General features: G+C 50.5%; 49 protein-coding genes (2 of these 49 cut by a window edge). 29 read left to right on the top strand and 20 right to left on the bottom strand.

The genetic code is table 11. From position 1 onward, the window contains the following. The 3 genes in view from METMI_RS23140 to METMI_RS0104850 are tightly spaced (at most 24 nt apart) and all read left to right on the top strand, a layout consistent with a single transcriptional unit that may run on beyond the window. Window positions 1-1,255 carry the 3' portion of a phage tail protein gene (locus METMI_RS23140; RefSeq protein WP_019865127.1) on the top strand. The gene continues 983 nt to the left of window position 1, outside the view, so 1,255 of the gene's 2,238 nt are visible here — the last part of the coding sequence; the start codon falls outside the window, past its left edge; its stop codon occupies window positions 1,253-1,255. Between the two features lie 15 nt (window positions 1,256-1,270). After that, complete coding sequence (locus tag METMI_RS0104855; protein ID WP_019865126.1) at window positions 1,271-2,851, top strand: bactofilin family protein; 1,581 nt, start codon at window positions 1,271-1,273, stop codon at window positions 2,849-2,851. A gap of 24 nt (window positions 2,852-2,875) precedes the next feature. After that, window positions 2,876-4,825, top strand: a complete 1,950-nt coding sequence (locus METMI_RS0104850; protein WP_019865125.1) for an autotransporter outer membrane beta-barrel domain-containing protein — start codon at window positions 2,876-2,878, stop codon at window positions 4,823-4,825. An 8-nt stretch (window positions 4,826-4,833) separates the two neighbouring features. On the opposite strand, the gene METMI_RS0104845 is transcribed toward METMI_RS0104850, so the two are convergent. After that, window positions 4,834-5,850 carry a tyrosine-type recombinase/integrase gene (locus tag METMI_RS0104845; protein WP_019865123.1) on the bottom strand — a complete coding sequence of 339 codons (1,017 nt, stop codon included), beginning with the start codon at window positions 5,848-5,850 and terminating at the stop codon, window positions 4,834-4,836. A gap of 110 nt (window positions 5,851-5,960) precedes the next feature. Here METMI_RS0104845 and dusA point away from each other — a divergent pair, with 110 nt between their 5' ends. From dusA to METMI_RS0104800, 8 genes are all read left to right on the top strand, one after another. After that, on the top strand, window positions 5,961-6,953 hold the full coding sequence (gene dusA, locus METMI_RS0104840) for a tRNA dihydrouridine(20/20a) synthase DusA (RefSeq protein ID WP_083930170.1): 993 nt from the start codon (window positions 5,961-5,963) through the stop codon (window positions 6,951-6,953). A 29-nt stretch (window positions 6,954-6,982) separates the two neighbouring features. After that, window positions 6,983-7,525 carry a GTP cyclohydrolase I FolE gene (gene folE / locus METMI_RS0104835; protein WP_019865121.1) on the top strand — a complete coding sequence of 181 codons (543 nt, stop codon included), beginning with the start codon at window positions 6,983-6,985 and terminating at the stop codon, window positions 7,523-7,525. A 1-nt stretch (window position 7,526) separates the two neighbouring features. Further along, window positions 7,527-8,498, top strand: a complete 972-nt coding sequence (hemH, locus tag METMI_RS0104830) for a ferrochelatase (RefSeq protein WP_408630392.1) — start codon at window positions 7,527-7,529, stop codon at window positions 8,496-8,498. 148 nt (window positions 8,499-8,646) lie between these two features. Then, window positions 8,647-10,230: a MutS-related protein gene (locus METMI_RS0104820; protein ID WP_019865118.1), complete on the top strand. Its 1,584-nt coding sequence runs from the start codon at window positions 8,647-8,649 to the stop codon at window positions 10,228-10,230. Continuing rightward, on the top strand, window positions 10,227-11,426 hold the full coding sequence (gene purT, locus METMI_RS0104815; RefSeq protein ID WP_019865117.1) for a formate-dependent phosphoribosylglycinamide formyltransferase: 1,200 nt from the start codon (window positions 10,227-10,229) through the stop codon (window positions 11,424-11,426). Before METMI_RS0104820 ends, purT begins: the two co-directional genes overlap by 4 nt. 12 nt (window positions 11,427-11,438) lie before the next feature. Beyond that, a complete protein-coding gene (locus METMI_RS0104810) occupies window positions 11,439-12,032 on the top strand; it encodes a transglycosylase SLT domain-containing protein (protein WP_019865116.1) in 594 nt (197 codons plus the stop codon). A 20-nt stretch (window positions 12,033-12,052) separates the two neighbouring features. Beyond that, the gene (locus tag METMI_RS0104805; protein WP_019865115.1) at window positions 12,053-12,682 is read left to right on the top strand and encodes a lysozyme inhibitor LprI family protein; all 630 of its coding nucleotides are present in this window, start codon (window positions 12,053-12,055) and stop codon (window positions 12,680-12,682) included. 118 nt (window positions 12,683-12,800) lie between these two features. Next, window positions 12,801-13,427: an HAD family hydrolase gene (locus METMI_RS0104800; RefSeq protein ID WP_019865114.1), complete on the top strand. Its 627-nt coding sequence runs from the start codon at window positions 12,801-12,803 to the stop codon at window positions 13,425-13,427. On the opposite strand, the gene METMI_RS0104795 is transcribed toward METMI_RS0104800, so the two are convergent. The 3 genes from METMI_RS0104795 to queF form a co-directional block, all read right to left on the bottom strand. Beyond that, window positions 13,407-14,708, bottom strand: a complete 1,302-nt coding sequence (locus METMI_RS0104795; RefSeq protein ID WP_019865113.1) for a TIGR03862 family flavoprotein — start codon at window positions 14,706-14,708, stop codon at window positions 13,407-13,409. The genes METMI_RS0104800 and METMI_RS0104795 overlap by 21 nt on opposite strands. A gap of 107 nt (window positions 14,709-14,815) precedes the next feature. Next, the gene (gene asd / locus METMI_RS0104790) at window positions 14,816-15,673 is read right to left on the bottom strand and encodes an archaetidylserine decarboxylase (RefSeq protein WP_019865111.1); all 858 of its coding nucleotides are present in this window, start codon (window positions 15,671-15,673) and stop codon (window positions 14,816-14,818) included. Window positions 15,674-15,686: 13 nt separating this feature from the next. Then, window positions 15,687-16,076, bottom strand: a complete 390-nt coding sequence (gene queF / locus METMI_RS0104785) for a preQ(1) synthase (RefSeq protein ID WP_019865110.1) — start codon at window positions 16,074-16,076, stop codon at window positions 15,687-15,689. Between the two features lie 216 nt (window positions 16,077-16,292). On the opposite strand from queF, the gene METMI_RS26730 reads away from it, so the two are divergent. After that, window positions 16,293-17,294, top strand: coding sequence for a DNRLRE domain-containing protein (locus METMI_RS26730; RefSeq protein ID WP_019865109.1), 1,002 nt, complete (start codon window positions 16,293-16,295; stop codon window positions 17,292-17,294). Between the two features lie 209 nt (window positions 17,295-17,503). Here METMI_RS26730 and METMI_RS0104770 read toward each other — a convergent pair whose 3' ends face one another. The 3 genes from METMI_RS0104770 to METMI_RS0104760 are packed head-to-tail and all read right to left on the bottom strand — an operon-like array spanning window position 17,504 to window position 20,253. After that, window positions 17,504-18,121 carry a hypothetical protein gene (locus METMI_RS0104770; protein ID WP_019865108.1) on the bottom strand — a complete coding sequence of 206 codons (618 nt, stop codon included), beginning with the start codon at window positions 18,119-18,121 and terminating at the stop codon, window positions 17,504-17,506. Between the two features lie 6 nt (window positions 18,122-18,127). Beyond that, window positions 18,128-19,747 carry an aspartate ammonia-lyase gene (locus METMI_RS0104765; protein WP_019865107.1) on the bottom strand — a complete coding sequence of 540 codons (1,620 nt, stop codon included), beginning with the start codon at window positions 19,745-19,747 and terminating at the stop codon, window positions 18,128-18,130. Beyond that, window positions 19,747-20,253, bottom strand: a complete 507-nt coding sequence (locus tag METMI_RS0104760; RefSeq protein WP_019865106.1) for a TIGR00645 family protein — start codon at window positions 20,251-20,253, stop codon at window positions 19,747-19,749. The genes METMI_RS0104765 and METMI_RS0104760 overlap by 1 nt, the downstream gene beginning before the upstream one ends. 120 nt (window positions 20,254-20,373) lie before the next feature. Here METMI_RS0104760 and METMI_RS0104755 point away from each other — a divergent pair, with 120 nt between their 5' ends. The 3 genes from METMI_RS0104755 (at window position 20,374) to METMI_RS0104740 (ending at window position 25,318) form a co-directional block, all read left to right on the top strand. Continuing rightward, window positions 20,374-21,933 (top strand): proton-conducting transporter transmembrane domain-containing protein, encoded by a 1,560-nt coding sequence (locus tag METMI_RS0104755; RefSeq protein WP_019865105.1) that lies wholly within the window; start codon window positions 20,374-20,376, stop codon window positions 21,931-21,933. 309 nt (window positions 21,934-22,242) lie between these two features. Further along, window positions 22,243-23,790, top strand: a complete 1,548-nt coding sequence (locus METMI_RS0104745) for a complex I subunit 4 family protein (protein ID WP_232215182.1) — start codon at window positions 22,243-22,245, stop codon at window positions 23,788-23,790. After that, on the top strand, window positions 23,783-25,318 hold the full coding sequence (locus METMI_RS0104740; RefSeq protein ID WP_019865102.1) for a complex I subunit 4 family protein: 1,536 nt from the start codon (window positions 23,783-23,785) through the stop codon (window positions 25,316-25,318). Before METMI_RS0104745 ends, METMI_RS0104740 begins: the two co-directional genes overlap by 8 nt. 263 nt (window positions 25,319-25,581) lie before the next feature. On the opposite strand, the gene METMI_RS0104735 is transcribed toward METMI_RS0104740, so the two are convergent. Beyond that, window positions 25,582-27,975, bottom strand: a complete 2,394-nt coding sequence (locus tag METMI_RS0104735) for a Lon protease family protein (RefSeq protein ID WP_029151483.1) — start codon at window positions 27,973-27,975, stop codon at window positions 25,582-25,584. Between the two features lie 212 nt (window positions 27,976-28,187). Beyond that, window positions 28,188-28,625 carry an Hsp20/alpha crystallin family protein gene (locus METMI_RS0104730; protein WP_019865100.1) on the bottom strand — a complete coding sequence of 146 codons (438 nt, stop codon included), beginning with the start codon at window positions 28,623-28,625 and terminating at the stop codon, window positions 28,188-28,190. A gap of 406 nt (window positions 28,626-29,031) precedes the next feature. Between METMI_RS0104730 and METMI_RS28110 the strand changes: the two genes are divergently transcribed. The 4 genes from METMI_RS28110 to METMI_RS0104705 all read left to right on the top strand — a co-directional run bounded on the left by METMI_RS28110 (window position 29,032) and on the right by METMI_RS0104705 (window position 34,837). Next, window positions 29,032-30,126 (top strand): MBL fold metallo-hydrolase, encoded by a 1,095-nt coding sequence (locus METMI_RS28110; protein WP_019865098.1) that lies wholly within the window; start codon window positions 29,032-29,034, stop codon window positions 30,124-30,126. A gap of 311 nt (window positions 30,127-30,437) precedes the next feature. Then, entirely contained in the window at window positions 30,438-32,153 is a 1,716-nt protein-coding gene (locus METMI_RS0104715; protein WP_019865095.1) for a SulP family inorganic anion transporter, read from the top strand. 237 nt (window positions 32,154-32,390) lie between these two features. Further along, window positions 32,391-33,986, top strand: a complete 1,596-nt coding sequence (locus tag METMI_RS0104710) for an alkaline phosphatase (protein WP_019865094.1) — start codon at window positions 32,391-32,393, stop codon at window positions 33,984-33,986. 137 nt (window positions 33,987-34,123) lie between these two features. Beyond that, complete coding sequence (locus METMI_RS0104705) at window positions 34,124-34,837, top strand: hypothetical protein (protein ID WP_019865093.1); 714 nt, start codon at window positions 34,124-34,126, stop codon at window positions 34,835-34,837. A 239-nt stretch (window positions 34,838-35,076) separates the two neighbouring features. Here METMI_RS0104705 and METMI_RS0104700 read toward each other — a convergent pair whose 3' ends face one another. Next, window positions 35,077-35,526, bottom strand: coding sequence for a hypothetical protein (locus tag METMI_RS0104700; protein ID WP_019865092.1), 450 nt, complete (start codon window positions 35,524-35,526; stop codon window positions 35,077-35,079). Window positions 35,527-35,817: 291 nt separating this feature from the next. On the opposite strand from METMI_RS0104700, the gene amoC reads away from it, so the two are divergent. The 4 genes from amoC to METMI_RS0104680 all read left to right on the top strand — a co-directional run bounded on the left by amoC (window position 35,818) and on the right by METMI_RS0104680 (window position 40,993). Next, the gene (gene amoC, locus METMI_RS0104695; RefSeq protein WP_019865091.1) at window positions 35,818-36,570 is read left to right on the top strand and encodes a bacterial ammonia monooxygenase, subunit AmoC; all 753 of its coding nucleotides are present in this window, start codon (window positions 35,818-35,820) and stop codon (window positions 36,568-36,570) included. A 132-nt stretch (window positions 36,571-36,702) separates the two neighbouring features. Beyond that, a complete protein-coding gene (gene amoA / locus METMI_RS0104690) occupies window positions 36,703-37,446 on the top strand; it encodes a bacterial ammonia monooxygenase, subunit AmoA (RefSeq protein WP_019865090.1) in 744 nt (247 codons plus the stop codon). A 95-nt stretch (window positions 37,447-37,541) separates the two neighbouring features. After that, window positions 37,542-38,786: a bacterial ammonia monooxygenase, subunit AmoB gene (gene amoB / locus METMI_RS0104685; RefSeq protein WP_019865089.1), complete on the top strand. Its 1,245-nt coding sequence runs from the start codon at window positions 37,542-37,544 to the stop codon at window positions 38,784-38,786. A 323-nt stretch (window positions 38,787-39,109) separates the two neighbouring features. Then, window positions 39,110-40,993 carry an ATP-binding cassette domain-containing protein gene (locus METMI_RS0104680; RefSeq protein ID WP_019865088.1) on the top strand — a complete coding sequence of 628 codons (1,884 nt, stop codon included), beginning with the start codon at window positions 39,110-39,112 and terminating at the stop codon, window positions 40,991-40,993. Between the two features lie 190 nt (window positions 40,994-41,183). Here METMI_RS0104680 and METMI_RS0104675 read toward each other — a convergent pair whose 3' ends face one another. From METMI_RS0104675 to rsxA, 7 genes are read right to left on the bottom strand one after another with little or no spacing between them, the layout of a single operon-like run. After that, window positions 41,184-41,444, bottom strand: a complete 261-nt coding sequence (locus METMI_RS0104675) for an RnfH family protein (protein WP_029151482.1) — start codon at window positions 41,442-41,444, stop codon at window positions 41,184-41,186. A gap of 14 nt (window positions 41,445-41,458) precedes the next feature. Continuing rightward, on the bottom strand, window positions 41,459-42,196 hold the full coding sequence (locus METMI_RS23125; RefSeq protein WP_019865086.1) for an electron transport complex subunit E: 738 nt from the start codon (window positions 42,194-42,196) through the stop codon (window positions 41,459-41,461). Window positions 42,197-42,206: 10 nt separating this feature from the next. Further along, a complete protein-coding gene (rsxG, locus tag METMI_RS0104665) occupies window positions 42,207-43,004 on the bottom strand; it encodes an electron transport complex subunit RsxG (RefSeq protein WP_019865085.1) in 798 nt (265 codons plus the stop codon). Between the two features lie 34 nt (window positions 43,005-43,038). Next, window positions 43,039-44,112, bottom strand: coding sequence for an RnfABCDGE type electron transport complex subunit D (locus tag METMI_RS0104660; RefSeq protein WP_019865084.1), 1,074 nt, complete (start codon window positions 44,110-44,112; stop codon window positions 43,039-43,041). Further along, a complete protein-coding gene (rsxC, locus tag METMI_RS0104655) occupies window positions 44,109-45,596 on the bottom strand; it encodes an electron transport complex subunit RsxC (protein ID WP_019865083.1) in 1,488 nt (495 codons plus the stop codon). Before rsxC ends, METMI_RS0104660 begins: the two co-directional genes overlap by 4 nt. Continuing rightward, window positions 45,590-46,144, bottom strand: coding sequence for an electron transport complex subunit RsxB (rsxB, locus tag METMI_RS0104650; RefSeq protein ID WP_019865082.1), 555 nt, complete (start codon window positions 46,142-46,144; stop codon window positions 45,590-45,592). The genes rsxC and rsxB overlap by 7 nt, the downstream gene beginning before the upstream one ends. A gap of 15 nt (window positions 46,145-46,159) precedes the next feature. After that, complete coding sequence (rsxA, locus tag METMI_RS0104645; RefSeq protein ID WP_019865081.1) at window positions 46,160-46,741, bottom strand: electron transport complex subunit RsxA; 582 nt, start codon at window positions 46,739-46,741, stop codon at window positions 46,160-46,162. A gap of 356 nt (window positions 46,742-47,097) precedes the next feature. Between rsxA and nifL the strand changes: the two genes are divergently transcribed. The 6 genes from nifL to METMI_RS0104610 all read left to right on the top strand — a co-directional run bounded on the left by nifL (window position 47,098) and on the right by METMI_RS0104610 (window position 54,379). Beyond that, window positions 47,098-48,717: a nitrogen fixation negative regulator NifL gene (nifL, locus tag METMI_RS0104635; protein WP_019865079.1), complete on the top strand. Its 1,620-nt coding sequence runs from the start codon at window positions 47,098-47,100 to the stop codon at window positions 48,715-48,717. Further along, window positions 48,717-50,258, top strand: coding sequence for a nif-specific transcriptional activator NifA (nifA, locus tag METMI_RS0104630; RefSeq protein ID WP_019865078.1), 1,542 nt, complete (start codon window positions 48,717-48,719; stop codon window positions 50,256-50,258). Before nifL ends, nifA begins: the two co-directional genes overlap by 1 nt. Window positions 50,259-50,274: 16 nt before the next feature. Continuing rightward, a complete protein-coding gene (locus METMI_RS0104625) occupies window positions 50,275-50,538 on the top strand; it encodes a hypothetical protein (protein WP_019865077.1) in 264 nt (87 codons plus the stop codon). Window positions 50,539-50,874: 336 nt separating this feature from the next. Next, window positions 50,875-52,380 carry a phenylacetate--CoA ligase family protein gene (locus METMI_RS0104620; protein WP_019865075.1) on the top strand — a complete coding sequence of 502 codons (1,506 nt, stop codon included), beginning with the start codon at window positions 50,875-50,877 and terminating at the stop codon, window positions 52,378-52,380. Window positions 52,381-52,517: 137 nt separating this feature from the next. Further along, a complete protein-coding gene (locus METMI_RS0104615; RefSeq protein ID WP_019865074.1) occupies window positions 52,518-53,759 on the top strand; it encodes a hypothetical protein in 1,242 nt (413 codons plus the stop codon). Between the two features lie 155 nt (window positions 53,760-53,914). Next, window positions 53,915-54,379, top strand: coding sequence for a hypothetical protein (locus METMI_RS0104610; protein ID WP_019865073.1), 465 nt, complete (start codon window positions 53,915-53,917; stop codon window positions 54,377-54,379). 110 nt (window positions 54,380-54,489) lie between these two features. Here the strand turns inward: METMI_RS0104610 and METMI_RS0104605 are convergent, their stop codons facing one another. The 3 genes from METMI_RS0104605 to METMI_RS0104595 form a co-directional block, all read right to left on the bottom strand. Next, window positions 54,490-55,416 carry a histone deacetylase family protein gene (locus METMI_RS0104605; RefSeq protein WP_019865072.1) on the bottom strand — a complete coding sequence of 309 codons (927 nt, stop codon included), beginning with the start codon at window positions 55,414-55,416 and terminating at the stop codon, window positions 54,490-54,492. 270 nt (window positions 55,417-55,686) lie between these two features. Continuing rightward, on the bottom strand, window positions 55,687-57,279 hold the full coding sequence (locus METMI_RS0104600; RefSeq protein ID WP_019865070.1) for a nitroreductase family protein: 1,593 nt from the start codon (window positions 57,277-57,279) through the stop codon (window positions 55,687-55,689). 87 nt (window positions 57,280-57,366) lie between these two features. Further along, a protein-coding gene (locus tag METMI_RS0104595) for a J domain-containing protein (RefSeq protein ID WP_232215180.1) crosses the window boundary here: on the bottom strand, window positions 57,367-57,671 show its final stretch. Its footprint extends 910 nt past the window's final position; 305 of the gene's 1,215 nt are visible here — the last part of the coding sequence; its start codon lies beyond the right edge, outside the window; it ends in the stop codon at window positions 57,367-57,369.

Raw genomic sequence — 57,671 nt, 5'->3', positions numbered from 1 at the left:
GGTCGCCCAGCGTGACCTGCAGATATTGTCCGCCCCGTTAAGCAAAGTGAAGTTCACTGCTAACCGTACCGCCTGGAACTTAAAGGTCGGTGATGTAGTGGTGTTCAAATGGGCCAAACTTGACATATCCTCCATGGTGGTGCGTATCGGGGCTATCCGGTACGGCACGTTGGCAAACCGCACAATCACCATCGAAGCGGCGGAGGACGTTTTCGCCCTGCCTGCGGTTTCCTATTTCTCTTCTGTCCAACCAAGCATCCCCACCAGCACGCCATCCCCTATACCTGCTACGAATCAACGTACGATTGAGGCAACGTTCTGGGATGTGATGAAACGGGTAGGCACCCCAAACGCTTTGGCACAATCGGACACCGCCGCGTTCCTGACCGGGGTGGCGGTCAAACCAGGCAGTTTGGCTGCTTCTTTCCAGTTTGAATCCAGCGGAGTGGGTCCATCAGGCCCGTTCGATGGCATATTCACCGGGTATTTTTGCCCATCCTGTGTGACCCCAAGCTTAATCCAAGAACTGGTGTCCACTTTCACTTATTCCGACGACACCGATATGTCCATCGTGGCTGTCGGGGATTTTGGGTATATCGACGATGAAGTTGTTCTGATATCCGCCATTGATACAAGCACTCACTCGATCACATTGGATCGGGGCATATTGGACACCACACCTATGGCACATAGTGCCAGCCGCCTTTATGTCACCAGCTCCTTAAAAGCCGTCAGCACTTGGGAGTACGGGGATGGGGAGACGGTCTATAGTTATATCCGGCCACAATTTCCGCTAGGCACATTGGCCAGATCGGATGCCACGGTGGTGACTTCAACGTTGGCTGGTCGGCCTAACAGGCCTTACCCCCCTGGAAAGTTTCGACTGAACGGTTCCGAATATCCGCCTGTGTTGTCCTTGGCTATTGACCTTGTGATTACGTGGGCACACCGTAACCGGACACAGCAAACAGCCTATCTTGTGTTGCAGTCCGAAGGTTCCATCACAACCGAAACAAGTGTGACTTATAACCTGACGGTGGTTAACTCCTTGTTAGGGAGCCTGGTAAACCAGACAGGTCTGACTGCCGCCACATACACTTATTCAGCGGCTGATTTTGCCGACGCTGTCGCCGCCAGCGCCGATACGGACATCTCCCACTACGTGGGCAGCTCGAACACAGTTGAGCTGTGGGCGACTAGGGGCGGCAAGGACAGCTGGCAACGGCATACATTCACTTATTACCTGTTGAGTTAACCCAAGGAGGGGATTATGGGTATAGGAGTACCAAAAACAGCGAAAGCATTTATCGGAACCTGTGAGCTTCGTATTGGGGAACTGACCGAGGCCGGGTTGCTGACTGCAGACCACTCCGTTGGGTATATCGACAATGTGAAGTTGGACATCCAATCCAATATGGCCGACTTACGTGCAGGCCACCCTCTCTCGCTGTTTGATTCTGCAACCACCAACACCGTCACCGGATTCACCGGAACACTTCAAGAATTTAGCCGCCGCAACTTAAACTTTTTAGTGTCTAACCGCATCGCCAATTATGACGCGCTGTCCACCGAGGTGGGCGGAGATATTGCCAATGTATCTTCGGATTTGCCTATTGGTAAACACACAGGGTTCCATTTGACAGGGCCTACCGGATTTACATTGGTGCCCGGGGACACTGTGGTCATATACCAACCTTCGGACCCCGGAAAACTAAGTGTCTGTGTTGTCGATGCGTTCACCGCCCCGGTATCCCCTGAGGAATATGCGGTAGTTGATATGGATGACAGGTATCCTTTGGTCGGGCCAGGTACAGACACTTTGGCGTTTTCATCAGGAGCATCCGTCAAATGGTTTAAATCTTTGCCTGTTGAAATAGGGGTTTCCATCTACCGGCCACAGTATTATTCCGTCCAGTTAATACAACTGAACCGCCCTATCGGGAAACCGATGACATGGTTGTTTTGGAAGAATTTCATTGTGCCGTCTCTATCCGTGGAATTTAAAGCCAGCGATTGGAGCAAATTTGGCCTGCAAGTCAAATGCCTCCGTCCGTATCTTTCTGATTATTTGGAGATAGGCAGCCCCCTACACCACCTTGTGTCCCGCATCAGTTACCGCCCTATATTCGAAGTCCTCGATTTGTCTGACAACACCACGGTTGAAAACCCTCTCTTAGATTTGGCCGGAATATCGGGATCTGTTTACGGGGATAGTTCTGTTACCGGGGATATAACCGTCGAGGCCGGGTTTTCTGGAGCTGTTTCAGGGGATTCCATAATCACCGGAACCGTGTCTATCGGGGCAGGGATGGCAGGGGATGTGTCAGGTGACTCCATAATCACAGGGAATGCGTCTATCTCTGCTGGGTTAGCCGGTGATGTATCAGGGGATTCTACGGTAACAGGGGACCTGACTACGGGAGCAGGCGGTTCCAGATATTTTAGGTTAAATATTAATGAACCTTTCTCAGGGTCTGTCGTAGAGGCGCAGTTTAGGGTTGCTAAGTCTGGAACCCGCTACCCTAGCGATATGAGCAGTGATAGCCAGCCGCCTCTGGAGGCGTCAGCTAGTGATATATACCTTGGCCACTCCGCATGGTTCGCATTCGACTCCGATACGACGACACATTGGACGGCAAGCTATACAGCAGGATGGGTACAAATAGACCTAGGGACGGCCATCACCCCTGATTATCTGTACTTAACGGGTAATGGCAACAATGGCCCAAGGGTTTGGCAGTTATTAGGGTCTAACACAGGGTCGTTTACAGGGGAGGAGGTCACGTATTTATCCGTCACCGAAAGCATACAATGGGGGCTGTTCGAAGAGAGAGCCTACCCCATACCTTAAACACACCCCACCAAGGATTCAGGCATGGGTACGATAGGGGCACCAAAAACATCAAAGGCGGCGATAGGGGCGTGCGAATTGCGGATTGGCACTCTCGCCAATGCCGGACGACTGACCTCTGACCAATCAGTCGGGGTTGTCCATGACGTGAAACTGGATTTCACAGCGGAATCTTATGATTTCAAGACCGGATATATGCCAAAGCTTGTAGATTCGGCAACCACCCACACATTAACAGGGTTTACGTGTAAACTCCAAGAAGCAAGCCGCCGTAACCTTAACTTCTTATTGGGAAACCTATTGGAGCCTACGACCGCTGCAGACGTTTGCGGAAATGTCGTTAATCCTGGTGAGGGTTTGGATATCGGGAAGAATTTAGGATTGTGGCTATCAGGCCCGACAGGGTTTAGCTTAAGTGCCGGGGACATTATCACTATATACGCAGCTAATAACCCTGGCCGGGTAAGCGCCTGTGTGGTAAGCAGCTTTACCGCCCCAGTGTCCCCTGCCACTTATGCGGTTGTCGATATTTATGCAGCTTCCCCTCTTGTAGGGTTAAATTCAGATAGCCTCGCCTTTCCTATTGGATCTGATATTAAATGGTTTAAAACAGCCCCGGTTTCAGGCAGCCAAGATACCCCCGCATCTGTTTATTACTCCATGCAGCTGGTCCAGCTAAACCGGGTCACGGGATTTCCGGTCGGGTATAACTTCTGGAAGACTTTTATTGTACCGTCTTTATCGTTAGCTATTAGCCCAAGTTCGTGGGCTACTATAGAGCTGCGTGTGAAATCCTTACGACCTTATCCGAAAGACTATACGCGATCAGGCAGCCCGCTTAACCACCTGGCTGCCAGGATATTGACGAGTCCGGTATTCGAAATGTTCGACGTTCCTGACGTGTCTCGAACCCCAATTATAAATGCACGTATCCGGGGAAGTGTATTGGGGGATTCCACAGTCACCGGAGGTTTGACCACATCAATAAACCTGGCCGGGGATGTTTCAGGAGATTCAATTATCGTTGGAGATTTGACCACATCCATTGATTTGGCTGGAGATGCTTTAGGGGGTAGTACGGTCATTGGGAATATGACCACTGCAGTAAATTTGGCAGGAGGTATTTCAGGGGATTCCATAATCACTGGAGATTTGACTACCTCCGTGGACTTAGCCGGTAGTATCTCAGGAGATTCTACGGCAACTGGGGATGTGACCACATCCATTGATTTGGCTGGGGATGCTTTAGGGGATTCGACAATAGCCGGGGATTTAACTATTCCTAGTTACATATCTGGCGATGTATCAGGGGATTCCACAATTACCGGGGATTTGACCACTTCAGTAAATTTGGCAGGCGTGATATCTGGAGACAGCACAATAACAGGAGACTTGACCACTTCAATGAATCTGGCAGGAGGTGTTTCTGGAGACAGCACAGTAACAGGAGACTTGACCACTTCAATAAATCTGGCAGGAGGTGTTTCTGGAGATTCCACAATTACCGGGGATTTGACTACGTCCACCTCCGGTTACCGGTATTTTTGGTTAGTGGTAACCACTAACAATGGGGCGTCCACTACTATGGTAGTGGAATTGAAGATATGGGTTGGGGCGACCCAATACCCGACCAATGCAATGACTAGCGATTCAGGTCCAGGAGGGTACACGTCTTCAGCCAGTAGTAATTTCTCAGGGTCAGAAGCCTTCCATGCGTTTGACCGTAGTTTATCCCTATCTAATAGATGGAGGGCTACCGGAAACTCCGGGGAGTGGTTAGCTATTGATATAGGGGCGGCGATCTCCCCCACCGCATTCTGGATCGCTGCATCCCAAGGGTTTGCCCCGAAAGATTTTATTTTAAAAGGTAATAGTGTCAATAATTTGGCAACGGCCACCACTATAAAATCTATTACTAACGAGACTGATTGGGGGGCCCCAAACGTGGTCGAGGAGAGGGGTTATACTATCTAAACCACCCTTTATAAATCCTCAGGTCTTAAATGCGTGTAACGCCTTAATGTTTCCCAACTCTCATGCAGAGTGAACATCTGCACCTGTTCAATACGGTACCCTGCTTCGAATAACCGGCTGGCCCCTTCATGCCTTAAGTCATGAAAGTCCAACCCATTGATCTCCAATATGTGGCAAGCCCTAGCAAACAGGGTGCTGATGGTTTTACTGTTGTAAGGGAAGATAAGATTCCCTTCTTTTGGTTGCCGTAACACTATTTTCCACGCACTGGCCGTATATTTGAACCGCCGATGGTTTCCTTCCTTCTTGCGCGGGTCTTTGGCGTCCCTCACCATGCCGGTCTGTTTGTCGTCGTCATTATCCGCCCACTCCAACCGGGTAATTTCAGAAACCCGCCGGCACGAATAGACCGCAAACCACATCAAGTGCAGCATCGGTACACGGCTTCGTTTATTCTTGCCAAAATACCGGGATAACTGCCAAAGCTCTTTTTTCGTAGGTCTCCGGTTCCGGCGCTTCGACTTACCCACCAACTTTTCAGATTGGAGCACCGTCGAGGCCTTATCGAATATGCCCATGTCGAAGTCAAACCCTTCGACATGGCTCATGGTTCTGATGATCGTCCGTAGCCAAATTACATCATTCGCCACTGTCTGAGGTTTGGCTTTTTTGTTGCGTTCGATACAATGGGCGATGATGGCTTTGGCTGTGAGCTTTTTGACTTGTAATTTGGCAATGTCATATTTAAGAAGCCGGGCAATATCATAATTTTTGGTGCGCCCAAATCCATGCGCAAACTGGGCCTGGTAACGTTCTATAATGGCGGCGATGGTTTCAACCGACTCGTCACCGTAGATTTCGGAGCGTTCGATCTCGCGTTTTCGTTTATCCGCCCAATCTATGGCAAGCTGCCGGGTCGAGAACCGTCTGCTCTCCCGTACAGGGACTCCATCGACGGTGCGGTTGACAAATATTCGGTAGACGGTTTTGCCGTCTTTGTTCTTTATTTTCGTGGGTTTAGACATATTTTATACGGCAAAATGCACCGCGATTCTTACGCGGTGCAGATTCAGTGCAGATGTGCAGTAAAAATAACCTAAAATGATTTAAAATAACACTAAATAAATTACAATTTATGAGCAATACCAATAACACCCCGCGCCGAACCTTCTGCGTAGCCCCGATGCTGGATTGGACTGACCGCCATTGCCGCCATTTCCACCGCCTGCTGTCAAAACACGCGTTCCTCTACACTGAAATGGTCACGACAGGCGCGTTGATCCATGGCGACCATCACCGTTTCCTGCAATACAACCCGTCCGAACATCCGGTGGCCTTGCAATTGGGCGGTAGTAATCCGCGTGAGTTGGCGGTTTGTGCGAAGATGGCTGAGGATTATGGTTATGATGAAGTCAACCTGAATGTCGGCTGCCCTAGTGACCGGGTCCAGAACGGGCGGTTTGGCGCGTGTTTGATGGCGGAACCGGAACTGGTCGCGGAGTGCGTGGCCAGGATGAATCAAGTGGTGGCGATTCCGGTGACGGTGAAGTCGCGTATCGGGATTGATGATAAGGACTCTTATGAAGAGCTGGTGCATTTTATCCGCACGGTTGCCGATGCCGGTTGCCAGACTTTTATCGTCCATGCCCGCAAAGCCTGGCTGAGCGGTTTGTCGCCTAAAGAAAACCGCGAGGTTCCACCTTTACAATATGACACGGTCTACCAGCTTAAAATTGACTTTCCGCACTTGGAAATTATATTGAATGGGGGTGTGACCACCATCGGGCAAGCCGAAGCTATCCTGCAACACGTTGACGGCGTGATGGTCGGGCGTGAGGCTTATCAAAACCCCTACCTGCTCGCCGAAGTCGACCAACGCTTATATGGCGATACGCACCCCGTCTTGACCCGCGCCGAAGCTATCCACGCGCTGCTGCCTTATATCAGCGGACAACTTGCCTTGGGCACGCGCTTGCATAGCATCATGCGGCATACGCTAGGATTGTTCCACGGTGAATACGGGGCGCGGGGCTGGCGGCGTTATCTTAGCGAGTATGGCAATAAAGCCGGTGCAGATGAAGCCGTGGTGTTACAGGCGTTAAAATTCACCGTTCCTGATGTATACTGACCCGCTTTTTTTATTACGAGAACAATAACGTGGAAGAACATTTCGCCAAAATTATCGAAGCTGTCGGGGAAGATTTAAGCCGTGAAGGTTTAATTGACACCCCTAAACGGGCAGCCAAGGCGTTTAAATTTTTAAACAACGGTTACGAAAAAACCCTGGAAGAGGTGTTGAACGGGGCCATTTTTACCGCCGACACCGAAGACATGGTGATAGTGAAGGATATCGAGCTGTATTCCCTATGCGAACATCATTTGTTGCCCTTCATCGGCAAATGCCACGTCGGCTACTTGCCGCAAGGCAAAGTGTTGGGCTTGTCAAAAGTGGCGCGTATCGTTGATATGTACGCCCGCCGTTTGCAGATCCAAGAAAAACTCACCAAACAAATTGCCGACGCCATTGAATTGGCCACAGGCGCACGCGGCGTGGCGGTGGTCATTGAAGCCAAACATTTGTGCATGATGATGCGTGGCGTGGAAAAACAAAATTCGGTCATGACCACCTCGGTCATGACCGGTATTTTCCGTAAACACATCAGCACCCGCACCGAGTTTTTGAACTTGATCAACCGATAGGATATTTATGGCCACCCCGAAAACAGGTATCCTGCTGGCGAATTTAGGTTCGCCCAGTGCGCCCACAGTGCCTGCCGTGCGGCGGTTCCTTAAAGAATTCCTCTGGGACCCTCGGGTGGTCAATATCCCTAGGCCGGTCTGGTGGCTGATCCTGCACGGGGCGGTGTTGCCCTTCCGTCCGGGCAAATCCACCCAAGCTTACCAAAAAATCTGGGATGCGGAAAAAGGTTCGCCGTTGACGTTTTTGACCCGGCAAGTGACTGAAAAACTTGCCGCCAGACTAGCGGGGCAGGGCTTACAAGTCACTTACGCCATGCGCTATGGCGAGCCCTCCATCGCCACGCAGCTGCGCCAATTTAAGGAACAGGGCGTGGAGCAACTTGTCGTCTTGCCGCTATATCCGCAATATTCCTCGACCACCACCGCGTCGGTTTATGACGATATGTTCAAAGAACTGGGCCAATGGCGGCATCTGCCCAGTTTCCGGTTCATCAGCGATTACCACCAACACCCCGCGTACATCGCCGCCGTCGCCGAGAGTATCCGCTTAGCATGGCAAGAACAAGCAAAAAATGAACTGCTGCTCATGTCTTTCCACGGCTTGCCTGAGCAGCTGACGAAATGGGGCGACCCGTATTTCCACCATTGCCATAAAACCGCCGCCCTGATTGCCGGACAATTGGGCTTAAGCGACCAGGAATGGAAGATCGTTTTCCAATCGCGTTTTGGCAAAGCACAATGGCTGAAACCGTATTGCGTGGATACGCTGGAGGCACTGCCTGGACAAGGGATTAAAACTGTGGACATGGTCTGTCCTGGGTTTGCCGTGGACTGTCTGGAAACCTTGGAGGAAATTGCCATGGAAAACAAGCATGTTTTCATGGCAGCAGGCGGGGAGGCGTATCGGTATATTGCTTGCCTGAATGATAGCGATGCCCATGTCGAGGCTTTGGCCGGGGTGCTGGGGATCTAGGTTAGCCAGGGCCTGTGCCGCCTTTAGGCTGATTCCCGGCCAATACTAGTGTTATCGGGCATCCTTCATCTGTGCTTTTATTCCCTGTGTTATCATGAACTTCGCCCAACCCATCCATCCCCAAAAATAACAATAAAGAGAGGCAACCATGAAAGAGACTCTGTTAAAAATATGGCAAGATGCCTGGCCTGGCATAAAAGCCACCCAACCGTTGCCGACGGGCGAAGGTGTCATTGACGAAAGCGCGTTTAACACCTTGGAAGTGGATAAGGTGTTCGATGCGGTGAATTACGCCACCACCACGGTGGGGCAAGCGGTGCTGTACCGCTCCTTGACACAGCCTTCGGACAATCTTGAGGAGCTGCACGCCAAGCAGGAAGCGGTGCGGGAGTTGAGCGACAACCCGCATTTGGCCGCCGCACTGGCTAACATCATCGGGCTTGCCGCAGGGCAGGAAAATGATTTTTATCGCTTATTGTTCGGCCAATTTGTCGGTTCATTCACCTCCGCCCGCGAAAGCCACGAAATAGACGGCTATGGTTATGCCCAGTATAAAAAAGGCGTGCGTTTTTTGTTGGAGCTGGTGGAGGAAATCCAAGCGTTGGAAGCCCCTAAAAGCGCTTACTTGAAAAGCCTGTTTGACAAAATCACCGCATTCGCCGACACCCGTTCCTATTCGCTGATGAAAGGGCCGGCGTATCTGACTGAAAAAGGCATCTATTGCAAGGAAGAGCGGCGCGGCTCCTTGTTGCCGGCGGTCATTTTTATGCCGCGCATCATCAAACCCTTATTGCTGGCGGCTGTCTTTGGTGTGTACTGGTTGCTCAGCACCTTCACCCCGGCGGATATGAGGCTGGATTTGCCGGACCAGACCGTGTTCCTCGCCCCACTATTGCTGCTGTATTTCCCTATCGTCGGTGGTTTCGACCGTGACAAATGTATTGTGCCGTTGCGCAATATTTATAAAAATTCCGATGCCGTCGGCGAAACTTTGGACGCGTTGGGGCAATTGGATGAACTGTTGTCATTCTTAAAATTTGCCGAACATTTTGGGCATAGCATGGTGCTGCCGACGCTGATTGATAGCCCGCACCACCGGATGAATTTGACCGAAGCCAGGAACCCGGTATTGAGCAAAGCCTACAATGATTATGTCGGTAACGATTTGGTGCTGGACGATGAAAAACTGATGCTGGTCACCGGCCCCAACAGCGGCGGCAAAACGGCGTTTTGCAAGACCATCACGCAAATCCAATTGCTGGCGCAAATCGGCTGTTTTGTCCCCGCCAAGGCCGCGACTTTGACCGTCGCCGACCGCATTTTTTACCAAGTGCCGGAAATCAGCCATTTGAACGACGGCGAGGGCCGCTTCGGCACGGAACTTAAACGTACCAAAGACATATTTTTGGCAACCACCGAAAAGAGCTTGGTGGTGTTGGATGAATTGTCCGAAGGCACGACCTTTGAGGAAAAAATGGAATCGTCCACCAATGTCCTCAACGGTTTTTACCGCAAAGGCAACAGCACCGTGCTGATCACCCATAACCATCAATTGGTCGATTATTTTGTGAAGAAAAAAATCGGTATGCCCAAACAAGTCGAGTTCGCCAATGACGCCCCGACTTATAAGCTAGTCCCCGGCATTTCCCGCGTCAGCCACGCCGACCGCGTCGCCAAAAAAATTGGTTTTTCCAAAGAAGACATCGACAACTACTTAGCGGAGACGAAATGAACCTAGGCACTGCATTATCGCCCAACGCCACCCGCGCCTTGTTGTTAGGTAGCGGCGAACTAGGCAAAGAATTGGCTATCGCCCTGCAACGTTACGGGGTTGAAGTCATTGCCGTTGACCGCTACGCCAACGCCCCTGCGCAACACGTTGCGCACCGCAGCCATGTCATTGATATGACCGATGCAGTTGCAGTCAAGCGGCTAATCGCCTTGGAAAAACCCCATTTCATCATCCCCGAAATTGAAGCCATTGCCACGGCGGCGTTGGCGGAAATTGAAGCGGAAGGCCTCTGCACCGTTGTCCCCAACGCCCGAGCCATCCAATTGACGATGAACCGCGAAGGCATCCGCTCCCTCGCTGCCGAAGAACTAAAAATCCCCACTTCCGCTTACGCTTTTGCCGGGTCGTTTACAGAATTAAAGGCGGCGGTGGATGCGGGCATAGGCTATCCGTGCTTCATCAAGCCCACCATGTCGTCATCCGGCAAAGGCCAGTCCATGGTCAAATCTGAAGAGGCTTTGCAAGCGGCTTGGGATACGGCAAAAGCCAGCGGGCGCGTCGATACCGGCAAGGTGATCGTCGAGGCAAAAATTGACTTTGATTTTGAAATCACGCTGCTGACCGTCCGCGCCATGAACGTACAAGGTTCTATTGACACGCATTTTTGCGCCCCAATCGGGCACCGCCAAGAACACGGCGATTACCGCGAAAGTTGGCAACCGCAAGCGATGACGGAAAAAGCCCTTGCCAGTGCGCAGGATATTGCGTTTAAAATATGCGCCGCTTTGGGGGGGCAGGGATTGTTTGGTGTCGAGTTGTTCATCAAAGGCGATGATGTTTGGTTCAGCGAAGTCAGCCCTAGGCCACACGATACGGGTATGGTGACAATGGTCACCCAACGGCAAAATGAATTTGACCTGCACGCCCGCGCCATTTTAGGCTTACCGGTCAATGCCGCATTGCAAAATTGCGGTGCGAGCGCGGTAATTCTTGGCGGACTGGATGCCGAGGGTGTAGTCTATGCCGGGCTTGCAGAAGCGCTTGCCGTGCCCGACAGTGACATCCGTTTATTTGGCAAGCCTGTCGCTTACACCCATCGGCGCATGGGTGTTGCCTTGGCAACTGCGGAAAGTGTTGATGCCGCCCGACTCAAAGCGGTGCAAGCCGCTAATTTGATAGTCATTAAAACCGAATAACAGGTAACCACTATGCTGAGAACACTGTTTATTGTATTCACCTTATGCCTCACCCACGAGGCGGTCGCTGATATTTATAAATATGTCGATAGCGACGGACGCACTTATTACACCGACGAGCCCAAAAGCGGCCTCTATAAACGCATTATCAAATCCAAAGCCATACGGCACGTCAATTATTTCAGCAACACCAGCCCACGGATAGGGCGGTATTCTTCAGCCAACAAAATGCGCTTTGCCGAGCTGATCGCACAGACCGCCGCCAAACACCAAGTCGATGCCAAACTCGTCCATGCCGTGATCCAAACCGAATCGGCTTACAATTCCGGTGCCATTTCACCGAAAGGCGCGGTCGGCCTGATGCAGCTTATGCCCGCCACCGCACAGCGTTTTGGCGTCATGGACAGCACTGACCCCAACCAAAACGTCGATGGCGGAACCCGCTATTTAAAGCACCTCATCGCCCTATTTGAACCTAACCTCGACCTCGCCGTCGCCGCCTATAATGCCGGTGAGAATGCCGTGATCAAATACAACAACTCCATCCCGCCTTACCCAGAAACCCAAAACTATGTCCGTCAGGTTTTGGCGTTGTATAACCACTAAGTGACCAGCCAGCACCTTGCATGCTGCGGATTGTTGTTGCCTGTGCGTTGCTATCGCTAATTGCCAATGCCCGCCCGGCAGGCTTTGATTGCAAAAAAGCGGCGACCAGCGTCGAAAAGTCCATCTGCTCGGATAGCCACCTTTCCGCCCTAGACTATTTATTGTCACAGTATTACCAACAGGCCACTGGTACTAATCCCCAACCTATAAAAGACAGCCAAAAAAAGTGGCTTGCAGACACTAGAAACCAATGCCTAGACATCGCCTGTTTAAAAAACGCATACTTTGGGCGTCTTGCCATCCTCAAGACAGCCATACTGTCTAGCTTGAAACGCCACGCTGATTTTTCCGGTAGCTATGAAAGCAGCCATGGCGAGATTTTAGTCCAGCAGCTTTCTGGCAATAAGATAAAGTTTGACCTCTTCGTAACCGGCCCTTATGACAAAAACAAACTTTCTTCCCCAAAAAGCAACCAAGTTGAGGGCGAGGCATTGCTTGTCGGAAATACCGCCAGCTATAACGAAGATGAGGACTGCGGTATTATTTTCAGTTTCTCCCCACATAAGGCCAGTGTCTTGGAATATGGCTGTTGGGAGTATGCGGCGACATCTACAGGCATTTACAAGCGGAAGGGAACACATCCCGAATAGCCCGCCGTCAGGAGAGTCACTCCCTGTAACCTACTGTCTGGTTTGATTTCTCTGGTCTCACTTAAGTATTACCGGACTTATTTTCCCTTGCGGCAACCCCTGAAACCACGCGTAATTTATGGCAACTATCAAAAACATCATCTTTGACTTGGGCGGCGTGGTCATTAACCTTGATATTCCACGCACCATCAGCGAATTTGAAAAGCTGGGCATCGCCGGATTTGGCAACGTGTTTAGCCAACTGGCGCAAACGCCATTGTTCGACAATTTTGACAGGGGGCTGATTTCCGAGGATGAGTTTTTTAACAGCATCAAAACCCAATTCAATTTGAAGCAGCCTATAGCAGAATTGGAACGTGCTTGGAATGCCATGTTGCTGGATTTTCCGGGACATCGTTTGGAGCAGTTGAGGGCTTATAAGCAACGTTACAATACGTTTTTGTTAAGCAACACCAACACTGCGCATATCCGCGTGTTTGAAAAAGACTTGTCAGACACGCATTCGGTCGCAAATCTGGAGCCGTTTTTCCATAAGGTTTACTATTCTTGTGCAATCGGCCTACGTAAGCCCGACCCGGAAATTTTTGAATTTGTCTTGCGGGGAAATGGCCTGAAGCCGGAGGAGACCGTGTTTATTGATGACACCCTTATGCATGTGGAGGCGGCGCGGACTTTGGGGATCAAGGTGTTGCACTTGCCTAAGGGTGAAGAATTTAAGGGCTTATTAGATACTATCCTTGACTGAGCGGATTTGTTCCGCCGTTTGGCTTTCAAACCAGTCAATAACCCCTTCACCCGCCCTGCGCCCACTGGCAAAACAGGCGGTCAACAAATACCCGCCTGTCGGGGCTTCCCAATCCAGCATCTCCCCTGCACAGAACAGCCCTGGGGCTGACCTTAGCATCAAGCCTTCGTCGAGTGTGCTAAAAGGCACGCCTCCTGCGCTGCTGATCGCTTCTTCGATGGGTCGTGCCGCCAACAACGTGATTGGCAATGACTTAATGGCAAGCGCCAATTTTTCAGGGTTATCAAAATCAGCCGTTGGCAACAGCTCCCGCAATAAAGCGGCTTTCACGCCGTCTATGCCAACACTTTTACGGAGATAATTGGACATGGACTCTTTGCCGCGGATCCGGCTTAACCGTTGGTTTAGCCAAGCCGCCCCCTTGTCAGGGAGCAAGTCCACGTAAACCAAAGCCTTGCCTGTGCTGGCAATGGATGCACGCAAATACGAGGACAAGCTATAAACTAATCCGCCTTCCACACCCGTTTCGGTGATGATAAATTCGCCTTTGTGGCCGAATGCTTGGCCTTGGGCATCAGTAAACGAAATTACCACGGTTTTGACGGGCTGCCCGGCATAGCGGCTTTTAAAATAATTAGTCCAAGCGGTTTCAAACCCGCAATTTGACGGCAGCAAAGCGCGTACCGGAATTCCCCGCCCCTGAAATATCGGCACCCAATTGCCAGTCGAGCCTAACTGGGGCCAACTGGCCCCGCCCAACGCAAACACCACCGCGTCGGCCTTGATTTCTTGTGCACCTTCCGGGGATTGGAAAATCAAGCCGTCCGTGTTGTCGCCCGCCCATCCCGTCCAACAATGCCGGGTATGGAAAACCACGCCCGCTTCTCGTAACCGCCGTATCCATGCCCGCAATAAGGGGGCGGCTTTCATATCGGTGGGGAACACCCGGCCTGACGAACCTACGAACGTATCAATGCCCAGGGTTTGCAGCCACTGGCGCAAAGCTGCCGGTGAAAACGCCTCAAGCATGGCCTCAAGGTCAGAAGCGTGGCCGCCATAGCGGGACAAAAATTGCGGGAACGGTTCGGAATGGGTGATGTTCATCCCGCCTTTGCCCGCCATCAAAAACTTCCGCCCGACGCTAGGCATGGCATCGTAAACATCGACTTGGATATTCGCTTGGCACAAAACTTCCGCCGCCATTAATCCGGCCGGGCCGCCACCGATGATGGCGACTTGTTTTTTGAGGGTGGGGTCTGCTAGACCCGTAAAATTATTCACAAAAAATTAAAAAGGGCGGAAATTGAAACTGCGTATAAAAATGAAGCAACTTTGTATCTTTTTTGGGAAACAAAAGATACGAAGCACATTGCTTATGTTATGGGCTTTCACGTCAGCTCCCCAATTTTTTCACCCAGCTTAACGGCCTTATCGGCAACAAAACCACTGTCCCATTGCATTTTGTCTTTCCCAAACAGCACGATAATGGTGGAGCCCATATTGAAACGGCCCATTTCCTCGCCGATGTTCAAGGTCGGCGCATTGTCTGCATAATCCCAAGTACGGACTTTCTCAATTGTCGGTGGCGTGACCACGCCATGCCAAACGGTTTCGATGCTGGAAACAAAAATTGCGCCCACTAGAACCAAAGCCATTGGGCCAATTTCGGTGTCAAACAAACAGCAGACGCGCTCGTTTCTGGCAAAGAGCCCAGGCACGTTGTTGGTGGTGATGGTGTTGACGCTGAACAGACGGCCTGGGACATGCACCATTTCCTTGAGGGTTCCGGTCAAGGGCATGTGCAGGCGGTGGTAATCTTTGGGCGATAAATAAATGGTCGTGAACATGCCGTTTTGGAACGGCGCGGCGCGTTCGGCGCACCCGCCTAGCAATTCTTGGGCGGTGAAGCTTTTGCCTTTGGCCTGAAAAATCGTGCCATCGGTGATCGCGCCTGCTTGGCTGACTGCGCCGTCGGCGGGGCAAGCAATCGCGTTGCGCCCGGTCGTCAACGGCCTTACGCCCGGTTTCAATTCGCGGGTGAAAAAATCGTTAAAGCTTTTGAATTGCTGGATGTCTTGTTGTAGGGCTTCAGCCATATTCACGCCGTAATGCTTGATAATTTGCTGGATAAACAAGTTTTTAACGGCGGGGTTTTCACAATGGGTGAGCTTGCCCATCAATATCGACAAGCTATGTTGTGGCAAAGCATATTGCGGCAACACGCACAGGGCTTCTTTTAGCGTCATGTCTGTCCTGTGCTTACGGCAAGTTGACCAAAGCGGGAGCTTGCCACGCCGGATTGCGGTGTTCGACTACCACAGTGGTGTAAATACCGCCGCGCACGTTGAACTCGGCACGAATGCGCATGAAATTGGGTTGGGTGACGGCTACGATGTCATTCAAAATTTCGTTAGTCACCGCCTCATGGAATGCGCCCCGCTCGCGGAATGTCCACATATACAGCTTGAGCGATTTCAGCTCCACGCAAGCATCGGCTGGTACATATTCGATTTGGATTTTCGCAAAATCCGGCTGTCCGGTTTTGGGGCACAGGCAAGTGAATTCGGGGATGTCGATACGGATCGTGAAATCACGTTCGGGTTGTGGGTTAGGGAAGGTTTCTAAGTCTTTGCTGGGTTGTGTGGTCATGTTGTCAATTGCAGGTTATTAGTAATTGTAAAATGGGTTGTATCTACAGGGCATAAAAAAAATAGGACGTTGATTCCAAAGCTCTGGATTGGGAATGGGCGCAACAAAAATGCTGCAATAAAAATCCATATTGTGTTCTACTGAGTGCGCCTTACCGAGTTGACAACAGCCAAATTGGCTTTACCAGAATTCGTACTATCCATAAAGGGGGGATCCATGAACATACGCATAAATCCAATCTACCTAACAAGTCTGTGCATATTCCTTTCATCGCCCTTGTTGGCAGTGGAAATTCCCATCCGCGCTGACACTTATATTTCGACGCTTCCAGAAGATGTCCACACAAGTTTCGGCAAAACCACATCGCTAGTCGCGAACAGCGATACGAAAAAAGCGTTGTTAAAATTTAAGCCATTGTCAAATTATTTGCCGACCAACGCAAGCGCATCAACCGATATAGAGAGGGCAATACTCCATATTTGGGTTAAAAGCGTTACCAATGATACCGCCCAGTTCAAGGTTAGCCGCATCGCACAAGCTTGGAATGAATCGGTCACCGTTGCCTCGTCCCCAAGCATTGCCACTGATCCTGCCCCGCGCATAGACCCTATAATCGTCTCCGGCGTGCCTTTTTGGTATGCGCTGGACATCACGTACCTTGTCAAATTCTGGATGGACAACCCGACTGATCCTGGTGGTCAGGGACTATCACTTGAAACGACTATAGGTGAAGTGGTTATCGACAGCAAAGAAAACACGGATACCAGCCATGCCGCCCATCTGGATATCTCCCTGGTGCGGCAACCTGGGTCGCCAGGGCCGAAGGGTGACAGAGGGCTTAAAGGCGACACGGGACACATAGGGCCTAAGGGCGACATCGGGCCTAAAGGCTCCCCGGGGCCAAAAGGCGATATTGGCCCCGTAGGCCCTGCTGGCCCACAGACCTTAAATGGACTTACAACTATAGTCTCTCAAGATAACACAGTCCCCGGTAATTCAAAATTAGGCACTCTGGCACTCTGCCCAACCACTCATCCTACTGTGATAAGTGGTGGCTGCGGGCATCGGGACTATAATGACGCTGCAAAAGATATAACCATCAACGCTAGTTTCCCCATGCCCTTTAGCTTAAATAATACAACAGGATGGTCATGCTATCTTTACAACAACAGCCCCGATAGCCGGCAAGTTAGGTCTTGGGCAGTGTGTTCGAAATAATCGTTTTATTATTCGCAATCCGGCGGGGAGCGGACAACAAAGCGAATTTCGCTGGTTACCAAGCTCTGGCTTGGTAACCTAAGTCCTTGAAGCTCCAGCTTTGAGTCTGACGGGAAGCTAGAGCTTCCCATCCTTCGTTCCCAAGCTGGAGCTTGGGAACGAGCGCAAGATTTCAAAAGAAATTCAGCCAGTTTTAAGTTGGTTTGATCTTATAACTGCGGCCTAGCGACAGCCATAAATCCTTTTCCGTTTTCATAGGCGTAAAGTAATCCATCTGATAAATGGGTAATGACACTAAAAATATCTTGTTCTTGGTTGCTGTGACCAGCCAATGCAAGCCCTTTTTGTATGGCCTCATCAAGCACTAAGCCCTTCATGGCGTTTTCTGCCTTAATCAGAGCACCTTCAACTTGAGAAGCGGTGAGAAAAATATTTCCTTTATTACCCGGCAGCAGCGAAGCCCGCTCGTAACCTAAGCAATGCCATAGCACAGCACCTGGGGAGCAGCGTCTGATGATAATAAAACGGAAACAGGTTTCCTCATCCAGAAAACTGGCAACTTCTTCCCCTAATTCTGTATACCCAGGCAAATTAAAAGCCCAAACAAAACGGTTATACCATTCAACGTGCCTTGTCCTCTCTTCAACAGGAACGGAATATTCCCATTCTGATGAAAATCGTTCGGGATGCGCTTGCCAGTATTGGAATATTTCTTCTGTGTTAGGGGCGAGAGCCGCTTGTTTTTCGGCATTAACAAACACGGGCTGAAAGTGTTCTTCATCCGCAGGGGTCAAGTGACAGCTGAACCACCAATGGTCAAAAGACATAATTGATTATTGGCTAATCCCACCCTCAGTCAAATGTGCCGGATCAAGCAATTTAGTCAACTCTTCAACACTTAATTCCGTCATTTCCGCAGCCACTTCAATAATCGGGCGGCCTTGTTTGTAGGCGGCTTTGGCGACTTCGGCGGCTTTGGCGTAGCCGATGATGGGGTTTAGGGCGGTGACTAAAATCGGGTTTCTGGCTAGGGCGTGTTGCAGGTTGTCTTGGCGTACGGTGAAGCCTGCGATGGCTTTGTCGGCCAATAAGCGGCTGACGTTACTTAACAATTCGATGCTTTGCAGGATGTTGAAGGCAATCACGGGGAGCATGACGTTGAGTTGGAAACTGCCGGATTGTCCGGCGATGGTGATGGTGGCATCGTTGCCGATGACTTGCGCGGCGACCATCGCGGTGGCTTCGGGGATGACCGGGTTGACTTTGCCGGGCATGATGCTGCTGCCGGGCTGCAAGGCGGGCAGTTCGATCTCGCCCAAGCCTGCCAAGGGGCCGGAGTTCATCCAGCGCAAATCATTGGCGATTTTCATCAGGCTGACGGCGATGGTTTTCAATTGGCCGGACAATTCGACGATGGCGTCTTGGCTGCTGAGGCTTTCAAAAAACGAATCGTTAGGCACAAACGGCAAGCCAGTTTCCGCACTCAAGGCCTGCGCAAATTGTATGGCAAAACGCGCGTCGGCGTTGATGCCCGTACCAACCGCCGTGCCGCCTTGCGCGAGTTTATAAACGCGTGGCAACGTCGCGTGCAAACGCGCCCTGGCGTTGCTGATTTGCAAGGCCCAGCCGCCCAGTTCTTGGCTCATGCGCACGGGCATGGCGTCCATCAAATGGGTGCGTCCGGTTTTGGTGACGTGGTCTAATGAGGCGGCCTTAAGCTCTATGGTGTCGGCCAAGTGCGCCAAAGCAGGCAACAGCGACCGTTTGCATTCCAGCGCGGCGCTGATGTGGATGGCGGTGGGGATCACGTCATTGCTGCTTTGCCCCATGTTGACATGGTCGTTGGCGCTGACGGGTTTGCCGGCTATTTTTGACGCCAAATACGCCAGCACCTCGTTGACGTTCATATTGGTGCTGGTGCCGGAACCCGTTTGGAAAACATCGACCGGAAATTGGTCTTTATGCTGGCCGTCAATAATCTGCTGGGCGGCGGCGATAATGGCATCAGCCAATTCGGCGTCCAACTCGCCCAAATCACACAAAACCTGGGCGGCGGTTTTTTTGACCAGCGCAACGGCCTTGATGAATGCAGGTGGCATGGTCAAGCCGCTGACGGGAAAGTTTTCAACGGCGCGTTGGGTCTGCGCCGCATACAATGCACTGGCAGGGACTTGCAGCTCGCCCATGCTATCTTTTTCTAATCGGTATCCAGTCATTAGTGCCTCGATAAAATGGTTAACGTCGCTCTGGCCAAAAGGCCAGCACAATTCGGATGTGGTTTGGGGATGGAATAAAACGGGGATGCGGGTGGCGTAACGGGCTTGCCAGTGTTCCGCGTCGGCGATGTCGATGGTTTCAAGGCTAATGGCATCCGGGGGCAAGTTGCCGACAATGGCCTCCGCCTCTTCGCACAAATGGCAGCCAGCAGTCCCTAGCAATAGTAACTGTATCATCAATGTTTGGTGAGTTTGTCCAGATAGCCCATGAACAGGGCGGAAATGACCAGGGTCAAGTGGATGACCACATACCACAGCAATTTGTCATTGGCGGTGGCGTTGATGTTCATGAAAATCTTCAACAAATGGATAGACGAAATCGCCACTATGGATGTCGCCACCTTCATTTTCATGGCCGCGTAATCGTGTGTGCCCAGCCAATCCAGCTTTTCGGTGTCGTCACTAATGTTCAGGCGTGAGACGAAATTTTCATAGCCGCTGAACATAATCAGCACGATCAGGCTGCCCACCAGCGTCAGGTCAATCAAGGTCAACAAGGTCAGGATAAAATCGGTTTCGCTAATTTCAAAAATATGCGGCAAGAAGTGGTACAGTTCTTCAAAGAATTTGACGGACAAGGCCAACAAAACCAAGCCCATCCCCGCGTAGATCGGAGCCAAAATCCAGCGGCTCGCATACATCAAGCGTTCGATAGCGTGTTCTATTTGCTGTGGTAAGGACATTTTTAAGGAACCAGAAAAAATTTGCAGATATTATAGCAATTATGTAGTGGGAAGCCGTTAAAATGACAGCTTATGGATACTAAGCCCGTGTGACGGTGTCCGGACTTTTGTGGCACTGATATGCCTTTTTATCCCGCATTTTTCTCAAAAACTATTAAACCTATGGACGCACTGGTCATTTTGATCCCCCTGTTGCCGTTACTGGCGATGGCGGTTATCGGTACGGGGCTGTTGTTTGGCCTCTTGCAAGGCGGAAAACGGGAAGGTTTCACGGCTGATATGGCGACATGGATGCTGACCCTGTCATGCCTGATGGCGATGGCCTTGCTGGGCGGGGATTTGCTGGGCAAAAACCACGGTTATTTCAGCGTCGGGCAATGGCTGGGCAGCGATAGCCTGAATGTCCGCGTCAATTTTACCACCACGGGTTTCAATGTCGGGCTGGCGGCCTTGTTGTCTTTATTATTGGCGCTTACCAGCCGTTTCGCCACTTCTGCCTTACACCGACAAGCGGGTTTCCACCGTTTTTTTGCGGCCCTTAGCCTGTTTGCCGCCGCTGTTTTGATGGTGGTGCTGTCCGCCAACTTGGTTGGCTGCTTGGCCGGCTGGATACTCGCCGAAGTGTGCGGATATTTAATGGTGGCCCATCGGTATCAGCAACCACAAGCGACCGAAAACGCCACCCGGGTTTTTATCACCCAACGCCTCGGCGATGCGGGTTTTGTGCTGGGCATCAGCCTTTGCTATGCGTGGACGGACAGTGTCAATTGGGCGCAATTGCAAGCCTCGGCGAGTGAGTTGTCGATTGGGCAGGCGACGGGGATCGGCCTTTGTTTCGCACTGGCGGCATTTGCCAAAGCCGCGCTGGTGCCGTTTACGCCGTGGTTGGCCAGGACGTTGGACGAACCCGCGCCCGTCAGTTTAATCATGATCCACCTGGGCGTGTTTGTGGTCGTGGCGCTGGAGGCGGTGTTCATGCAGTCGCCCTTCGCCCGCGCGGTATTGGGCTTGGTGGGGTTTGCCACGGTGGCGTATTGCTATATCATCGGCAAAACCCAAACCACAATGCAGGGTTCGTTGCTTTTTTCGGCCTTGGCGCAAGTTGCTTTGATGTTCGTGGAATGCGCCTTTGGGCTATGGGAATTGGCTAGCTGGCATTTGTGCGCAAACTTGACCGTGTGCTGTTTGCAGCGCTTGACCGTAGCGGATGCCTTCAAGCCCGCCGCCCAGGCTCCGGCTTTGGTTTCTGTCAGGCTGTACCTGTTGTCCTTACAGCAATTCTGGTTGGATCAAATTGCCGATTGGGCGTTGGTCAAACCCGTGCGGGGGTTGGCGCAGGATTTGAGTTATGTCGATGACCGCATCATCGACCGTCTGGTCGGCTTGCCGTCTGTGGGGGTGTTGCCGCTGCCTGCGGGGTATGACGGGCCGGAGTCCGGCAGCGAACCGCCGCAGGCCACGCCCTTTGCCAAAAGCAGTGGCTTGGCGGGCAAGCTCACCGAATGGCTTTCGGCCTTATTGCATTGGTTTGAAGAGCGTTTGGTCTTGCGTAGCCCGGGCAAGCAGACGTCCACGTATGGGCGGCAAATAGGGCACGCGGTCAATCGGTTTGAACAGGTCATCTTAAGGCCACGTTATCTGGTGCTGTTTGTTTGCATCACTTTTTTGGTGGCTTTCTAAACGGTAACCGGAATCGGATGGTGTTAATTTAGATATACTGTGAATGGTCACGTTTTCGGTTTTTTTAGGTTAAGCCGTTCGTGGTGAGCTTGGCGAACCATGAGCGGATTAACCGTCCACCCTTCGACAGGCTCAGGACGAACGGTTAATCCAAAAACCGAAAACCTGACCGTTTGAAGTATATGAGCGAAAAACGTCGTGTTTTCCGTGTCCTTAAAGGTTTTATGCTTAAAACGGGCGGCATTGGCAAAATGCGCATGACTTAAGGCCTTCTTCACCACACTAAACGCACCTACCATGACAGCCTCAATGACTCTGTGGTCACAAACCGCCGCTTTTCCTGTGCTAACTACGCTGACGCTGATCCCGTTATTGGCGGTGGTCGCCATTTTGCTGTCACGCTCCCCAAAAGCGTCGCTACGCTTTGGTTTTGCCGGAACCTTATCCAATGTCGCGCTGAGCATTTATCTGCTGTCGGTTTTTGACCCAAGCGCAGCTGGTGTCCAGCTCATGGAAAATGTCCGCTTGGGCTGGCTCAGTTACAGCGTCGGCGTGGACGGCATGAACATCCTCTTTATCCCGCTGACCGCCGTGTTGGCGTTTTTGACCTTGGTGTATACCGTCATCACCCGCCACGTCAACAACAAAACCTTTGTGGCGTGTTTGCTGGCATACCAAGCCATTTTGACCGGCGCGTTTGCCGCCATGAACTTGATGCAGTTTTGGTTATGGTGTGCGTTGGAATCCCTGCCGCTGATCATTTTGACCGTGCATGCCGGAACCGGGCAAAAACGCCGCTGGGTGGTGACGCTGTTGCTGCAATACTGGGGCAGCAGCTTGCTAATGACCTTGGCGGGTTTTTTGTTCCTGGCGTTTGGCTTGGTGGGTTCCGACCACGATTTGACTTTCGATTGGCTGACCTTAAAAGAAAACAACGCGTATTTGCACGATGAAATCCTGGTTTTTATCCTGCTGTTTTTTGGTTACGCCATCCGTATGCCCTTGTTCCCTTTTCATGGCTGGCTGCCTTTGCTTGCCGAACAAGGCACGGTCGCCACTGCCGGCGTGTTTGTGGTTGGCTTAAAATTAGGGCTGTATGCGCTGATCCGTTTCATTTTGCCGATTTTGCCCGGGGTTGCCGAGCAATGGGCGGTTTTCGTGCTGACGCTAGGCTTAACCAGTGTCGTTTATGGCGCCTTACTGGCGATGATGCAAATCAATGTCCGCCGCTTGCTGGCGTTTGTCGCCGTCAGCCATAGCGGCCTGCTGATCATCGGTGCGTTCTGCTTTAACGAATTTGGTTTGCAAGGCGGTTTGCTTTTGGCCATTGCTTATGGCTTGGCGACGGCGGGGATGTTTTTCAGCGTCGGCTTGGTTTACCAGCGCACCCGCACCGCGTTTATGCCGCGTCTGGGTGGCTTGATTGATAAGCACGCCGCTATCGGCCTGTTGTTTTTATTGGCTGCTTTCAGCACCATGGTGATGCCCGGGACACCTAGCTTTGACTCCGCGCATTTGCTGGTTGAAGGCATTATCGAAGAATACGGTTGGGCGATAGCCATCGTGGTGTTGTTGGGCAATGTCTTGGCGGCGGCGGTTTTGCTACGGGCTTTCCAGCAAATGTTCATCGTCACCAGCAAACGCCATCCCCAGCCTTACAGCCGAGTGCCGCAACCCGCGCCGAAAGAACGCCTGATTACGATAGTGCTGGCATTGCTCTTGGTCACCAGCGGTTTTTACACGACCCCGTGGCTCAATTATGTCAGGCTGGGGCTCTCGGAGCTGGTGCAGGCGTTTCCGGTGCACCAGTCACAACAGCTCGAAGCCGCCCCTGTTTTGGAAGCCCCCCATGAGTAACGCCCATTTCCCCATCCTCAGCCTGATGGTTTTAGTGCCGTTGGCGGGTGCATTGATCATCGGTTTTTGCGCAAATATCAGGCTGGCGAAAGCCATCGCCTTAACAACCGCCAGCCTCGTGATGCTTGCCAGTGTTTGGCTGGTTTACGTATTTAACCCTGACGACGGCGGCTTGCAATTGCTTGAGCGGCATGTCTGGATACCCGGCCTGCATGTTGAATACTTGCTGGGCGTCGACGGGATTTCGGTGCTGTTCCTGCCGCTTACGGCGTTGCTGACGTTGATGTCCATCGCCGCGTCATGGCATTCTGCACACAGCCGCTTGTATTTCGCTTTGCTGCTGGTGCTTGAAGCGGCTTCCTTGGGTGTTTTTTCGGCTTTGGATCTGGTGCTGTTCTTCGTGTTCTGGCAACTCACTTTGCCGCCGTTGTTTTTCTTGATCGGCTTATGGGGTTTAGACCCGTTACGCCACAATGCCGCCAGCAAATACCTGCTCGTCAGCATCTGCGGTGGCTTGCCTTTGCTGTTGGCGTTTATCATTTTGGCGGTGAACCATGCCACGCAAATCAATGCCAATTTACCGGTGGATTTGTCGTTCAGCTTTCCGGTGCTGCTGGAAACACAGTTGCCGGATAATCTACAAGGCATTGTTTTTATATTGTTATTGGTCGGTTTCGCCGCCAAAGCCCCGCTCGTGCCCTTCCATACTTGGTTGCCACAAGCCGCCATGGCGGGCCCGGCCCCCGTCATGGCCTTACTGATAAGCCTCAAGCTTGGCACTTATGGGATATTGCGTTACGCCATGGCCTTAGCCCCTGCGGCGGCGGTTGAATACGATTGGGTGCTGGGCATCATTGGCGCAATCACGCTGATTTACGGCGCCTTGCTGACCCTGCAACAAAGCAACCTGCGGCGGTTGTTGGCGTTTGCCAGCATCAGCCACGTCGGGCTGGTGATCATCGGCATCGCTTCGTTGAATATGCAGGGCATTCAAGGCGCACTATTGCAGCTGCTTAATTTTACGTTGGTGGCGGGCGTGTTGATGCTGCTGGCGGGTTTTGTCCAACAGCGCTTGGGCAGCACCGACTTGCACCATTTAGGCGGGCTCGCCAAAGCCATGCCTAAATTGGCCGGATTTTATTTCCTTTTCGTGTTGGCGGGTTTAGGGATGCCCGGGGCCAGCGTCTTCCCCGCCGACTTATTGTTGGTCTTGGGTGCGCTGCAAGCCCATCCCAGTTTGGGCATCACCGCATTGGCGGGCGCGGTCTTGAGCGCCGCGTGTTTGTTGGCATTTTCGCGGCGGGCGTTTCTAGGCGAGGCCACCAAGACGGTTGCCGGACAAACCCAAGATTTGCGCCCGCATGAACTGGCATTGTTGGCCACCGCTTTGCTATTGGTGCTGCTAGGCGGTTTGTTCCCCAACAGTTTGTTGGGCATCAACCAAAAAGCCGCCGAAGTTTGGCTGACGCGCTTGTTGGACCAGCCTGGAATGGAAGGGGATGAGCTGGCGAGTTTGGCTATGCCTTGATAAACGCCCTACAACTCTTCCATGTCATCCAGCACTTTATCGTAAATTTCGTGCAAATTCAGCGGGCCATTTATGCCCGGCAGTTTCGCAACCGAGACTGTGAAAGAATTATTTTATGTCCACGAAAATCACGAAAAAACACGAAAGTGTAAAGCCAGATTAAGTATAAGTTATTGAAAGTTATTATTTAATTGGTTCATGTTTTTTGTGGGCAATCATTAATTTTTAGAGCATTTTGCAATACTTTCACAGTCTCAACCGCATCAACCCCCTTCTTCTTTATGCTCATCATCCCCCGCCATTTCTGAAATCTCTTTCAAGCGTGAAATGGCTTTGAAGTTGATGCTGTTTTCGGGGTAATTGCCTTCTTCGTCCGCTTCTCCTGCCAGATGCCCGGTCAATAGTTCCAAGGTTTCATCGACCGTGGAGACGGCGTAAACCGCAAACAGGCCCTGCTCCACCGCATCTATCACCTCCTGTTTCAACATCAGGTTGCGTTTGTTCGCCGCCGGAATAATCGCGGCTTGCTCGCCGGTCAACCCCCGTGCTTGGCACAGCCTAAAAAAACCTTCAATTTTTTCATTCACGCCGCCGATGGCTTGCACTTCGCCGTATTGGTTGATCGAGCCGGTCACTGCAAAAGCTTGGTTGATCGGGGTGCGGGTCAGCGCCGAAATCAGGCAGCACAGTTCCGCCAACGACGCGCTGTCGCCGTCTATCGCGCTATAGGATTGCTCAATGGCGATGCTGGCGGAAATGGCCAAAGGGAATTGCTGGGCGTAAAAATGCCCCAAATAGCCCGTCAAGATCATCACGCCTTTGGAATGGATGGACTCCCCCAATTCGGCTTCGCGCTCAATGTCGACGATGCCGCGTGAGCCGGGATAGACGGAGGTGGTGATACGGGCCGGTGCGCCGAAACTGCTGCCGCCGATGCTCAACACGGTCAGCCCGTTGATTTTGCCTATGGCTTCGCCGTCGGTGTCGATCAAGATGGTGCCGTCCAGCATGTCGTCGAGGATGCGTTGGGACAACCCGCCGTTGCGGTAGTCGCGGGCAACTAAGGCTTGTTCGATATGTTCACGTCCCAATTCGGTGACGGCGGATTGTTTGGCGAAGAGGTTGGCTTCACCAATAAGGTCTAACGTGTCATTGATATGCGCAGAAAAACGGTGCTGGTTTTCGGCAAGCCGGCAGCTGTGTTCAACCAGGCTGGCTATGGCTGATGTGGCCAAGGGTTTTGCGCCCGAATCGGCGGCCTGTTTATGCATCAACCCCGCAAAATGGCGTAGGGATTCGGGGGTGATGGGGATTTCATAATCAAAATCCGCCAGCACTTTAAACATCTCGTTGAATTCGTTATCCAGTTCTTCCAATAGGTAATAAATGTCAGCTGAGCCGACCAAGACGATTTTGACATGGAGCGGGATCACTTCCGGTTTCAATGCCATGGTGCTGATGCCCATGTCCGAATAGGGCGATTCAATTTCGATGGTGCCGGATTTCAACGCCCGTTTCAGCGCATCCCAAACGAAGGGGTAGTCCACCAGCTTTTCCGCGTCGAGGATCAGGTAGCCGCCATTGGCTTTGTGCAATGACCCTTTGCAAATGCGCTGGTAATGGGTGACCCATAGGCCTTGGTCGCTGGTGTATTCGATGCGTCCGAACAAATTCTGGTAAGTCGGGTGCGCTTCGTAGACTACGGGCGCGCCGTTGTCTTGCGAATGGTCGATGAGGATGTTCGGGGCGAATTGCTCCAGCAGGCGCGCGCGCTTGGCGGCGTGGCTGATGGATTCCAAGCCCCGTGCCGGCATCAGGTAATCGCTGATGGTGGTGTATAGCTCTTGTTCCAAAGCCGACAAATAGCTGATGGCATCATCAACGGCGATATATTTGTCGTGCAGGTCGGCCAGCAAGGGCTGGATTTCCTGGCCGATCGTGGCGTTATCCAATTCCTTAAGCTTTTCCAAGACTTCGCGCCGCCACAAAGGCAGTTCCAGTAGCGCTTCGCTGAGGAAATCTTCCAGTTCTTCGACTTGGCTATGGAAGGTTTCGCGCTCGGCTTCCGGCAATTGGCTGAACTGTTTTTCGTTGAGCGTTTTTTTGTCACGGATGGGTGCGAAGGTGATGTTTTCGTCTTCGCGGAACAAGGCGACGTCCATGGTGCGGGCTTTTTTGTCAACGCGGTCAATGGCGCGGTGGTAAGACTGGTTAAACTGGCGTTCGATGGCGGTCTTTTTTTGCTGGTACGCAGGGCTTTCAAACGCGGCGGGGAAAATGTGCAGCAGTTTGTCCAGCAAGGCTTCAATGTCCTTGTTGAACGGCTGGCCGAATTCGGAAGGTAAGGCTAGGGCGATGGGCTCACGGGGATTGTCAAAATTATCGACATAGGCGTAAGAAGCGGGGGGTGGCAATGTCGCGGCGACAGCATCAAGTTGTTGGTTGATCAACGTCAGCCGCCCCATGCCCGGTTCGCCCATAACAAAAACATGGTAGCCGGACTGTGGCATGGCGATACCAAACGCCAACGCCGCCCGCGCCCTGGCCTGGCCGAGGATGCCGGGCGGTGGCTGTGTGGGGCCGGAAAAGTCAAAACTGCCCAGATGATCAAGATGGAGCTTCAAGGCGGTGACGGGCAGTTTTTGGGTATTGGGCATGGAAAATGGTAACCGGAGCATAATCAAACTGTTGATTTTAGCATGATTTATGGCGGCTATGATATGTGTTGCACAATCGGCCTTTCTATCCGTCCAGTTGATAGGGGCGTTGGTGTGTGGCCAAAATAAAGGGGTTTCAGAATGTTTTTTTGCTAGAGGGGAGGCGGCGGGCAACTGGGCTGGAAACGGAGCCCGAAGGCTCCGTCAGGCGGTCATTCTTCAGAAGAGACGTTGATTTTTTTGGGCTGCACGGCTTCCCGCTTAGGGATGACGATTTCCAGCACGCCGTGCCTTGATTTGGCGCTGATGGCGTCCGCATTGGCGGAATCGGGCAAACTGAAGCGCCTGTAAAAGCTGCCATACGAACGTTCAACCCGTTTATAACCTTCCTGCTCTGTGGTCGCTTCGGTTTTCTTTTCGCCTTTGATGGTTAGCACCCCGTTTTCCATGCTGATGTCGATTTCTTCAGGTTTGACGCCTGGAATATCGGCGTGAAGCACGAATTTGTCGGTTTCTTCTTTAATATCGACGGCCGGAGCCCACTCCGCCGTAGCGGCCGAACCATCGCTTGCCCCGCCTTGATAGCCGCGTTCCAGTTCTTTTTGTAATTGGTTTAATAAGCCCCAGGGCTGATAACGGACAATAGTCATAATAACCTCCGATAAATGCGGTTAAATTACTTAAAAATAACAAGTTTATTGGGTACCCACCGTGGATATATGGCGGTCTGTAAGAATTTCAACTTGGCGGACAAATTTTTTTTCAGGTGTTTCCGGTTCTTGGTCGTGGGCTAGGCTAAGCGATGTTTCTTGATTTGTTTCATATCTTTATTTGTGAACCATAATAATGTTTCATTATTTATGTTGTGAAACGCCATGGGTTTCTAGTTGTGCTTGTTTTACAGATAGTTATTATGGTGGTGGCTTATTATTTTTGTGGCATAAGCCTTGCTTTGTGATAAATAAAACCAATAAAGTGCGCTGGGGATTACATTAGCCCCAAGCATTAAAACCGATGATTTAGAACGCTAACCACAAAATCTCAAGAGGCGACACCATGCTATTCAATCAATTATTTGACCCTGAAACGTGGACTTACACTTATTTGATTGCTGATCCTGTCAGCAAGGATGCCGTGTTTATTGATCCGGTCAACACCCATATTGACGATTACATCGCTTTGCTGGACGGGCACGGTTTACAGCTGAAATATACGCTGGAAACCCACGTCCATGCCGACCACATTACGGCTGGTGGTTTGTTACGGCAACGTTTGGGGGCGCAAACGGCGGTCAGCGAATTATGCGGTGCGACAACGGCGGATATTCAAATCCAAGATGGGGATATTTTCCCTTTTGGCGATGGCGAACAAATTAAAGTGATTGCCACCCCAGGCCATACCAAAGGCAGCTTGTCATTTTTGTGGCGGGATCGTGTGTTTACGGGGGATTCGTTATTTATCGGCGGTTGCGGGCGCACAGATTTTCAGGGTGGTGACGCCGGGGCTTTGTATGACTGCATTACCCAACGGCTATTTACTTTGCCGGATGAAACCCTGGTTTATCCGGGGCATGATTATCAAGGCCGTTGGGTCAGCAGCATCATGCAAGAGCGCACCACCAATGCGCGTTTGGCCGGAAAATCCCGGGAGGAATTTATCAATATTATGGCGAACCTGAACTTACCTAAGCCGCGCCTGATTGACGAGGCGGTCCCCGCCAATCGGTATTGCGGGTTGGATGAAAATGAACGCCAAGATGCGGTCGCACAGCGGGAAGGCCGGGCTCCGGTCAGGCAAGAGCTGACAGCACAGGATTTGGTTGCGCAAGCTAAGCAGCACATCACCGAAGTCACCGTGGCAACGGCTAAGAAATTGATTGATGAAGGCAATTTGGTGGTGGTTGATACCCGTGAAGAAAGCGAATATGCGGCGGGACATTTGGATGCGGCGGTTTTGCTGCCTAGGGGGGTGCTGGAATTTAAGATCGGCGCTGTTCCTGAGTTGTCCGACAAAGCCAAGGCGGTGCTGGTTTACTGCCGGACTGGAGGCCGTTCGGCAATGGCCGCGCAGAGCATGCAGCTAATGGGCTACAAAAATGTATTGTCTATGGCGGGTGGTTTTGAAGCTTGGCAGAAAAATTTGGGCCAATAATCTTAACCGTTTCAAAAATCAATTTGCTTGGGGCGGGGAATGGCGCCTGTCCTGGCGGGTTTCTAACGGGTTTTCCGGCGTCATTGTGTTGGCCCGGCTTATCAGAAAAAATGATTGTTGGCAAAATGCAAATATGAAGCGGAAAAGGCCTGCCATAGCGTGCAGGAAGAATGCGGAAGCCAAGGGTGGGCAAGCCCTGCTCCTTGGTGTTCGGGTCTTGATTATAAATTTTCAGTGCGGACTGTAAGGGGATGATGGTGCCACCTTATTTATCTTTTCTTTTTATAAGGCTTAATGATAGGAGCAAGGATATGGCCTCTAGCAAATTGTCGCTGGTCAGTTTTTTGCCTATTGTTGGTTGGCTGAAAACCTACCGCCGCCAAGATGTCAGCGACGATTTGTTTGCAGGTGTCATTACGGCCATCTTATTGGTCCCTCAAGGTATTGCTTATGCGGTCCTTGCGGGATTGCCACCCCAATTGGGTTTATACGCCAGTATTGTGCCGCCTGTCATTTATGCGTTTTTGGGGACTAGCCGTACTTTGTCCGTAGGGCCTGTGTCGATTGCCGCAATAATGGTCGCCAGCGCTTTGACGGCGCCAGAAATCCAGGCGCTAGGCAATCCGGTGCAAAGCGGGTTGATTTTATCGGCAGAAAGTGGCGCGATTATGTTGGCGATGGCTCTGTTGCGCATGGGGGGCTTGGTCAATTTCATTAGCCATCCGGTCTTGGCGGGTTTTACCAGTGGCGCGGCCTTGTTGATTATTGGCAGCCAATTGCCCCAAGTTTTTGGCGTTAAATTGCCTTCCTGCGGGTTGGATTGGGCGTGTTATCCGCAAGTATTGCACGGGTTCTCTCCGGCGACATTGGTGCTCAGCCTAAGTGCGTTGGCGCTGTTGGTCTTTTTTGGCCCGCCATTAACCGGGTTGCTGAAAAAACTGCGCGTCAATCTCTCCGTCGTTACCGCCGTTAGCAAATGCGGGCCTTTGTTGGCCGTTATTTTGGCGACTTCAGCCGTCAGTTATTGGCAATTGACCGATTATGCCGTCATCGTCGTCGGCACGATACCCTCTGGCTTCCCGTCTCCAAGCCTGAATTTTGTTGATGTTGAGAAATGGCGGCTATTATTGCCTTATGCCAGTTTCATCGGTTTGATCGCTTATGTCGAAAGTGTTGCGATCGCTAAGGTAACCGCCAATCTCAGGGGTGAAAAAATCGTCCCCAATCAGGAGTTGATCGCCTTGGGTGGAGCCAATTTAGTTTCGGCGTTGTTTGGGGGGATGCCTGTGGCGGGCGGCTTTAGCCGGACGATGGTGAATTTCTCGGCGGGCGCGCGGACACAAATGGCGATGCTGGTTGCGGCTGCCATTTTGGCGCTGTCCGTTATTTTTTTAAGCGACTGGTTTGCGGACATCCCTAAAGCGGCTTTGGCTGCGATTATTTTGGTCGCTATATTCCGGCTAGTGCGTATCAAGCACATATTCCATACTTGGCAATATGACAGTGGCGATGGCATGGCTGAGTTGGCGACTTTGCTGGGCGTGCTTATCTTAGGTATAGAGCAAGGGATTGCCCTAGGGATTGTGCTGACCATTGCCAGCCATTTGCGCAAAACGAGCCAGCCACATATAGCCGTGGTGGGGCGTGTGCCGGATACCGAGCACTTCCGCAATGTTAAGCGTCATGGCGTCGAAACTTGGCATCATCTCTTGTTGGTGAGGATAGACGAAAGCATCACTTATGCGAATATTAGTTATATCGAAGACTATCTTAACGGGGAATTAAGGCGGCAGCCCAACACCAAGCACGTTGTCCTGATTTTGAATTCGGTCAATGACATTGATACCACGGCTTTGGAGTCGTTGGAAGCGATCAACCAGTCCTTGCAGATGTCCGGGAAAACTTTGAATCTTGCGGAAGCCAAAGGCCCGGTGCTGGATAAGTTACAAAAAACTGATTTCCTTGAACAGATTAAGCCGGGGCAAGTATTTTTCAGAACCGAAGATGCGGTCAAAGGGTTAGGGTAAGTATCAAGTGTATTCGGTTCTTTGCCCCGCTCTATTTATTAAGATTGCAATTGTAGGCAGGTAATTTTTCACTAAATTGTAACGTAATTTTAACCATTTCTTAATCCAGTCTACTTTTTTGGTGCTTAGAATAGCGATTGGAAGGTTAGTGCTTCCTTGTCTTTAGCCGATGCGGCCATTGGAAAATGGTTTCGTCAACGTCAAAAGTATCATAATAAATAACTGGAGAAGCTTTTTATGAAATTGAAAATTACGACAATCGCTGTGGCAGCTGTCCTGTCAGCCGGCACGGCCATTGTTAGCCAAGCCGCTACCCCTGATGCGTTTCCTGCGCCGCATTCAGACCGTAATACTTGGTTTGCAGCAGGTCAAGCCGCCGTTGCAAAGAACGCGGCGTTGAAAAACAATATTAGCGGGGCTAAAAATGTCATTTTGTTTATCGGCGATGGCATGGGCGTTTCTACGGTAACTGCCGCACGTATCTTGGCTGGTCAACAACCCAACATTATCGACGCGAGCAACCTTACCCCTGGCAGCAGCGGCGAAGAAAATTCCCTGAGCTTCGAATTATTCCCCAATTTGGCTTTATCAAAAACTTACAGCGCCAACCAGCAAACTTCTGATTCTGCACCAACTATGACTGCAATGGTCACTGGCGTAAAAACGCTTGATGGTGTTTTGTCTGTTGATCAAGGCGTTACCCGTGCTGACTGTGCTACAAATATTAAAGCCCGCAAATTGAAAACAATTTTGGAAATTGCCGAAATAGCCGGCAAATCTACTGGTATTGTCTCAACCGCCCGCGTTACCCATGCCACACCTGCGGCTAACTATGCCCATACGCCAGAACGCAACTGGGAAGGTGATTTTAACCAGCCAGCAGGCTGTGCTGTTCCTGATATCGCCCGCCAATTGATTGAATTCCCATACGGCGATGGTATTGATGTTGTTTTAGGTGGCGGCCGTGAATATTTCCGTAACACAGCCCAAGCTGACCCTGAAGACGATGGTAAATTCGGTAAACGTAAGGACGGCCGCGATTTGACTGCTGAATGGACAACCAGAAATGGTGCCAATAGTGCTTTCATTTATAAGAAAAGCGAATTCGATGCTATCGACACAAATACAACCGGTCATTTGTTGGGTTTGTTTGAGCGTTCGCACATGGAATATGAGGCGGATCGCTTAGCCGATACGGCTGGCGAACCAAGTCTTGCGGAAATGACCGAAAAGTCTATCCAAATTCTGAGCAATAACCCAAAAGGTTATTACCTGCAAGTTGAGGCGGGTCGTGTTGACCACGGTCACCATGCCGGTAACGCATACCGCGCTTTGACTGATGCGATTGCTTTGTCTGATGCAGTAAAGAAGGCGGTTGATACCCTGACTGCGAATGGCGAGCTGGAAAATACACTGATTATTGTGTCTGCCGATCATAGCCATGTATTTACTATTGGCGGTTACCCACAACGGGGCAACAACATTCTGGGTAAGGTTATCGATCCAGGTGCGGCAAGTTACACAAAAGCTTCTGATGGTGCCCCTTACACTACTTTGACTTACGCTAACGGTTTGGGTTACCACGTCGGCGTGGCAGGTGATAACGTTTATAGTGCTGGCGTTCAAGTGGGTCGCGTTGCCGATATGACTGCAGTGGACACTACCGATTCTGGTTTCCACCAAGAAGCTGTTGTGCCTTTGGCGGGCGGCGAAACTCATGCGGGTGAAGATGTGGCCATTTACGCAAGAGGCCCGGGCGCGCACCTTTTCCGGGGTTCGCTTGAGCAAAATGTAATCTTCCATGTTATGAACAGAAAAATGACCAAAAAATAAAGGGTCATCCCTTTATTGGCTGGATATCCCCGCCTTTCATACGGACACTATTGGCTGGATGCTCAACGAGGGTGCGCAATGCACCCTCGTTTGTTTGTGGCATCAGGCGACTATAAGTATTATTTAGGACTGTTTTAATGAAAACAATAATTTCAACCTCATTGATTCTGGTTTTGGCCGCATGTGCCGGGCCGACAAAAATGTACGCCATCCCTAATGGCTTGGGCGAACTTTCCGTAAAAAACCCAATATCCTGCAAGTTTGAAAAGCAGCTGGCTCTTGAAAACAACCTGCAAAGCTCAAGTTGGTATTTTTGGCGGCAACCACAGCGTACGGAAACGCTAGATGACCTTTCTGGCCAAGGGGAAATATGGGAGAAAAATAAGGCCGGGCAATTGTTCTACACGCGGTTGTTTTATAAAGAGCGGGTTGCTCTGGAATTTGTGCCTGGCGATTTGGCCGCGATAGGAAATGTGGCTTCTTGGCAACAACTGTCATCGCTTATCGAGCCTAGTACCTTGGGAAGGGAGCTGTCCTTGCAGGGCAAGGACAGCTTGGGCGATATTGTCGTTGAGCATTATAGTGGTTCGATTAGGGGTGTCCCCATGGAAGTTGATTGGCTGCCCAGTTTACAATTGCCTTTGCGGATGGTGAAAAAAGCTTCCGAGGGCCAAACTAGCTTAACTCTATTGGAATGTGCAAAGGAGCCAAAATGGCCAATAAAACCGATTAACAAGGGCGAGCTAGACAGCTTCCGCCATTTGGACTATACCGACCTCGGTGATATGGAAGATGACCTGATGGTAAAGCACCTTGAACAGGTTATGGGGACACCGCATCACAAGCACTAATTAGCTCGGTGTGGATATGGCCTGGCGAGTTTAACTGGCCATATCCTCTGGCGAAGCGATGATTTAGGATGCCAATGTATATACGCGCGCATCGGTATCAATAAGCTAAGGATATGTGTTTATCCCACAATATATAACTAAATGTAGTGCCTTTTAAAAGTGGGTCGCGTAGAAAAGTTGGGGCATAGGATTTATACCGGTCTAACATCTAATACGATGGCGCTATGTCAAAAATATAATCAAACATTATCCAACCCTGATAGCCCATCAATTGTCCAGTTATTGAAGTCAGAGACCCCTTCTTGGTCGTCACCATTGTTGTAAGTTATGCGGCATGCATATTTATGGTTAGCCAATTTTGATGGGTCGGTAGAGGTTGTGATTTCGGCATTTATAACAAATTGGTAATTGCCAAGGCTCCAGGCATTTATGGGCTTGTCAGGGAAGGTGATGGATATGTTGGGATCCAGTTTGTTTTTAATGTATCTATTGCAATGACTAAACGCTATTTCGGTTAGGTGGGTGGATATAGGGAGTTGGCTTGCTTTGTCGTTGCTGTCGACTAGAAATAAGTCTGACTGAATTACTTTATAGACGAATGGCATAATGACTTTTTGTTGGGTAAGCAGGAGCGCCCCTAGGCCAAAAACTAATGCTATAAAAGGATATTTTTTGAAAAAATTTTTCATAAATTCTGGTTGGATTGAGTCGATATGGTGTTTGAGTTCATCTAAGAATTTTAACAGACATCAACATCTTAAGAGTAAGTAAATTTTTGGCAAATAATAATTGCTACAGCGATAAACTATTTTCTGGAATGATTGGGCTTGACAAGGTTATTTGAACTGGTAGACTGATTACTCACTAAATAGAGTTGGTGTCTTTCTTATTAGTAGCACTAATGGGATTGGGGAAAATGGAATTGTTACTGTCTATTCTTGGATAATAACCAAGATTTTAATCATTTTTAGGAGATAGAAATGGCAGCTACAACTGAATCAGTGAAAGCTGATGCTGCGGAAGCACCGCTGTTAAATAAAAAAAATATGTATCTAGGTGCCCTAGTTTACATAATTTTCTATGGTTGGGTTCGTTGGTATGAAGGTGTCTACGGCTGGTCAGCTGGTCTGGATTCATTTGCACCTGAATTCGAAACATACTGGATGAACTTCCTTTATATTGAGTTCGTTTTAGAAGTGTCTACTGCAGGTATCCTGTGGGGCTATATCTGGAAAACTCGTGACCGTAAAGTTATGTCAATTACTCCAAGAGAAGAATTGAGAAGACACTTTACACATTGGGTTTGGTTGGTAATGTACGGTATCGCTATCTATTACGGTGCTAGCTACTTTACAGAGCAAGATGGTACTTGGCATCAAACTATCGTTCGTGATACTGACTTCACTCCAAGTCACATCATCGAATTCTATTTGAGCTACCCAATCTACATCATCACTGGTGGCGCATCTTTCTTGTACGCAAAAACTAGATTGCCAGCTTACCAACAAGGTTTGTCTCTGCAATACTTGGTATCAGTAGTTGGTCCTTTCATGATTCTGCCTAACGTAGGTTTGAACGAATGGGGTCACACTTTCTGGTTCATGGAAGAATTGTTCGTTGCTCCTTTACACTACGGTTTCGTATTCTTCGGATGGGCTGCTTTGGGTGTAATGGGTGTTGTAAATACAGAAGTTGCTTCAATATCTAAACTTCTGAAAAAAGACTTGGCTTAATCTATAGTCTGGTCGTAAAAAGTAAACCAACTATCTCCTAAATGATCACCGCTTTGGCCTAGTTTGCGGAGCGGTGAGAATGAAAAGATAGTATTTATAAAAATAATTTAAATCCTTTTAGGAGGTAAGCTAATGAGCGCATCTCAATCAGCTGTACGTTCACGCGCTGAAGCTGTTAAAGCTTCTCGTACGTTCGATTGGCTAATCTGTTTTACATTGTTCTTCGTTGTTCTTGGTGGTTATCACATTCACTATATGTTAACTGGTGGTGACTGGGATTTCTGGACTGACTGGAAAGATAGACGTCTATGGGTAACTGTAGCACCAATCGTTTCTATCACTTTCCCTGCTGCCGTACAAGCTATGTTGTGGTGGCGTTACCGTTTGCCTTTCGGTGCAGTTCTTTGCATCTTGGGTTTGTTGTTAGGTGAATGGATTAACAGATACCTGAACTTCTGGGGTTGGACATATTTCCCAGTAAACTTCGTTTTCCCATCAAACTTGATGCCAGGTGCTATCGTTCTTGATGTTATCTTGATGCTTTCAGGCAGCATGACTTTGACAGCAGTATTGGGCGGATTGGCTTATGGCTTATTGTTCTACCCTGGTAACTGGCCAATCATTGCTCCATTACATGTTCCTGTTGAATACAACGGCATGATGATGACTTTGGCTGACTTGCAAGGTTACCACTACGTTAGAACTGGTACTCCTGAGTACATCAGAATGGTAGAAAAAGGTACACTGAGAACTTTCGGTAAAGACGTTGCTCCAGTATCAGCGTTCTTCTCTGGTTTCGTAAGTATCTTAATATACTTCTTGTGGCATTTCTTCGGTCAATGGTTCAATAAGACTGACTTCGTTAAGTCTTCTTAAGAGCTAAAATATAATGACCTAGTGGCTTAAATTGAAAAATTTGTATAGCGCTAGATACTTAAAAACTATAGATTCTCTATTATAGAGGAGGATATATGAAATTATTAAAAGACAAGGTTGCTAAATTATCCTTTGTCGCATTGCTGGCTACTGTAACAGCATCGATGTTTTACACACCAACTGCTGCTGCACACGGTGAAAAATCTCAAGCTGCGTTTATGCGTATGCGTACTATTCACTGGTTCGATTTGAACTGGTCAAAAGAAGAGGTTGCTGTAAACGACACAATGACTATCTCCGGAAAATTCTTCGTTTTCAGCGGATGGCCAGAAACTGTTGATAAACCAGAAATTTCATTTTTGAACATTGGTATTCCTGGTCCAGTATTTATCCGTGCCGGATCTTGGATCGGTGGTCAATTGGTTCCACGTTCAGTTTCTTTGGAACTGGGCGAAACTTATGACTTCAAAGTTCTGTTGAAAGCTCGTCGTCCAGGTGACTGGCATGTTCACACCATGTTAAACGTAAAAGGTGGTGGTCCAATCATCGGTCCAGGTAAATGGGTAACTGTTACTGGTTCTATGAAAGACTTTACAAACCCAATTACTACGTTGACTGGTGAAACAATCGACCTAGAAACTTACAATCTGGACAACACATACTTTTGGCATGCATTCTGGTATGCTTTAGGTTTGGCTTGGATGGGCTATTGGATGAAAAAGCCAATGTTCGTTCCACGTTCAATCGCTGTTGAATCTGGCAAAGCTGATTCATTAATCAGTGGTACAGACAGAAAAGTGGCAATGGGTTTTGCAGCTGGTACTATTGCGATCGTTGCTATGTCAATGAGCTCAACTAACGAACAGTATCCAGTAACAACTCCATTACAAGCTGGTTTGTTGCGTGGTATTAAATCTATCGAAATGCCAGCTACTTCTGTAGCTGTTAAAGTAGAAGATGCTACATACCGTGTACCTGGTCGTGCAATGCAAATGACTTTGACTATTACAAATAACGGTGATTCCGCTATTCGTTTAGGCGAATTCAACACTGCTGGCGTACGTTTCATGGACGCTAATGTTGCTCAAGACGAAACTGGATATCCTGATGATTTGTTGGCTGAAGAAGGTCTGACTGTTAGTGATAACAGCCCTCTGGCTCCAGGTCAATCAAGAACTGTCCAAGTTACTGCTTCTGACGCTGCATGGGAAGTTTACCGTTTAGCTGACTTGATTTACGATCCAGATAGCCGTTTTGCTGGCTTGTTGTTCTTCTATGATGAAGCTGGCAAACGTCAGTTGATCACTATAGATGCTCCATTAATTCCAACTTTCATCTAATATTAGCAATAATTTAGTTTAAAAGTTAAGAATTAGAACCCCTGCCAGTTTACTGGCAGGGGTTTTTTATTTTGTGTGACCTGGTTGATTATTAGGCATCCATAGCTAGTAGTTTATAAATCAGCAACAAAAATCCTCGTTATGATGTATGTTATTTTTTTGTGCCGCAGGATAACGTAAAGCTGGTCCATCTATTGTCATTAATACCGGTCAAGCATCAATAACTGGCCAGCGTTGTGTGGCTTTTAGTTTTTTCTAATAATCTCATTTGTTGGAAGATGATAATCTGGCTATGACACGCCTTCGTTTTAAGTTTTATTCAAATGCTAAATTTTAAAAATATTACCTTACGCCGTGGTGTAAAGGTTTTGTTTGCCAACTCTTCGTTTACAATTCATAAAAGCCAAAAAGTGGGGTTTACCGGAGCGAATGGTGCCGGGAAATCAAGTCTGTTTGCAATGGTCAGAAATGAAATACATCCAGATGAGGGTGTGTTTTCCATGCCACCTAATTTGGAAATTGCACATGTAGCCCAAGAAACACCAGCGATTGGACGTCCTGCTATTGAATATGTAATTGATGGCGATACTGAATTACGGCAATTACAAATAGAGTTGGTAGCAGCTGAAACTGCTAATGACGGACTAAAGCAAGCGGAATTACATGCAATACTGGAAGTAATAGGTGGCTATACCGCCCAGGCTCGGGCAGCACGGTTAATGGACGGTCTGGGCTTTACTCCCGATCAAGAACAAAATGCAGTCAGTTCATTTTCGGGTGGATGGCGGATGCGCCTGAATTTGGCGCAAGCTTTAATGTGCCGTTCAGATGTTTTGCTATTGGATGAGCCGACCAACCATTTAGATTTAGATGCTGTTATTTGGCTACAAGAATGGCTATGCAAATATCCAGGGACGCTGCTGCTGATTTCACATGATCGTGATTTTCTTGATACTATCACCGACCACATCGTCCACATTGAACAAAATAAAGCAGAAATTTATACGGGTAATTATTCAGCATTTGAAAAAATGCGATCGGAAAAACTGGCACAACAACAATCCGCGTATTTAAAACAGCAGCGTGAAATAGCTCATATCCAGAGTTTTGTAGACCGCTTTAAAGCACAAGCCACTAAAGCGCGGCAAGCGCAAAGCCGTATTAAAGCCTTGGAACGTATGGAACTTATTGCGTTGGCTCATGTTGATTCGCCTTTCGATTTCAGTTTCCCGGCCTTGGGTAGAATGCCGAATCCATTGCTTAAACTAGACAAAGTGGATGTTGGCTATGGCGACAAGACAGTAATAAAAAACGTGAACTTATCGATCGCCCCTGGAGATAGGATTGGTTTATTAGGGCCGAACGGAGCAGGTAAGTCCAGCCTAATAAAAATTTTAGCGGGCGACATGATTGCAAAGACAGGTGTGCGGTTAGACGCGGAGGCTTTAAAAATAGGCTATTTTGCGCAGCATCAGCTCGAACAATTACGCTTAGATGAGAGCCCTTTATGGCATTTGCAACAGCTTAACAAACAAGCCAGTGAAAAAGATTTACGCAATTTTTTAGGTGGTTTTGATTTTCAAGGGGACAAGGTATTAGAAGCGGTCAAGCCTTTTTCGGGTGGTGAAAAGGCACGTTTAGTGCTGGCGATGTTGGTATACCAGAGTCCTAACCTGTTATTGTTGGATGAGCCCACTAACCACCTGGACCTAGAAATGCGCCATGCCTTAAGCGTTGCTTTGCAGGATTTTCAAGGTGCAATGGTAGTGGTTTCCCATGACCGTCATTTATTACGCTCGGTCACTGACCAATTGTTGTTGGTGGCGGACGGTAAAGTGCAAAATTTCGATGGCGACCTTGATGATTACCGTAACTGGTTGAATGAAAATAAAAGGAATGAAGAGAAAACAACGCCTATTGAGAGCGCTACTGTATCACGTAAAGACCAGCGTAAATTAGATGCAGACCGTCGGCAACGTCACAAACCATTATTTGATGCTTCGAAAAAAGCAGAGTTAGCCGTTGAAAAATATCATCAAGAACAACAGCAATTGGTACAAAAACTGTCTGATCCGTCAATTTATGAGGAATCGGAAAAAATCCGTTTGAAAGAGCTATTAGATCGTAAGGTTAAGGTGGATAAGGCTTTGGAGATGGCTGAAATGGCATGGTTGGAGGCAGAGGAAATGCTGGAACTTGCGAAATAACCTGAATCTGGCATAAAACTTATTAGCAACGCATATGTTGGGTAGACCAGTGGGTTGTGTGTTTGATCAGTGTGTAAATTATAAAAAATGCCATATGGCTTGCCTAGGATGGGTTTAGCCGGAGTATAACTAGCGGCGGCGCTTAAACTATCGAGTTTGAGATGGCTTAAGTCCACTCTATTGCCATTTTTTAGCGCCTACGCCGTTGTACGGTTTGGGGGTCGGCGGTAATTTGACGATATATTTCCACCCTGTCGCCATCTTTCACCAGCGTGTCAAGCGAGGCTATTTTACCGAATATACCGACTTTTTGGTTGCTAAGGTTGATTTCAGGGTAAAGTTTTAATACGCCTGACAACTTAATGGCTTCCTCGATAGTGCTGTTATCGGGAACTTCCAAACGCATCCACAATTGCCTATCGACTTCTGCATAACACACTCCGACATTCATAAAGCCCCCTAAAGCTAGTCTGCGATGCTAATAGTTGAAATAGGTGCAGGCGTTTCTTTATCAATAATGGCTTCAGGCATTGCTTTGCCTCCTGCATGCGTATGGTTATATGCGAGTTTTTGGTCGATCAAACGCTTGCCGACAATCAAAAACGCCAGCATGATGAAACCACCAGGTGGTAGGGCCATCAATAAAAAGCCTTGGTAGTTGGGAATGACCGTGACTTCTAAAAACCGGAACGACTCGCCTAACAGCAATGAAGCGTTGGCAAATAACGTGCCTGTCGAGCTGATTTCCCGTGCGGCCCCAAGCGCCACTAAAACCAGTAAAAACCCAATGCCCATCATTATGCCATCCCATAACGCTTCCTTAACGGGCTGTTTGGAAGCAAACGCTTCGGCGCGGCCTAGCAGGGCGCAGTTGGTGACGATCAAGGCGATGAAAAGCCCCAGCACCTTGTACAGTTCATGCGCCCAAGCATTCATCAAAATATCAACTAAGGTGACTAAGGCGGCAATCAGCAGCACGAATATTGGAATACGGATTTGGCTGGGTATTAAATTCCGTGTGATGGAAATTAGGGCGTTGGAAGCGGTGATGACAACCAGCGTGGCCAAGCCCATGCCCAGACCGTTGGTGGCGGTTCCAGTGACGGCAAGCAAGGGGCATAAGGCCAAGTTTTGCCCGAACACGATATTGTTGTTCCAAATGCCATCTGTGGCAATTTTGCGGTAGTTTTCAGGTAAAAACACGGTTATGCCCTCAGGGGTTGATAAGTTCGGCTTGATGTTCTTTGAACAATTGTAAACCGCGATGAATGGCTTGCACTGATTTGCGTGGAGTGATGGTGGCTCCCGCAAATTGGTCGAATTCCCCACCGTCCTTTTTCACTGCCCATTGCGCAGGAGTCAAATTATCCAAGGATCGGCCGACAAAATTTAATATCCAATTGGATTTGGTGACTTCGATTTTATCGCCTAGGCCAGGGGTCTCCTTGTGGCTTAGCACCCGCACGCCTAAAATATTTCCATCACGGTCTATGCCCATGATCATATTTATCGCTCCGGAATACCCATCTGGGGCGGTGAATTTGAAGCACACGGCAGTGACTATGCCGGATTTTTTGGCGAGGTAAACTACCGTTTCCTCTGCGCCGATATTGTAGTTGGCGGACGGGATGGTCCGGAAATCTTGCAGCATGTCGTTATCATGCAGTCCGGCAGGGATGACTTCCGCAAGTGAATTTTGCAAATCTTCAGCCAAGCGTTGCTGGATGGTGCTTTCGGTGCTGCAATTGGTCACGCCAAGCAAGACGCTAGCCAGCAATGCAAACCCCGCTAAGATGCCAGTTTGGAATTCAAGTTTAGGCCTGAGGTTGGCGAGGTTGCCGGGTTCTAGCCACCGTTGCAAGCAACCCCAATAGTGGGCGCCCAGGGCTTTTAGGTGGTCTATGGGGATGTGGTGTTTCATCGCTTGCTTCCTGATAGATGGTTGCCGTTCCAATGCGGCGATAAAGCCAATATCCGCGTAAGTCGCATACGGCAAGGCACGCAATCCCATTTTATGGCGGGGCAGACGGGATTGGATTGGGGCTTTATGGTTTCGGTATTTCTAGCGGCTTACCTTTACGGTCGCGTCCGTAAATCCTAGGCCGGATGTAATGGTCTATCAACGGTGTCGCCGAGTTCATCAGTAAGATAGCAAAACCCGCCCCTTCAGGGTATGCGCCCCAAGTGCGTATGACAAAAATTAATAAACCACAGCCGGCACCAAACACCAGTTGTCCGGTTGCGGTGTTCGGGGAGGTGACGTAATCGGTGGCGATGAAAAAAGCCACGCACATCATTGCGCCGGAATTTAAATGCAAAAACGGGCTGGCATAATGGTCGCTGTCAAGCAGATGGAACACGCTGGCCAGCCCTGCCACCGTCGCCAGCAGGGCCACGGGAATCTGCCATGGGATGATTCTCTCGCGGATCAGCCAGGCTCCGCCAAGCCCGAGTAAAATAGTGGATGTTTCCCCCAAACTGCCGCGTGTCCAGCCGATAAAATTCAGCACCGCCGAATAATCATTGAGGATGTCCGGCAACACCCGGTTTTGTGAAAATTCGGTTTTAATATAGCCCAGCGTGGTCGCACCTGTATACGCATCGAGATTTCCCAAGCCGGAAAAAGTGATGCGCCAACTTTCGGCAAATCCAGGTGAGCCGGAAAAAAACAGTGGTGAGACGTTCGCCCAAGTGGTCATTTCAATCGGGAAGGATATCAACAAGGCAACCCGCGCCAACATCGCAGGGTTGAACAGGTTCTGCCCCAGCCCGCCATAGACTTGTTTGCCCAAGATGATTGCCAAACCCGCGCCGACCACGCCTATCCACCAGGGCGCCCAGGGCGGCAGGGTCATTGCCAATAGCCAGCCAGTCAATAGTGCGGAGCCGTCCATAATCACAGGTTTGGCGGCACGCCCTTTCAGGCGGATGCACAAGGCTTCAAACAACATCGCCGATGACACGGTGATAATGAACAAAAAAATGGCGGGCCAACCAAAGCACCAAAGCCCAAAAGCCGTTGCGGGCATTAAGGCCAAGATGACTTGCCACATGATCTGGCCGACACTTTTGTTGGCGCCGACATGGGCGCCGCTGCTGGGTTTATGGTGGGTTATCATGCGGCAGCCTCCTGCTCGGCTTTCAGGCGTTCGCGTTCCCGTTTGGCGGCGATACGCGCCTCTTCTTCCTCCCGTTGCTGCTGGGCGATGCGCTCCAGGCGGGCTTGCCGCGCTTCCATCAGGCGTTTGGTCTGTTCGGATTTATGTTGGGCTTGCTGTCTGGCGGCGACTTCACCGGAAGCGTATTTAAAATATTGCACCAGCGGGATATTGGACGGGCAGATGTACGAACAGCAGCCGCAACTGATGCAGTCTTTCAGGCCTATATCCACGGCAGCATCGAGTTGGTTGACCTTAATGTTGTTGGCCATATCCAAAGGCCGCAAACCCGCCGGACATACGCTCACGCAGCTGGCGCAGCGTATGCAGGGCTGTTCATCGGTGCTCTTAAGTTCGTGTTGCGTCAAGGCCAAAATGCCGCTGGTGGCCTTGACGGTCGGTAAACCCGTGTGTGGCAAGGAATCACCCATCATCGGCCCGCCCATGACGATGCGCGCGGTTTGCGCCAGGTCAACTTCGCAAAACGCGAACAATTCGGAAATCAGCGTGCCTAACGGCACTTCGACATTCATCGGCCGCCCGACCGCGCCGCCGGAGACGGTGACCACCCGGCTGACTAAGGGTTGGCCGTAGCGTATCGCTTGGTGTGTGGCGTAAGCCGTGCCGACATTGTGGATAGTGACGCCGATTTCCGACGAGCGGCAGCCTACCGGCACTTCGCGGCCCGTCACATAGCGGATCAATTGCCTATCCCAACCCATCGGATAACGGGTGGGGATTTGCACTACCTTAATTTCTGGAAAAGCCTGTGCTGCGGCTTGCATGGCATAAAATGCGTGGGGCTTGTTGTCTTCAATCGCCACCACGGCATGATGGGTTTCCATGCCATGCAGCATCAGGCGCACGCCATCGATAATTTGGGCGCTACGTTCTTGCATTTGCCGGTCATCGCAACTCAAATACGGCTCACATTCCGCACCGTTGATGATCAGCGTGTCGATACGGTTCTCGCGGCCCATATTCAGCTTGACGGCGGTCGGGAAGGTCGCGCCGCCCAAACCCACGATGCCGGCCGCACCGACGCGCAAGCTGATATCTTCCGGGCTTAATTGGAACGGGTCGCCAATGTCGGGTGTTTTGACCCACTCGTCTTTGCCGTCAGTTGCCAATACGATCATCCTGATTGGCAAGGCGGACGGATGCGGGGCAGGGTAGTCATTGACATCCAAAATGACGCCGGAGCTAGGCGCGTGGACGGGCGCGGAAATCAGGCCTTGGCTGTAGGCCAACAATTGGCCTTTCAACACGGCATCACCGACCCGGATCAAAGGTTCGGCGGGTTTGCCGACATGTTGCTGCAAAGGGATATAGAGTTTTTCCGGCAACGGGAAATCATAGGCTATCGTTTGGGACGCCGTGATGGCTTTATGCTCTTCGGCATGGACGCCGCCCCTGATGCGCGGTTTGCTGAACAGGCTTAACATAGGGCGTTACCCGTCATTGGGGCGCTGGGTTTGGCCCATCGCCAGTTCCGTAAAGTGACTTCTATCGGGTGCATTTGCAAGCATTCGGTCGGGCAAACCTCGACGCATTTTTTGCATCCTATACAAGCATCGGCAACGACCGCATGGATTTGTTTGGGCGCGCCGACGATGGCATCGGTAGGGCAAACCTTAAAGCAACGGGTGCAACCCGTACAAGTGGCTTCGCTGACTCTGGCAACCAACAATTCCGGTTCCTTGACTTCGCTTAAATCCAAATCCAAACCCAAAAGCGCGGCGATTTGTTCCGCTAGCGTGCTGCCACCGGGCGGGCAAATGGTGGCGGGGGCGTTGCCTTCCGCCAACGCTTCGGCGGCAGGACGGCAACCAGGAAACCCGCATTGCCCGCATTGCGAACCGGGCAGCATGGCTTCCAATTCATCCACTATCGGGCTGCTTTCCACTTTCAAATACTTGCCGGCAATCCCCAGCAATAAACCTAAAAAGAGGCCTAATAACGTTAAACTGACAATAGCGTAGAAAACGTACATGTTTTTTTCCTGTGCTTATTTTGTATATAGCCCTGCAAACCCCATAAACGCCAGCGACAAAATCCCGGCGGTGATGAAAGCAATCGGTGTGCCTGCAAATAGCGCCGGGACGGCCATTAATGCCAGCCGTTCGCGCAATCCGGCAAACAGCACCATCACCAGGGTAAAACCGACCGCAGAACCGAAGCCGAAAATCAGGCTTTGCATAAAACCGTATTTTTCCTGCACATTCAGTAAGGCCACGCCCAACACCGCACAATTGGTGGTGATCAGTGGCAGGAAAATGCCCAGGATCTGATACAGTACCGGGGAGGTTTTATGCACGACCATTTCGGTAAATTGCACCACGGCGGCTATCACCAAAATAAAGGCAAGTATGCGCAAAAATTCGATATGCAGCGGGGCGAGAATATAATGTTCCAACAGCCAGCTGGTCATCGCCGCCAACGTCAATACAAACGTGGTCGCCAGGCCCATGCTTAAGGCCGAATCGAGTTTTTTCGATACGCCCATAAACGGGCACAGGCCGAGGAATTTCACTAGGACGACGTTATTGACCAGAGCCGTGCCTAATAAAAGAAGCAGATATTCACTCACAATTGTTTCCTGACGAAGGGTAGGGCTTTTCTGGATCCCAGCAGTAATTATGCCAATTTGCTTAGGGGATAGTGAGGCGGGCGGGATGGGCTTGGTGGTTGGCAACCCCCGCTTTGGGGGCTGTGGCACTTCTTACAGTCGGTGGCGGAGGGGAAAAGATTTTGTCGTAAACCTTACAAAATGAAATTGGCGGACATCTTTAGCTACAAAAAGGCCGGGGGGCACGGGGGATTGGTGGATTGGGATATGCCGGATTTTATAGTTGCCCCGCTTGGCGTATCTTTCGGCTAAGGTAAAAATTACTGGCGTCAAAATTGCTAATATAATAGAAATAACCCTTCACACCAGGCCGTGATATGAAAAAGACCTCATTACAATTTTTACAGGCGCATACCAACATGACCAGCGTCATTGGCGAACTTGTCCCAGGTTTGTTTGGCTCGGCGGCCAATTTTAACGGTGACACCACACCTTACAGCTTGTTTGTGGAAACGGTGGAGCAAGTCCCCATTGCCATTTCCATCACCGATAAAAAAGCCAAAATCCTTTACGTCAACGAAGAGTTCTCCAAGGTCACCGGGTATAAGCCCGAAGACATTTTAGGTGAAAACGAATCGGTCTTATCGGACAAACGCACGCCTAGGGCGGTGTATTACGATTTATGGCATACCATCCGCAGCAAAAAAGTGTGGCGCGGGACTTTGTGCAACAGGCATAAATCGGGCCATCGTTATATTGCCGATTTGACCATCGCACCGATGCTGAATGAACAGGGGGTGATTAGCCATTATATCGGGATGCACCGGGATATTACCCTAGCCCATGAAGCGGACAAACGGGTCATCAACCAAAAACTGTTGATTGAATCGGTCATCAATTCCTCGCCAATTGCAATGGTGGTGATAGACGATGAAGATAAAGTGATTTTGGACAACCATAACTACAAGGCCTTGGTCAGCGATCTCGACAAAGGCGAGCCGGCCGCGTATTTCCTGCATTTATTGCGCGAAGAAATGGGCGGGTTATGGATGGAACTGCAAACGAATGAGCAGGGGTTCAATAACCGGGAATTCAGGATAGAAAGCAAGGCAGGCCGTAGGGCGCGGTGGTTTTCTTGCGCAGGCAATTGGTTTAAGGAAAATGAAGTCCATGCCGATGCCTTTTTCGACAACGTCTCAAAACAGTATTTGATCCTGACCATCACCGACATCTCCCGTCAACGGCGGCAAATGGAAGAGCTGCATATCCAGACCTTAAAGACCGTCATGTCGGAAGATGAGCGGGTGCGCAGCATCCGTGAAACTTTACTGGGCGCAATCCATCAAATCCACATGCCAATGAACCAGATCCGGGCGGCGGAGCAAATTTTAAAGCACAAGTGCGAAGCCCAAAACGCCGGGTTATTGCAAATCTTGCAACAAATCCAGCATTCCGGTGAAGAGGCGATTGCCACCATGCAAAACTGTATCCCTGAAATCTTGCAAACCGCCGTCATTCCGGTCAACATCAACCAAATCTTGCACGAAGTGCTGCTGCTTAACGACCAACGGATTTGGGGCAATGGCATAGACGTGCATTGGCAACCGCTGGCGGAATTGCCCAGTATTCTGGGGTCGGAAAACCGTCTACGGGTATTGTTCCACCAATTGCTGGATAACGCCATTGATGCGGTCTGTGCCTCGGACACGGGCGAACAGCGCATAAAAATCACCACCGATGCGGATGCGGATTTGCTCTATGTCAGCATTGAGGATACGGGGCCGGGCATTCCAATGGAAAAACGTAGTAAAGTCTTCGAGCCTTTCTACACCACCCGTGTGTTAGGCGGGCACAAAGCGGGCATGGGGCTGGTGATGGCGAAGGAAATTGTCAACCAGCATCATGGCTTTATTGATATAGACCCCAGTTATGACCAAGGCTGCCGTTTCAAAATCAGCTTTCCTTTACACAGACAGGAGCTTGGGAGGTTAGGCTAATGGAACGCAACCAATTGATCGAGGCGGAGCTGGACACGTTGTATCTGATCAGCCAGATCCTCAATAGCACCCATGATTTGCATGCCAAATTGCAAGCCGTGCTGGAAGTGCTGCATAAACGCTCAGGGATGCGCTCGGGCATGATCACCCTCAAGGAGATTGAAAGCGATAGCCTGATTGTCAGCGCGGTGCACGCCAATGCCGACAGCCAACTCAACCAACCCATACGCTACCATCCGGGGGAAGGCGTGATGGGGGCGATACTTGATGCGGGCAGCACCATCGTTGTCGAAAAAGTTGCCGAAGAGCCCAGGTTTCTAGGCCGTATGGGTTTGTATGACCCGGAATTGCCATTCATCGGATCGCCCATTTACATCGAACAAGGCGACACTATCGGCGTCTTGGCGGCACAACCCGATAACCGTTTGTTTTTGGGCGAACGCGCACGGTTCCTGGAGATGATCGCCAACCTGATCGCGCAAAGCGTGAAAATGCTGCGCGTGATCGAGCGCAAACAACGCAACCTGCAAAGCGAACGCGACCAGCTCAAGCAGGCCCTGATCAAGAATTACCGCTTTGAAAACATCATCGGGCATTCGCCGCCGATGTTGAAAGTGTTTGACCTGATCCGGCAAGTCGCCAAATGGAACACCACCGTGCTGATACGCGGCGAATCCGGCACGGGCAAGGAAGTGGTCGCCAACGCCATCCACTTCAATTCCGGTTGCGCCAGCGGGCCGTTTTTGAAACTCAATTGCGCGGCTTTGCCGGACACCTTGTTGGAATCGGAGTTGTTCGGGCATGAGAAAGGTGCGTTCAGCGGCGCGATCAGCCAGCGAAAAGGCCGTTTTGAGCTTGCCAATAACGGCACCTTGTTCTTGGATGAAATCGGTGAAATTTCCGCCTCGTTCCAAGCCAAGCTGCTCCGGGTTTTGCAAGAAGGCGAATTCGAACGGGTGGGGGGGGCGCAAACCATTAAAGTCAATGTCCGCATTATCGCCGCCACCAACCGCAATCTTGAAGAAGAAGTGACCGAAGGCAAATTTAGGGAAGATTTGTATTACCGCCTCAACGTCATGCCTATCCAAATGCCCGCCTTACGCGACCGTAGCGAGGATATACCGGAATTGTCGGAATTTTTGTTACGCCGGATTTCTGACCAACAGGGCGGACGGCCTTTGGAAATCAAGGAAAGCGCGATCCGTATCCTGATGAAACACGACTGGCCCGGCAACGTCCGCGAACTCGCCAATTGCTTGGAACGGGCGGCGATAATGAGCCCCAACGGCACCATCGACCGTGATGTCATGGTCAATACCGGGTTGGAAAATGTCGTGGCGCAAGCGGGGCTCACGTTGAAGCCACAAAAATTGCCGGCGGTGGATTTTAATGATGAAAATTTGGATGACCGCGAACGGGTCATCGCCGCCTTGGAGCAAAGCGGTTGGGTACAAGCTAAGGCCGCGCGTTTGCTGAATATGACCCCCAGGCAGATTGCCTACCGGATTTCGACTTTGGATATTACGATGAAGCAAATTTAGGGCAATTGGAGCAATTATGACCGTTTTATATGTGCAACACGATTATGCTGTTTTCGGCTTTGGCGAAACCCGCCAAGCCGCTATCGCCATGGCGGCGCAATGGCTAAAAGACGCCAACGGCAAGCAAGGCTGTTCAGTTGAATATGCAGAAAGTTTATTGGTCACTACTGCACCTAAGACAGGGCAAATGACGCTTTACGAAACCCCTGAAGTTTTTCCTGCCGAGGCCGAGAATTGGGGCGGGGAAGAACTTTTGGATTGGTATCATGACATTTGTTAGCTTGGGTTTTGTTAGGCAGGCCTAGGCCTCACTGTCCTTAAGTTAAGGGATAAATATTAATATTCATATAGTTATGATTGGTTATTGTGAGGTGTTCCAATCGTAGGTCGGGTTAGCGTCAGCGTAACCCGACCAGCAATTCTCATTATGACACTCAGCAAAGGCTGGGGTGGCGCAAGTAACCCCAGCAGAGTGGCTGGTGGTGCTGGGATTGCGCTATCGCTTCATCCCATCCTACGTCTGCCTAACGTCCTATTAGGTTTCAAAAACATATTTTGTTGCCGCATCCTAAAATACAATAGCTTTTTGTCTACTGTACTTTAGAGGTAACCGGCCATGTCCAATCCGCCCCCGCCACCATCTGACGACCGCTTCAACCATTTCATCACAACGCCGCTAGATACCTTGCTTGCCGGACAACAGCCAGGTCAAGCGGAAAGGAAATGCCTGGATTTGTTCCGGCGATGCGCGGTGGAGGTTCCCGCATACCGACAGTTTCTGGCGGCGCATCACATCAATCCTGCCGGGATTGGTTCCTACCCGGCTTTCCAGGCCTTGCCGTTGATGGACAAAAGCAATTACATGCAGGCTTATCCGCTACCGGAGCGCTGCTTTGGCGGCAGCCTTAAAGGTGCCGACCGTATCGCCGTGTCGTCCGGCTCGACGGGGCGGCCAACGTTCTGGCCACGTTCCGCCACCTATGAGCTGGACGTGGCGGTGCGGTTTGAGCAGGTGTTCCATGACAGCTTCCGCGCCCACGAACGCAGCACCTTGGCCATCGTTTGCTTCGCTTTGGGCAACTGGGTGGGCGGTTTGTTCACGACCTCTTGTTGCTGGCATTTGGCCCGTAAAGGTTATCCCTTATTGGTCGCGACACCTGGGAATAACAAAGCGGAAATTTTCAGGGTGGTGCGCGAGCTGTCCCCGCATTTCGAGCAGACCGTGCTGTTGGGTTATCCGCCTTTTGTCAAAGATGTGCTTGATGCCGGTTCGGCCGAGGGCATCGACTGGCGGGCTTACCATCCAAAACTGGTGTTTGCCGGGGAAGTGTTCAGCGAGGAATGGCGCAGTTTGGTCGGCCAACGCATCGGTTCGGAGTCGCCGTGTTCCGATTCGGCATCGCTCTATGGGACGGCTGACGGCGGTGTGCTGGGCAATGAAACGCCGCTCAGCATCGCCATACGCCGCTGGTTGTCCACGCGTCCCGAAGCCGCCCGTGAGCTGTTTGGCGAATCGCGGTTGCCAACGCTGGTGCAATATGACCCAAGCAGCCGTTTCTTTGAAGTGCATGAAGGTACGCTAGTGGTTTCAGGAGAAAACAGCGTGCCTTTGCTGCGTTACCATATTGCCGATAAGGGCGGTTTGTTGGGATACGATGGGCTCTGGGCGTTTTTGCGGGCGTATGGTGTGCATTCCTTAGGCGAGTTGGGTTTAAACGGCGATTTCCAGCCGCGTAACTTACCGTTTGTCTATGTGTTCGGGCGGGCTGATTTCACGGTGTCTTATTATGGGGCGAATATTTACCCTGAAAATGTCACGGTTGGCCTTGAACAACCCGATATTTTGGCCTGGGTGACCGGAAAATTTGTCCTGGAAACGGCAGAATCGGATGCTGGCGATAAATACCTGCATATAGCCGTGGAACTATTGCCGGAGATTATCCCCGACGAGGCCATGAAACCTGCCATCGCCGCATCTATCCGCAAGCAGTTATTGCGTTTAAACAGTGAATTTGCCAATTACACGCCAGTAGAGCGGCAAATGCCACAAATCACCTTGCATCCCTTTGCAGACCCCGGCTATTTCCCCGTTGGCGTGAAGCACCGCTACACGCGTGGCTGAGCTTTGCCAAACGGACGCAGGGCTGGATAAGGCCGGTTAGGCATCTAAGCCGATTTGGATTTTTTTACAGCAAATGGAAATGACATCCTTTAAACTTTGGCGGTTTAAACCCTTTGTCCCATTTACTGTAACTAAACATGAAACTATTAAATAAAGGCTTGGCGGCCTTGACGGTGGCCGCTGCCTTAAGTGGCTGTGCCAGCATCGGTAAGGGTGTGGCGGAAGCTTTTCTGGAAAAACAACAGGCTGCCGACACGCGGCTGTGTGAAATATGGGGCAAACCCATAAACGGGCTGGCACCGTATTTGGACAACCAACACGGCAAGATGAAAGTCTTGATGATCCATGGGGTTGGCAACCATCTTCCGGGGTACAGCACCGAATTTGTTGAAAAACTGGCTAGGGAGCTGGATTTGCCGGTCATGGCAAGCCGGTACAAGAACATCGGTTTGACAGACCGTTTTAACCAAGGCAAAAACCTCGGGAATTTACGGATCAGCCGCTTATTGAGCAAGGATCAGCATAGGGAATTGTTGTTTTACGAATTGGCCTGGTCGGCGATCACCGCCAAGCAAAAAGACGTGCTGGCTTATGACAATTCCGGCGAATATTCTTTCCGCCGGGCTGAAGTCAATGATTTGATGAAGAAATTCTCCAATGACACAGGCCCTGACCCGATCATTTATTTGGGGGAAAGCCGGGAAGATATTCTGGTGTCATTCGCGCAGGCCTTTTGTTGGATGACCAAAAGCAATTGGGATAAATTGCCTGATGATGCCACCCAGGCCTGTTCGTTTAATGACGACTCGGACATATCCAATCTGGTTAACGACCATTATGCTTTTGTCTCACACAGCCTGGGCAGCCGTATCACAATAGACGGGATGCAACGGATAGCCTCGTTCATCAATAACCGCGACGCGGATTTTAGGGATGCGGTCAAACTCAAAGAAATCCCCATTTATATGCTTTCCAACCAATTGCCCATGCTGCAATTGGGGCTTAAGTTGCCTGAAGTCAGCAACCAACAGGCCGCATATTGCCGGCCTGAAGGGGCAAAATACGCCGGGCGTATTTTGACTAAAATGTCCCTGGTTGCTTTCAGTGATCCCAATGACTTGCTCAGCTACGCGATCCCGCACGGTTTTGTTGACAAGTACTTGGATTCGCGGCTTTGTATTGACGTCACCAATATCAACATCAATGTCGCCAAGATATTTGACGCCTTTGGCTTGGGCAAACTTGCCAATCCCTTGGATGCCCATGTCGGTTATGACAAGGATGACCGTGTGGTTGCCTTGATCGCCAAGGGCTTGGGCAATAACAACACCTCGAAGATTGTTAAGGAAAGGTGCCGCTGGGTTGAGACGATTGACTGATCTGGGGCGCGTCGTTGTGTGGAATGATGCCCTGAATTTCTGTCACATTCATAAGAGTTGTGATACAGTCCGCATCGCCTTGTAACTAATTAAATATGTTTAATATCTAGGCAGTTGCAGGCCAAAATAATAATAACTACAACGAGGTTTACAACATGAAATTGTTAAAAAGCGCTGCCCTGGCCACTACATTGGCACTTTCTTTAGGATCTTTTTCTGCCACTGCCGATATCTGCTTGGGTATGGCCTGTATGTATAACAGGATGACCCCGACGGAAGGGATTGAGGCTACTGTTGGCCAAGTCAATGAAGCGTTGAAAGCGATCAATGACAATGCGGGTGAGGAGGCGATTATAAAGAATATCAAAGATGCGTTAGCGGTCAGTAAGGAAATCAACGCCAATGATAAAGTGGACCGTAACCGCAACCGCGCCAATGATTATTTGAAAAAAGCCCGGACGGCTGTCAAAGACGGTGATTTGGCTAAAGCGACAGAACACTTAAAAGAAGCTGAGAAACGTTTTTTAGATCTTAAAAGTATGATCGCCTTGACGCTGGACGATAGGGTCTCGCAACAGACTCCCATGATAAACCGTATTTTGGACACGCCTGATAGATAACCGCCAGCAACGGGCGTTGATCTGTTCGTAGAACAAACAATGCCTTAAGTGCAATTCCTCTAGGGGCGGGTGAGCTTGAAACTCAGCTTGCCTTGCCCCTAGCCATTTCTTTATTGTCCCATCAAGCCCCTGACGTGCACCGCCACGCTCGCCGCCAAGGCCTTCAGGTTGTACCCCCCTTCCAATACCGAAACTATCCGCCCTTGGCAATGGCGTCCGGCAATTTCCTTTAAGGCTTGCGTCACCCAGCGGTAATCCTCTTCGACCAGCCTGATGCTTGACAAAGGGTCGTCCCGATGGGCGTCAAACCCTGCCGAAACCAGTAGCAACTGGGGTTTGAAGTGATCCAGTGCGGGCAAGATGAGGCTTTGGTATTTTTCCCTGAATTCAATGCCGGTATCGCCAGCCCGTAGAGGCACATTGACAATATTGCCTGCGCCCGTTTCTGACGGGTAACCCGTGCCCGGATAATGCGGCATTTCGTGGGAGGAGGCGTAAAACACTTGCGGTTGATGGTAAAAGGCCGCTTGGGTGCCATTGCCGTGATGGACATCGAAATCAACAATGGCGACCCGTTGCAAATGATAGTGCTGCCGCGCATGTTCGGCGGCGATGGCGATATTGTTGAACAGGCAAAACCCCATCGCTTGCATCGGTTCGGCATGATGCCCTGGTGGGCGGACGGCACAAAAGGCATTGTCGGCGGTGTCGGCCATAATACGGTCAACCGCATCGCAAACCGCGCCCACGGCACGGAATGCGGCCGTTAACGAACCGGGCGACAATACGGTGTCCGGGTTTAAAGGGTATCTCCTCTGGTTGGGTAGGGCATCGCGTAGGTGTTGGATATGCGCAGCCGGATGGATCAGCGTGGCTTGTTGTTCGGTGCCCAAGGGTGCCAGCACCCGGATAAGCTTGGCGAACTCGGCTTGCTCCAGTGCCTGCCCGATTGCCTTGAGCCTCGCCGGGCGCTCAGGATGGCCGGCGCCAGTGGCATGTAATAGGAAATCCGGGTGGCTATAATAAAGTGTCCTCATAATGGCCCCATTTGTCAGAGGTTGGCGGCTGCCTTACCGGAAGCCCTGTGATGGCTGATACCTAGGAATTAGGCTAAAGGTAATGCGCACTTCCTGGCCGCCACCATCCCGTCGCAAGTATTTAATATGGGCCTGATGTGCCCCGACGATATTGTCGCCAATCGCCAATCGCCAATCGCCAATCGCCAATCGCCAAACCCAGCCGCCATGCTGGTGTCTTGGATGCGGGCGACCGCGGTGCCCGTAAATCGAGCGAAATGCCCGCCAGCATCATAGGGGGTTCGGCAAATGCCCATACGCCGGTAAAGTCTGCATCCGCTTGTCTTCCAGTGGCGTGCCGATGGTGAAGTGGTATAGGCTTTGGAACGTGTCGTCCTTGATGCCTAAAATCTCATGGACACTGTCATCAAAATAACAGCCAATGCCCGTGCCACGGACGCCTGCGGCTTCCGCTTCCAAATACAACACTTGGCCTATCAGGCCGCATTCCCAGAAGAGCTGCCGGTACCGCCAGGGTGCCGTTTCAACGGTTGGCCTAAACTCTGACACCATCGCCAAACTGAAGGCGCTGTCACTGGCGATGGGTTGGTGGCAGGACAGGGTTTTTGCGGTTAGCCTCAAATCGCCGGAATGCAAATGGTAAAGCGGCAAAGGCCCGGGCTGCTTTTTCCAGTCGAACATACTTAAGGTCGCCGCTTTTAACGGTTCTAACGCGCCGCCGTCCCTGATCAAGGCATACAGCCCAGGCGCTACGCCTTCCACACGATGCACAAAGATAAACAAATGTGTTTTGGCCGGCCACTCCCATAGCTTAAACGCAGCCGTGTCCGGTGACACGGCACCGAGTATCCGGTAAAAATCAGCGGCAGGCAACGGCGGCATTTTGCCGTCGAAATGTTGCGCACTGCGGCGTTGGCGGATGAGGGCGGTCGCCCGTTGCTGGCAGGCCGAAGCGGGGGGCGCTTGCAGGGTTGCTTCCAGATGCAGCTCTTCCGTGCGCGGTTTGCCGGTTGCGACGGCAATTTCTTCAATCACAGGCCAGTTGTATAAATGGTAAGCCCGCAGGCTCTCGGCCACGCCGAACCACTTTGCTGTCGGCAGCAAGGCCGATAAGGTTTGGTATGACATGGGCGGATTGTTGGTTTTGGTCAGTATCCGGCACAGCACATCCGGTGATTCGCGCTCATTTTTTTTAAAATCATCGTGCCTTTCCAGGCCTAATAGATGGGCAAGTTCAGCATCGGAAACTTCGGCCCATAATTCCACTGACCAGCCCAAGCAGGCGGCGGCATAGCGCAACGCCCCCAACGCATGGCCAATGTCATGCTGGCAATAACGGAAAGCCCGCTCGCCGTATTTCCATGCTTCCCGCCAATGGATGGAAGACAAGCCGATCAGCAGGCCTGGGCTATGGAAAGTGTCAGGAAAAAGGCAGCGCTGTTCAAGGCTATGGTCGTGGCTGATATAGTGATGGACGCCGGGTTTGATGAAAGGGTTGCCCGTGCTGATCAGATAAGCTTCGGTCGGGTGCAGGTTGCCGCTGGAGGGGTTGCAACGCAAAGCCCAGCGGTTGGGGCCAAATTCTTTCCAAGCAGACAAACCAAATGCCAATTCCAGCAACAAGCCGACATTTTTTAAATCCAGCGGTTGTTCGGGGATGGATTGCGGGGTGTCGAGATCGGTGAACAACACGTCCAGTTCGCGTCCGGGCTTGGGCAGCGGCATGGCCTCGCAACCGGCAAAGTGCCGGAACGGGTCAGGCTGGTCATCCCAATCTAGGGTGTCAGGGCCTTTGGCATAGCGTTGCAGGGTATGCTTAGTGCGCTGGTGGTAGCTGAAGACAGTTTGGGCGTGTGGGTTCATCGGGTTGGTACCTTTGTTATGTGGGTTCTCGCGCCATGGATGCTTTGGCTGTCCGTAGTGTAAGCAAGCAACGGGATGGCATCGTCTTTATCTAAAACCAAATGGTAAGCCGCCGAAAAATAGATCGTCAAAATCATCATGGCGGCTTTTCTTGGGGATTTTGTAAGTTTTTAACCAGGCTTTGAAAGTCGCCGCATTGTCAAAAAAGGCGAGGTCTTTTTTGATGCCGGCAATTTGCTCTTCGACTTCCCGGGTATCCTGCGCCAAATTCCACACTAATTGCCCAGGCGATAGCCGCGCATAAAAAGGCATTTGTAATTGGAATTTGAACGTTTCTTCGATTTGCAAAATTTCCTGATCCAATTCCGCCAGCTGTTCCTTGAGGATTTTAT

The organism is Methylovulum miyakonense HT12 (assembly GCF_000384075.1).
GTDB lineage: Bacteria > Pseudomonadota > Gammaproteobacteria > Methylococcales > Methylomonadaceae > Methylovulum > Methylovulum miyakonense.
The sequence above is the reverse complement of the archived record's forward strand: the minus strand, read 5'-3'. Positions and strand labels throughout refer to the sequence as shown.

Coding starts and splice junctions, on each gene's coding strand:
- METMI_RS0104855 (WP_019865126.1), top strand. CDS start 1,271: ATGGGTATAGGAGTACCAAAAACAGCGAAAGCATTTATCGGAACCTGT.
- METMI_RS0104850 (WP_019865125.1), top strand. CDS start 2,876: ATGGGTACGATAGGGGCACCAAAAACATCAAAGGCGGCGATAGGGGCG.
- METMI_RS0104845 (WP_019865123.1), bottom strand. CDS start 5,850: ATGTCTAAACCCACGAAAATAAAGAACAAAGACGGCAAAACCGTCTAC.
- dusA (WP_083930170.1), top strand. CDS start 5,961: ATGAGCAATACCAATAACACCCCGCGCCGAACCTTCTGCGTAGCCCCG.
- METMI_RS0104820 (WP_019865118.1), top strand. CDS start 8,647: ATGAAAGAGACTCTGTTAAAAATATGGCAAGATGCCTGGCCTGGCATA.
- purT (WP_019865117.1), top strand. CDS start 10,227: ATGAACCTAGGCACTGCATTATCGCCCAACGCCACCCGCGCCTTGTTG.
- METMI_RS0104810 (WP_019865116.1), top strand. CDS start 11,439: ATGCTGAGAACACTGTTTATTGTATTCACCTTATGCCTCACCCACGAG.
- METMI_RS0104805 (WP_019865115.1), top strand. CDS start 12,053: ATGCTGCGGATTGTTGTTGCCTGTGCGTTGCTATCGCTAATTGCCAAT.
- METMI_RS0104800 (WP_019865114.1), top strand. CDS start 12,801: ATGGCAACTATCAAAAACATCATCTTTGACTTGGGCGGCGTGGTCATT.
- asd (WP_019865111.1), bottom strand. CDS start 15,673: ATGACGCTAAAAGAAGCCCTGTGCGTGTTGCCGCAATATGCTTTGCCA.
- queF (WP_019865110.1), bottom strand. CDS start 16,076: ATGACCACACAACCCAGCAAAGACTTAGAAACCTTCCCTAACCCACAA.
- METMI_RS26730 (WP_019865109.1), top strand. CDS start 16,293: ATGAACATACGCATAAATCCAATCTACCTAACAAGTCTGTGCATATTC.
- METMI_RS0104770 (WP_019865108.1), bottom strand. CDS start 18,121: ATGTCTTTTGACCATTGGTGGTTCAGCTGTCACTTGACCCCTGCGGAT.
- METMI_RS0104765 (WP_019865107.1), bottom strand. CDS start 19,747: ATGATACAGTTACTATTGCTAGGGACTGCTGGCTGCCATTTGTGCGAA.
- METMI_RS0104760 (WP_019865106.1), bottom strand. CDS start 20,253: ATGTCCTTACCACAGCAAATAGAACACGCTATCGAACGCTTGATGTAT.
- METMI_RS0104755 (WP_019865105.1), top strand. CDS start 20,374: ATGCCTTTTTATCCCGCATTTTTCTCAAAAACTATTAAACCTATGGAC.
- METMI_RS0104745 (WP_232215182.1), top strand. CDS start 22,243: ATGACTCTGTGGTCACAAACCGCCGCTTTTCCTGTGCTAACTACGCTG.
- METMI_RS0104740 (WP_019865102.1), top strand. CDS start 23,783: ATGAGTAACGCCCATTTCCCCATCCTCAGCCTGATGGTTTTAGTGCCG.
- METMI_RS0104735 (WP_029151483.1), bottom strand. CDS start 27,975: ATGCCCAATACCCAAAAACTGCCCGTCACCGCCTTGAAGCTCCATCTT.
- METMI_RS0104730 (WP_019865100.1), bottom strand. CDS start 28,625: ATGACTATTGTCCGTTATCAGCCCTGGGGCTTATTAAACCAATTACAA.
- METMI_RS28110 (WP_019865098.1), top strand. CDS start 29,032: ATGCTATTCAATCAATTATTTGACCCTGAAACGTGGACTTACACTTAT.
- METMI_RS0104715 (WP_019865095.1), top strand. CDS start 30,438: ATGGCCTCTAGCAAATTGTCGCTGGTCAGTTTTTTGCCTATTGTTGGT.
- METMI_RS0104710 (WP_019865094.1), top strand. CDS start 32,391: ATGAAATTGAAAATTACGACAATCGCTGTGGCAGCTGTCCTGTCAGCC.
- METMI_RS0104705 (WP_019865093.1), top strand. CDS start 34,124: ATGAAAACAATAATTTCAACCTCATTGATTCTGGTTTTGGCCGCATGT.
- METMI_RS0104700 (WP_019865092.1), bottom strand. CDS start 35,526: ATGAAAAATTTTTTCAAAAAATATCCTTTTATAGCATTAGTTTTTGGC.
- amoC (WP_019865091.1), top strand. CDS start 35,818: ATGGCAGCTACAACTGAATCAGTGAAAGCTGATGCTGCGGAAGCACCG.
- amoA (WP_019865090.1), top strand. CDS start 36,703: ATGAGCGCATCTCAATCAGCTGTACGTTCACGCGCTGAAGCTGTTAAA.
- amoB (WP_019865089.1), top strand. CDS start 37,542: ATGAAATTATTAAAAGACAAGGTTGCTAAATTATCCTTTGTCGCATTG.
- METMI_RS0104680 (WP_019865088.1), top strand. CDS start 39,110: ATGCTAAATTTTAAAAATATTACCTTACGCCGTGGTGTAAAGGTTTTG.
- METMI_RS0104675 (WP_029151482.1), bottom strand. CDS start 41,444: ATGAATGTCGGAGTGTGTTATGCAGAAGTCGATAGGCAATTGTGGATG.
- rsxG (WP_019865085.1), bottom strand. CDS start 43,004: ATGGGATTGCGTGCCTTGCCGTATGCGACTTACGCGGATATTGGCTTT.
- METMI_RS0104660 (WP_019865084.1), bottom strand. CDS start 44,112: ATGATAACCCACCATAAACCCAGCAGCGGCGCCCATGTCGGCGCCAAC.
- rsxC (WP_019865083.1), bottom strand. CDS start 45,596: ATGTTAAGCCTGTTCAGCAAACCGCGCATCAGGGGCGGCGTCCATGCC.
- rsxB (WP_019865082.1), bottom strand. CDS start 46,144: ATGTACGTTTTCTACGCTATTGTCAGTTTAACGTTATTAGGCCTCTTT.
- nifL (WP_019865079.1), top strand. CDS start 47,098: ATGAAAAAGACCTCATTACAATTTTTACAGGCGCATACCAACATGACC.
- nifA (WP_019865078.1), top strand. CDS start 48,717: ATGGAACGCAACCAATTGATCGAGGCGGAGCTGGACACGTTGTATCTG.
- METMI_RS0104625 (WP_019865077.1), top strand. CDS start 50,275: ATGACCGTTTTATATGTGCAACACGATTATGCTGTTTTCGGCTTTGGC.
- METMI_RS0104620 (WP_019865075.1), top strand. CDS start 50,875: ATGTCCAATCCGCCCCCGCCACCATCTGACGACCGCTTCAACCATTTC.
- METMI_RS0104615 (WP_019865074.1), top strand. CDS start 52,518: ATGAAACTATTAAATAAAGGCTTGGCGGCCTTGACGGTGGCCGCTGCC.
- METMI_RS0104610 (WP_019865073.1), top strand. CDS start 53,915: ATGAAATTGTTAAAAAGCGCTGCCCTGGCCACTACATTGGCACTTTCT.
- METMI_RS0104605 (WP_019865072.1), bottom strand. CDS start 55,416: ATGAGGACACTTTATTATAGCCACCCGGATTTCCTATTACATGCCACT.
- METMI_RS0104600 (WP_019865070.1), bottom strand. CDS start 57,279: ATGAACCCACACGCCCAAACTGTCTTCAGCTACCACCAGCGCACTAAG.